Origin of the sequence: Bacillus sp. AFS073361, from assembly GCF_002567005.1 — a bacterium.
In the GTDB taxonomy this organism is placed as follows: Bacteria; Bacillota; Bacilli; order Bacillales; family Cytobacillaceae; genus Neobacillus.
Genome location: NZ_NUZU01000010.1, coordinates 171,492 through 218,132 on the forward strand (window position 1 = coordinate 171,492; position 46,641 = coordinate 218,132).

Sequence of the window (46,641 nt, forward strand, 5' to 3'; positions counted from 1 at the left end):
ACCTAGGTGCTGGGCATGAAAAAATCCATCCAAATGATGATGTCAATATGTCGCAAAGCTCTAACGATACCTTCCCAACAGCCATGCATATTGCTGCATATCAAAAAATCGTAGAAGAACTTCTTCCGGCAATATCAGAACTTAAACATACACTCCTGCAAAAGGAAAAGGATTTCTCTAAAATCATTAAAATCGGAAGAACACATTTACAGGATGCAACACCACTGACACTGGGACAAGAGATTAGCGGGTGGAGGTGGATGCTAGAGAAATGTGAAAAGATGATAAAAGAGGCAAGCCAATATCTGCTTGATTTGGCGATTGGAGGAACGGCAGTTGGAACAGGAATCAACGCACCCCCATTATTTGGTGACATGGTGGCTGAGCAAATTTCTATATTTACAGGATATCCATTTCGGTCCTCAGAAAATAAATTTCATGCTTTAACCAGTCACGATGAGATTGTGCATGTACATGGTGCACTTAAAGCTTTGGCTGCTGATTTAATGAAAATTGCTAATGATGTCCGCTGGCTTGCAAGCGGACCGCGCAGTGGGATTGGTGAACTTAGCATTCCTGCGAATGAGCCCGGAAGTTCCATTATGCCAGGAAAGGTCAACCCAACCCAAAGTGAGGCCTTGACAATGATAACGTGTCAGGTTTTTGGAAATGATGCCGCTATTGCTTTTGCAGCGAGTCAAGGGAATTTCGAGTTAAATGTCTTTAAACCAATTATTATTAATAATTTAATCCAATCGGTTAGACTTCTTTCAGATGGTATAAGATCCTTTAATAAAAATTGTGCTGTAGGTCTTCAGGCTAATGAAGAGATTCTTAAAGAACATTTGAATCGCTCATTGATGCTTGTTACAGCATTAAACCCTCATATTGGCTATGAAAAGGCAGCGGAAATTGCCAAATTAGCTTTCAAAGAAAATGGTTCCTTAAAGGAAGCAGCAATAAAATTAGGTCATCTTACGGAAGAACAGTTTTCCCAATGGGTTAAACCAGAAAATATGATATAAAATTGAAAGCCCCTTCCAAGTGGAAGGGGCTTAGCCATAATATTTATTTGTATTTACTCAGATTACTAAATATTAGCGTTGGAATCCGCCAAGTTGAGACTCAGCCATTGCTACTAGACGTTTTGTAATTTCTCCACCAACAGATCCGTTGGCACGTGAAGTAGTGTCTGCACCAAGATTTACACCAAATTCTGAAGCAATTTCATACTTCATTTGACTAAGAGCTTGCTCGACACCTGGTACTAGAAGTTGATTAGAGTTGTTGTTACTTGCCATAGTTGAATAACACTCCTCTTAATAAATTTGGGGTCAGTATGGAGTTGAACCATAATGGAGATTAAACCATCGCCGCCTAGGCCTAACCCATGTTATCAATAATACTTTGATAAACTTTCTACAAATTGGAGATACATTCATAAAACTTTTGTTTTGGCTGGATGAGTCGGACTTGCACCGGCTAATACCCTTCTTGGTTTCATCCATCGTGTTGTTGAATGGTTGCTTGCTTTGTAATACTTATTATGATTAAAACAGAAAGACTTATTCGGGAAATTAATTGGTAATTTATTCCGTTACATAGGGCATGTAAGTTAACACAAACTAAGGTTATCAAATAAACAAAAGGGTGAATGGAATGTCTGAATGCCCAGTATGTAATGGTTTTCGTGAGGCCTATTTATTATGTACAAATTGCGGTGAACCTATGATGGAAAGTGGTCGTCTAATGGATTTTTATGATGATTATAGTCCATATATGGAGATAGACCTAATGAAGATGGAAGATGGATATCCTGATACAAATTCAGGTCATAAGTGCCCCCATGTGTATCGATGTCCTGCTTGTCATCTAGAGGAAGTATTTTTTATAAAAGAGTAAGCCTCGCTACCAAGCGAGGCTTACTTGTCCATATTCTCTGAATCCAGATGAAGCGCCCAGCGGGGCTTCCACTTTATATATTACGGGCGGATTCTTGATTCTGTTTCTTCATCAAAGAAATGTGCCTTATTCATATCAAATGCTAGTTCTAATGAATCGCCAGGATGAATATCTCCACGAGAGTCAACGCGGGCTACGAAATCTTGGCCGCCAATGCTGGAATAGATCATTAATTCTGCCCCAGTTAACTCGGCAACATCTACTTGAGCTTTAATTTTTGATCCAGCCGATGCATCAATGAAAACTGGCTCATCATGAATATCTTCTGGTCGTGTACCTAGGATGATTGATTTTCCAACATATCCTTGCTCGCGCAGATATTTCATTTTTCCTTCTGGAACAGCAAGCGAAGAATTTCCAATGACGAATTTTCCATCCTCTAGTTTTCCGGTAAAGAAATTCATCGCAGGGGATCCGATAAAGCCGCCAACAAAAACATTTTCTGGCTTTTCATAAACTTCTTTAGGTGAACCAACTTGCTGAATGATTCCATCTTTCATAACGACAAGACGTGTTGCCATTGTCATCGCTTCAGTCTGGTCATGTGTTACATAGATTGTAGTAGTATCTAAGCGGCGGTGAAGTTTAGCAATTTCTGCACGCATTTGAACACGAAGCTTTGCATCAAGGTTTGATAATGGTTCATCCATTAAGAATACTTTTGCATCACGTACAATTGCACGGCCTAATGCTACACGCTGGCGTTGTCCACCTGAAAGTGCCTTAGGTTTACGAGTTAAGTAAGCTTCTAAACCAAGAATTTTTGCTGCGTCTTTTACACGGCGATCAATTTCATCTTTTGGAAATTTGCGAAGTTTTAAGCCAAACGCCATGTTATCATAAACAGTCATATGTGGATAAAGGGCATAGTTTTGGAAAACCATCGCGATATCACGATCTTTTGGAGCTACATCGTTTACTCTTTTACCATCAATGTAGAAATCACCTTTAGAAATATCTTCAAGACCAGCAATCATTCGAAGTGTAGTAGATTTCCCGCACCCTGATGGTCCAACAAACACGATAAATTCCTTATCTTCAATATGTAAATTGAAGTCTTGTACAGCTGTTACTTTATTATCATAAATTTTATAAATATGATCTAATTTTAACTCAGCCATTGTAATTCCTCCCTTTATCTTGTTAGGAATAGTTTACAAGCAGCAGAAGAAAATAGGTATGGACAGACTGCACAAAGAATGAAAACGCTTTTTTGGGCACTTTGTTACCTTTTTTGACTTTGTTCAAATAGAAGACAAGCTAAAAAGACTGTAAAGGCCCCGTAAAAATCCTTTAATTGGATTCCAGACTTGTCAATAAATTTATCAATTCGATACTGGAGTGTATTTCGGTGGATGTATAACTTTTTTGCCGTTAAACTGGCATTTAAATTATTTTCAAGAAAAACTTTAATGGTCGAATACATCTCAGGCTCATCATTAAAAACTTCGAATATTCCTTGATGGATCTTTGGTTTTAAATCCATCGGCAAGTGATAAGCCACATATGCAGGAAGAACCCGTTCATATGTAAAAATATTCATAAGGGAGACAAGATTGATCAGGCCAAAGGAAAAAAATTCTTTCTCAAGCAGGAACTTTGACCGAAGTTGGTCGTGAAAAGAATTAAACTTTCCAACAAAAAAAGCGATTTTGACATAAAAGTCACTTTCTAAAGTTTCTGACATAGAAATCAATTCTTCTTCCGTAAGTGAGACTATCGTGGCCTCTTCAATAATAATTCCTCGTCTTTTGTTCTCCCAGATGATTATAACTCCTTCAGTAAAGAATCCCTTTAATGCGGACTCGATCTCAAGTTGATTCGTATCATCTCCGTTAATCTGAAATTGAATGAACCTAAGGTTTGTTTCAGCATGATAAGAAGGGGGAGGACCATCCTCTAATAAATACGCATCCCATCCTTGGGTATCAGAACTTTGGACACTTGATGGATTCTCAACTAATTGATAAATCGTCTGAAGAAGGGTTAATTCCTTTTCAGTTACCTCAGATTTTGGAATGCCAATCCATTCTTTTTCCATCTCGCTGAAAAATACATACAACTGTTCTGAATGAGTAATTGGTTGATCGGGAAACAAAATGGAATTTTCATAAATAGACAATAATTTTCTTAGCATTTTTGATTTCCCCATTTTAAAATTTTTTAGTGACATCTAACATTATATCAGTAGTTACTTAACCTAATAAATAATAAAGGCTAGCCAAGGTTAATTCGGCTAGCCTGTTCTTTTAGTTGTTGGTATCAATCGCATTCATAGGGCGGTTGTTCTTCTTGAAGGTCACGGGCTTCTTCGATATTAGTTGACTCCTGGCGGGAATGCACTGACCCGCCGGACATTCCTTCGTTAATCATTCGGTCAACATCCATAAACACTTTATCTCTGCCCTCATATGCAGATCCTGCATCCGTACCCATGCTTTTTCCTTTGTCCATCCTTATCATTCCTTTCCCAAAACTATATTTAGTTTTGCGGAAAAGACAAGTTTTCATGCACGATGGTCATTCAAAATATCGATTATTCATATACATGGTAAAGCATTAGTTCATGGATTTGGCTTGATAATGCCTCAATCTCATCCTGTTCAGGCACATTTGTAGTCCATTCTATTTTCCCTGTTTGGTGATAAACTCCCGTCACCCGCTGTTTTTTATGATAAAAGGAAAAATTCCAGCCGGGTATATTTTTGTTTTCAAATAATGGTTTTAATTGAAAGTGCAAGATCATCGCGAAATCCTCCCTTTAATATTCTTACCTATAGCTTAACTGGTTTGGGAGAATATTTAAATATGAATTTTCTGTCAGTTTTTATAATTGGAGAGTTGGAGGAAAATGCTGCAAAGTTGTTCGATTTTCTTTTCCTCAATTTCCTCTTCATCAAATCTCATTGGTTTGGAATTTACCTCGTAAATATAGTACTGGCCAGTCATACTTACTCCCGCATCAATTGAAAACTCTCCGAAATAGCCAAATCGATCGGACAGTGCCATTCCGATTTCAGGAACAATTGCTTCAATAAACCGATCATGCTCCTTAGTTTGTAAATTTTCATAGGGCAGGAGTCTGCCTCCGGCTGGAATATGGGTTGTAATATCCTGTGTCTGTGATTGCCGAATTCCAACTCCTGTTACAGTGTACCCACTGTCTGCTCCGTGGGCGAGGATACGAAAATCGAAGCGATTCCCCTTGTACTTGGCTGATTTTATTTCCTCTTGAGCTAAGTAATTTTTTGCCAACAATGCCACACCGTGTTTTTCCCAAAAATGATCAAAGGATTTAAAAAGTTCATGCTGGTGTATCCCGTCTAATTGAAGTCCAGCAGCACTAGTTAGCTTTGAGCGGAAAATTCCTTTACCTTTGGAGGATTGGGAAGGTTTTAAATAAATGCTCTTATGCTTCTTTTGAAATATGAATAAGTCCATTTTTCCGCGGATAGGGATGGTTTCTGGCAGGAACGTTTTCAGAAATGGATGTTTTTTAAACACCTCATAGAGCTCAAATTTATCAATAAAACATGGATTGAAATATGGGATATTCTTCTCCTTTAAAATAGAAAAAAATTGTTGACATTGTTCGTTTTGTTCTGACTTTCGGAAGGGGATCCGGTTATATACAATGTCGGGGTAGCGAAATTTTTCTTTTATCCAGTGATTTTGTTCAGGTAAAAAGGTATAGCCTGTAATATGGTTTATACCTGCATCCTCTGGTATAAAAACAAAGCTTATTCCTTTGTGTGAAATAAGCTTTTTTTGTAATGCAATAAAAAGCGGGCCATTACCGGCGATAGAACCATCCGCTTTTCTTGATGTCATAATTCCAACCAGAGGGCCTGGATAATTGGTCCTCATTGGATTAACTCCACTGGATGTAGTAAGGATTGTTCGGTAAGAAAGACGGCAAATGCCATTGATAATTTTCGGGTTAGCAAATCAAATTCCTCTAATTCAGGATGAGTAAAGATGGTTCTTCCAGGCTTGGAATTTGCTTCGAAGAGCCAAACTTCTCCATTTCGATCGATACCTAAATCAAATCCAATCTCACCAATTATTCCTTCTACATGCCGATCGATTGAGCCGCTTAAAAGCATTGCGGCGTTGGAGAGTTTCTTTGTATATAGTGAACTTTCCTCGTTGGAAAAAATCTCTTCCATTGTCTTAATATCTCCACCGCTTCTTGAATGGGTGGTCACGCTGCCAGGTCCTGCTATCTTCGCTGCAATCGCAGATACATGCCAATTTCCCATATCATCTTTATTGGTGTGGACTCTAAAATCAATAGAGCGGGATTCAGTGCGGATTAAAGTAATCCCTTGTTGTACTAGCATTTTTTCAAGAGATTGATTTGCAAATACGTTTCCCATCAAGCTTTCTAAACTCGAGAATTTTCTCAGACGGTTTACATTGCTTTTATCTTGGTATCGACAATAATAATCATCAGTGTGTTTGTCGTAAATAATTTGGTGAACCCCTAAGCCAAGACTGCCATTTTTAGGTTTAATAAAAACATGACCATAGGTTGAAAGCATCGTTTCGATAGAGGAGAAGGATGTAAATGGTAATGTATCTGGAAGGAGATTAGACACGGTTTCATCTTGAATAAGTCTTTCATGAATTTCGAGTTTGTTGAAAAATCCAGGATTATACCAAGGGATAAGGTACTCTTTTTGCAATCGCTCTTTCACTTTTATTAATCTTGGGTTATTTTCACTTCTTCGATTTGGAAGTCGATCATAAATAACATTCGGAAAGGGAATATCAACCATTTCCCAACCGTTATTATGATAAAAATAACCTTCAATGCATCCAAGATCCCAATCAATATGCTGTTCTCCAAACACAAATGGTAAGGCGCCCACCATTTTATTAACCGATAGGAGTTTTGAGAAAAACTGGGTTCGATCGCCAATCGGTTCAAATGGCAGGGAAGTAAATCCTGCTGTAAAAATACCTACAAGTGGACCGATAATTAGACTTTGGTTAGATAAAAAAACATGAAGTGGAATGTTGAAACTTGGAAATTGAAGTGCTTTTTGAATTTCCCGGCTGATTGAAATCCGATCATCTTGATCAGGATGTGGGATAAAATCAACTTCTATTGATCTTGAACCAAAGGCAATTCGTGATAACTCTTTTTCTCTTAGTATTGCAGGAGGACAGAAAACTACTAATTGATCATTTTGAGCAATTTCAATGAGATAATGTTTTCTCATAATAGCTCTTCCTTTCTTTTAAATCCATTTGACTTAGCTGCTTCCCATAAAGCAAAGGGGCAAGGGTTAATGTCTCCTTTACGTTTGGTTGTGTATGAAGGATGACCTTTCTACCAGGCTTCGAATTGATATCCAGAATCCAAATTGATTCATCTTTTGCAATTCCGATATCGATGCCAATTTCAAATAATGGTAAAAAAGCATTTTCAAGTATAGGTGGAAGATTAGAAAGAATGTACTCTAATTCCTGATGGATGTATTCCTTTTTTGCAGGTAAAAAAGAGGTTGCCCAATCCAAATAAGGAACAATTGAACCACCAGCACTTAAATTGGAAAGGATTCCCCCGGTACTTCCGACTCGAACCCCTCTGCCCATTTCTCCCCATTTTCCCTCGATCCCTTTCTGTAAGAGGATCCTAATGTCAAATGGCTTCAGGTCATTATTTGATAATTCTAAATACGGCTGCATTAGGTAGGGACGCTTGTTAATTAGTGGTTGCAGCCATTTATTAAGTTTGGTTTCATTTGGGAATATTCTTGAGATAATATTCTTGTTTTTTTCTGTTTTAACATGAAAGGATTTGTTGTTTTTTTTCAAATAGTAAATACCATTTCCTTGAGAGCCATTAATTGGCTTTAAAATTATTCTTTTCTTGGAAATTAATTCATTTAACACGATGTTAGTACTAGAAACTGCCTGAGTTGGGGGCAAATAAGCTGATAAAACTGTACTTTTTAATACCTCATAGAGTTCCAGTTTATTAGGAAGTCCATATCCTAAAAAGGTTATATCGGGTCTGTTCTTGAGCCAAGATACAATCGGAATGCACTGCTTGGAGTAGTCATCATCCCCGTAAAAACAACGATCATAGATAATAGTTGGAATGGGAAACTCCTTATCTACCCAGGATTTTGTTTGTGAAATGAATTTTTTTCCTTTTACTTTTAATGTAAGTGGATTTATATTGGCGGGGGAGAAGCGATAGCATTCTATCCCACAGGGTTCTGCAAGGTTTGCAATGTCGTTGATATAGGACTGCTCACTGTCAAAACGTATGGTCATTATTCCAAAGGCAATCAAATCACGAGTCCTCCTTTATAAAAGTCGTATCGAATGCAAGCAGTGTACAAAATTGAATAAGTGCTTTCGCAGATGGTCTAATTTTTCCTAATCCATCTTCAAAGTTTTTCGAGGGTTTAGAGTTTACCTCAATAATCCACGGCTTTCCGTTTTGGTCTATGCCAATATCGATGCCAAGTTCACCTGTTATTCCTGTTTGTGAGTTACTAATAGTCGACGCTGTTTCCACTGCTAATTCTTTCATATGTGTAAGCACCTCTAAAGCGTTCTTGGGCCCAAGACAAGTTCGCAGAACATCTAACGGTCTAAGCATCTTTCCACCCCTGGCAATATTTGAAACGAACTCATCTTTTGCAGCTATCCTTGCCACAATTGAGGTAACTTGCCAATGGTTGTTCAGATTTTTGTGACATAGTACCCGAAAGTCCATGGAACATGAGTCATACGCCAATAATTCAATACCTTGTTGAATAATATAAAAACGATTATGGAGAATAGGCTTGATTAGGTTGTGTATTTCGTCTAAGGAGTATTGATGGCTAGAGTTGTCGTTAAGTGTTGCAATCGAGGTTTGTAAAGTGCAGCGGTTATTATCTTCTTTTTTTAACTTGATAATATTTCTTCCTTGGCTGCCATGAACCGGCTTTATAAAAACTGTTTCACATTCGTCGGTAAGTTCATACAGATGCTCTTTTGTGTAAATTTTTGTTTTAGGTAAGAAGTGCAGGAGGTATTTTTCTTGAAATATTTGATTATATACTTCCCATTTTGATAGGAAACGTTCATTAAACAAAGGAATCATCATGGTTTCAAGTCTTTTACGAAATTGTTTAAATGGGACAGATTGTTCAATTTTACGGGAATGGATACGATTGTAAATCACATCCGGTATTGGATGCTCAAACGATCTCCATTTTCCATTGATAAGATAATAACCTTGATTTAAAAATTCCTCATATGAAAAAACATAAAAAAAGCCGCCTATTTCAGTAATTCCATGATGTAGTTCCTCGCAAAAAGCATGAATAGTACGAAAATGTGGTTCTTCTTGTTTAGTGGAGGGGAAATCTGTTACTAGTCCAATCACAGGTCCGAGTTCGAGTGTTAGAAGTTCATCCCGATAGATGGCTTGAAATTTATAACTCTGGGTGGGCAGGCAAAAATTCTTGAGAATATTTTCAGGAATAAGGATCAAATTTTTAGGGTCCAGGTCTACTGGTTGGATTGCTGTTTGGATCGACTTTTTCCCTAACTTAATATTTAATTGAAGTTTCTTATTTAATCCCAAACTAGTAAACAAGTGGGTGGATATTTTTACTATGCTGTCATTCTTATTTTTAGGTGTTCTTGCTTTTATGGTAACCTGAGTTAATGGAAAAGGCATAGACATTCCCCGATTTCTATCTATATTGGAACCATTTTTTCCTTATGGGCATTAGTTGATATAGTAATGTATGTAACACTATTCGAGATGGTGATTTTAACATTCTCGCATTTTGGTGAATAGTTTGTTATAGTTGATTCGGATTGAAAAGCGTGAATAAAAAGGAGTGGATACCAATGGCAGTTAATCTATATGATTCCGCCTATGCGTTAGAAACAGCTATTCGTCAAAGTGATGAATACACACAACTACAGCAAGCTTATAAAGAAGTGAACGCAGACCCAGCTGCAAAACAAATGTTTGATCAGTTTCGCAAAATCCAATTAGACTTGCAACAGAAACAGATGATGGGGCAGAATATCTCTGAACAAGAAATTGCGCAAGCACAATCAACTGTAGGACTAGTACAGCAAAATGAAAAAATTGCTAGGTTAATGCAAGCAGAACAACGGATGAGCATGGTTATTGGCGAGTTAAACAAAGTAATTATGAAGCCTCTTGAAGACCTATACGGAAAAATGTAAATTGAAATACGAGCCTACGGTATTAACCGAAGGCTTTTTCTTTTTTAGCTCTGTTCTACAAATGCCTAAAAAATCATAAAAGTGTTATAAAGGCTATTTCACCAAGAACAGGGGGCAACGGAATGATTTATCGCTTGCTTGCTTTAAATATTGATGGCACACTTCTTCAAACAAACGGAAAAATCCATAAATCCACAAAAGAGGCTATTGAATATGTTCAGCAAAAGGGTATTTATGTCACGCTTGTCACATCGCGGAGCTTTCCTTCCACAAGAAAAGTAGCCAAAGCATTAAAAATAAAATCACCTCTCATTACCCATCAAGGTGCATTTATTGCAAGTTCTGAGGACAAACCAATCTATGTGAAAAGGATTGGTGAACAAATTACCTATGATACAGTCAGCTTTTTAGAGGCGCTGCCGTGTCAAATTCGTCTTGTCCACGAACAATTTTCATTAGCGAATAAATTAAAATTGAATAATAATTTGTTGGCAAAAACTGTTTTTACCTCAGGGGATCCTGTTTTTTATTCGCAGCAATTCGTGTCGTCACTAACAGAGTATCTACATGACCAGCCAGTGAGCCCTCCGAAGATAGAAGTTTATTTTGAAGAAGAAAGTGACCTTCAGGATGCGAAAAAAGCACTTCAAAAAATGTATACTGAGATTGAATTAATTCAACTAGATGCTTTACGTTTGGATATTGTCCCAACCGGTGTTTCAAAATTATCGGGTTTATCATACCTTGCAAGCCAATTAGGGATTCAAAGAAAAGAAATCGTCTATATTGGAGATGGGATTGATGATATTCCATTGCTTGAAGCTGCAGGCCTTGGTGTATCGATGTGGAATGCCGATTTTGAAGTGAAGAAAGCATCAGATTGGGTGACACGGTCACAGAACGAACAAGGTGTTGCCTATATGGTAAAAGAACACTTTAGAAAACAACAGCCAATTGAGTTTTTAAGAAGGATGAATATTATTAAAAAATAGCCCAAAAAAGATATCAACGGTGAATGGCCGTTGATGTCTTTTTTTGAATTAATGGGATAGAAAATTCACTATTTTTAAAAAACTTACCTATATTTATGTCCTCAATTCCATTTATAATGGAATTGATTGAATTGGAGGGAGGGTTTTCTCGTGTCGTTAAACTTTATAACAAATAAGGTGAATGTAAAAGTTACAGGGCGTGTGGCGACAATAGAAATGAACAGACCTGAGTCATTAAATGCCATGGATACAGAAATGATTAGGGGGTTAGTATGTAAACTGAAGGAAATTAGCGAGTCGGATGAAATTGATATTGTCGTTCTAACGGGAAAAGGAAGAGGCTTTTCAGCAGGGGGCGATATTAAAACCATGTTTTCAAACTCGAGCGAAAGTGATTTCTATCCTGTAATGGACAGTATTAGTGAACTAATTGTTACTCTTTATAGCATGCCTAAACTTACTATAAGTGCTGTTACAGGTCCAGCTGCCGGCTTGGGGTTTAGCCTTGCGCTAGCAACTGACCATATTATTTCTGATAAAAATAGTAAGCTAGCAATGAATTTTATCGGGATTGGTCTGATTCCAGATGGCGGTGCTCATTTCTTCTTAGAGAAAAAGTTAGGAGAGACGAAAGCGAAACAACTAATCTGGGACGGGAAAATGATGGATGCTGATGAAGCGTTAAAGTTAGGATTAATTGAAGAAGTAGCGGCAGTCAATCTTCAGGAGACATTAGATGCTAGAATTTCAGATTGGTTACGGAGACCCGTTCAGGCGATGATTAAAACGAAAAAGATTTTAGCTGATATGAATCGTCCTTACTTATTAAAAATCTTAGAATTAGAAAAACATTCACAGCAAAAAATGCGAGAAACCATTGATCACCAAGAAGGAATAAGGGCATTTATCGAAAAAAGACCACCCAGATTTATTGGTAAATAAACAAAGAAGCCCGCGGCTTCTTTGCTTTTTTTTGATATCCTTTTCCTATTTATAGCGCCTTCATTATTAAGAATGAAAGAGTAATAGCTTACCGCTTGGTGAGGAGCATCGATGTGTACGTTCTAATAAGTTTTTCTCTGCTAACAATTTTTGGCCTAATTCTTTTGCCGCATCATCATGTTCAGCCTGGAAGGATTCATCTAAAATTTTTTCCCCATTGCTTTCAAAAGATGTTAATTTATACGTTTTCATATCAACAACCCCTTAAAAGAATCATGTTATTTATTTATTTATTTTCACATAATTACTAAAATTGCGCAAAAATTAAATGAAACCAAAATTTGTTAAATTCGTATGAAAGAGGGAGAGGAGTGTGTGAAATGGTTCTGAAACTTGAACATGTCAGGAAACGATTCGGGAATTTTACAGCTGTGAATGACTTGTCTTTAGTGATTCCTGAAAAAGAAATGTTTGGCTTTTTAGGGGCTAATGGTGCAGGGAAAACAACGACCTTCCGAATGATTTTAGGGTTACTGGACACTAGCGGTGGTAAGATTACTTGGGACGGGAAACCGATTGACTATTCCACCAGTCATTTGGTTGGCTATCTTCCTGAAGAAAGAGGTTTGTATCCTAAATTAAAGGTTCGTGACCAAATCGTTTATTTAGCCAGATTAAGAGGAATGCAAAAATCTCAGGCACTTTCGGAATTAAAATCATGGCTTGATCGATTCAAAATTCCTGAATATGAAAATAAAAAAGTTGAGGAGCTTTCCAAAGGTAATCAACAGAAAATACAATTCATTGCTGCCGTCGTCCATAAACCTAAATTACTAATTTTGGATGAGCCATTTAGCGGTCTTGACCCAGTAAATGTGGAAATGCTAAAGGAGGCTGTGCTATCTCTGAAAGAGGATGGGGCGACTATCGTTTTCTCAAGCCATAGAATGGAACATGTCGAGGAAATGTGTGAACATCTTTGTATCTTGCACAAAGGAAGCCCAGTCGTCCATGGTTCATTAAAAGAAATCAAGCGTTCCTTTGGGAAAAAGAACCTTGTTATCCATGCCGATTTTCCATTAGATTTCTTGAAAAATTATCCTGGAGTCGTAAGGTCAAAACCAACTATGGAAGGAATTCACCTGCAAATTGAAGGAGAGTACATAGCTGAAAAAATACTTAAGGAAATTGTCAGCCAAGGGTTTATCCGGAAGTTTGCCCTGGAAGAACCATCATTAAATGATATTTTTATAGAAAAAGTAGGTGATTCATATGAATAGTTTTTGGATTATTTTGTTCCACACCTATATTAATAAATTAAAAACAAAATCCTTCATCATCACAACCCTTTTAACAATCGTTATTGTCTTGGTCTTAACCAACCTAACTAATATCATTGCTATCTTCGATAAAAATGATGGGAAAGAAAATGTGGCTGTGCTTGATGAAACAGGTCAACTTTTTGATCCATTCAATAAACAAGTTAGGGCAATTAATAAAGATATTAACTTGACAATTTTCCAGGGCAGTGAAGCAGAGGCAGAAAAAGCAGTTGAAAAAGGAACTTACCAAGGAATTGTTCTTCTTGGTTTAAATGATGAAAGACTTCCGATAGCTACTTATAAGGCCAAGAGTATTGCTGATTCATCCCTGTTTACTGATCTTCAAACGAGTCTTCAGCAAGTAAAAACCATGCTGGCGGCTTCACAAATTCAATTGACTCCTGTTCAGCTCGAAAAGCTCTATGAACCAGTGTCTTTTAAGAAAATTGCTCTTGAGAAGAATGCAAAAACGGAAGAGGAACTGAATCAGGCACGCGGTCTGGTTTATGTCTTGCTCTTTATCATCTATTTTTCAGTAATAATGTACGCTAATATGATTGCGATGGAAGTAGCAACAGAAAAGTCGTCTAGAGTGATGGAAATTTTAATTTCAAGTGTTTCTCCAATTAAACAGATGTTTGCAAAAATAATTGGAATCGGTTTATTAAGTCTGACACAGCTCGCTGTATTTCTGTCCGTAGGTTATTTCTCTCTAAAACAAAATATGGAATCCTTAAAAGAAGGATTTTTCGGTGTTTATGGTTTTGATAATATCCCTTTGGGAACGATTATTTATTCGGTTGTTTTCTTTATTCTAGGCTATTTTCTTTATGCCACACTTGCCGCATTTCTCGGCTCTCTTGTCAGCAGAATTGAAGATGTTCAACAAATGATTACACCAATGACTATGCTTGTTGTCGCTGGGTTTATGATTGCTATGTTTGGCTTAGGAAAGCCGGATGCTCCGTTCATAACGGTGACCTCTTTCATCCCGTTCTTTACACCAATGATTATGTTTCTGCGGGTAGGAATGTTGACCATTCCAGTCTGGGAAGCAATTGCAGGAATTGCTATCTTAGTCGCAACGATTGTTTTCTTAGCTATATTTGGCGCTCGAGTATATCGGGGTGGTGTTTTAATGTATGGACAATCCAATTCCTTTAAAGATATAAAAAAAGCATTACAGCTGACAAAGAACGAATAAGGCAGGAAAAGACGGTGTCCCAAAAGTATAACTTTTAGGGGCACCCCTTTTTTTATCGTTTTTATATTTGTCTGTTGATTTGCCCCCTGTTGATTGGAGTGGAGGGCACCGACTCCTGCGGGATAGAGAGGTCACGGGAGACCCCGCAGGCGCCAAAGCGCCGAGGAGGCTCCAGGACCTCCCCGCGGAAAGCGAGTGCCCGGAGCGGAAATCAACAGGTCCATTAGCAGAAACAATCAATTAACTATACCCCCTCCTCGACAATCTTAGTATTTACCAAGCGGTAAATGCTTTTTTTTTCAATAAATAACTGACAAGAACGTGCATTCGTATTTCTGCGGTGCTACAATGAAGAAAAGAAGTGGAAAGGAATGTCTTATGAAAAGAATATCATTCATTCATGCAGCGGACCTGCACTTGGACAGCCCGATGGTCGGATTAAAGTACTTGCCACAAGACATCTTTACCCGAGTTAAAGAGAGCACCTTTGCGGCTTTAAAAAAGGTTACGGAGGCTGCAATTCTTCATCAGGTCGACTTTGTGATTCTAGCAGGCGATTTATTCGACGGTGAAGATCGCAGCCTGCGGGCACAGTCTCGGTTTCGGACAGAGATGCTTAAGTTGGCAGAAAACGGGATTCAAGTTTATGTCATCCACGGCAATCACGACCATTTAAATGGATCATGGGTACATCTTAATATGCCCGCAAATGTTCATGTGTTTAATAGTGAGGTTGAATCAAAAGTTTTACAGACAAAGAATGGTGCGATCGTCCATCTGTATGGTTTCAGTTATCCAACAAGGCATGTCTATGATAGAAAAATAGATGATTATCGGAAGAAAGATGGCGCCGATTTTCATATTGGGATACTTCATGGAAATGAAAGCGGAGGGGCTGAACATGATAACTATGCGCCTTTCTCAGTTAGTGATTTACATAAGAAAGAATTTGATTACTGGGCTTTAGGTCATATTCATAAACGTGCTGTCCTATCAGAATCTCCGCCGATTATTTATCCAGGTAATATTCAAGGCAGGAATAAGAAAGAAACAGGTATGAAAGGTATTTATCTTGTAACATTGACTGATCTTGATAAGAAGATAAATTTTATAGAAACGGCCGATATTATTTGGGAAGAAACAGTAGTAGATGCTTCTGCAGCTGAAAACTTCCTTGATGTATTACAATTATGCCAAACAACCATCAATAGTTTTCGGAGGGAACAAAAAGGAACGTTATTATCACTTTCCTTGAAAAATATTGTACTAGCAGATGAGCGTGAACAAAGAAGCTTGAATGGTGAGCTGTTAGAACTCCTATTAGAGAATGAAAAAGAAGAGGACTCCTTTGTATGGATTGTTGACTTAACTGTTATAGAAGGGCAGCAAATAGATAAGGAACAGTTGAAAAGAGACGCAAACTTTTATGCTGAACTGTTTGAAACAATTGAAAACTACGCGGATATAGATCAAGCCTTAGCACCCTTATTGGAGCATCAATTAGGGAGAAAGTATATCAGTCAGTTATCAACTGCCGATCAAAAAGAGCTAATCAATAAAGCAGAGAAATTGCTGCTCGAGTTACTCTATCAATCATAGAGAAAGGAATGAGGATAGTTGAAAATTCTCGAAATGCATATCTATGGGTTTGGCCAATTAGAGAATGTAGAAATTACCGACCTTCATGATTTTCAAGTTTTCTATGGAGAAAATGAAGCTGGGAAGTCCACAATTATGGCCTTTATCCATGCAATTATTTTTGGCTTCCCTACAAAACAGCAAACAACCGAACTCCGTTACGAGCCAAAATACAGTACTAAATATGGTGGTAAAATCCGAATTTTCCATGAAAAGCATGGCGGTGCTGTAATCGAACGCGTAAAGGGAAAGGCTGCAGGTGATGTAAAGGTCTATATGGACAATGGCAGGATGGGCGGTGAAGAACTTCTTAAGGAATTAATAGCAAACTTTGATAAAAGCCTATTTCAATCTATTTTTTCATTTAATTTGCAGGGGTTACAAAATATTCATCAGATGAAAAGTGAAGAGATTGGCAAATTCTTGTTTTCCGCGGGGACATTAGGGACAGAAAGGTTATCAAAAACAGAAACTGTTCTGCAGAAGGAGCTCGATGCACGATTTAAGCCATCAGGGAAGAAACCCTTATTGAATGAAAGGTTACAGGCACTACATGAAATAAATAAAGAATTGAAAGCAGCAGAATCCAAGAATAGAAATTATACAAACTTAGTAGAAAAGAAAGAAATGCTCGAAAAGGAAATGAAGGCAGTAAACCAATCGTTGCAGGAAATTAAAGAGAAAATAGAAAAACTTAACGAATGGAAAAGAATCGAATCCATTGTCAAAGATGAAAGGCTGACAAAGAAAGAGCTGAATGAATTAGGAGATGTTGAATTCCCTGTACGTGGGATTGAGAGAATCGAAAAGATAAATGAACTCATCCACCCCTATAAGGCTGAGATTAATAGTATTTCCGAAAGAATTGAAAATTTGAGAGAGGAAGCGGAGAGGAGTCAACCCAATCAATCGTTTCTTAAACAGGAGCCTGCTATCTTAGCTTTACTAGATCAAGTTCCTCTCTACGACCAATTAAAGCAGGAAAGACTTCAATATGAAACAAAACTTATAGCCTTTGAAGAAGAGTTGTCGATTACTAGGGAAAAACTTCATTTACATATTGATGAAGAAGAGATCTTAGCTCTAAATACAAATATTTATATGAAAAACCAAGTTGAAGTGGTATCACAGAAAATCCAAAAGCTAAAAGAAGTGAAGGAAGAGTTAGAAAATCAGTATCAGGAAGAAAAAGGCAAATTAGAGGAAATCGAAAAAGAGGTCCGGTCTTTAGAGAGACAGGTTCTTACAAAACAGGAACGGCTGGCACTAGAAGAGAAGGTAAAGTCGAGAAATGATAAAGAGAGCATAGAAAAGGAAATAAGAAACTTAGGTGAAAAAATAGACTTTTATCAACAGTTTAATGAACGTGATAAAGCCGAAGCTGAAAGAGAAGGGAAGCAAAAGAATCTTCAGTATGTACTTTTTGAGGTTATTTTAATTGCCATAACAGTTTATGGGGTGGCTACAAAGCAGTGGTTTTTATTTACGATCGGGATTCTCGGTTGTACATTACTACTCATCCTGATGACAAAAAAGAAGAACCTGCCGAAAGGGGCAGAGCTAAATCAAACATTAAATGAGTTAATAGAAAAGAAAGAACAGTTAGAGCGAAAACTGCAATCAGCCCAATATATTGAAATCTCAAAGCTAGAAGAGCAATTAGCCTTGGATAATCAGAGGAGAGCAGAGCTTCAGATCGTAAAAATCAAGTTGAAACATCAACATTCTCAATATGAAAAGATCATTGCCAAATTTGAACAATGGGAGTTGGAGTCAGCCCAAACAAATGAAAAGCTTGCTTCCATTAGTCGTTCACTAAGAATACCTGAGTATATTGCGGAGGCCTTTTTACTAGAAGCTTACAAACTAATTGAACAGTTTAAGGTGATTAGTAGAGAGAAAAAACAATATCATTTAAGACTTCAACAAATAGAGCAGCAACAGGAAAAAATAGAAAAAGGTTTGAACCATTTTTCAAATCTCTATCTAAATGATAAGGGGCTGGACCTGTATAACGGAGCCTATTTGCTTCGCAATAAATTAAAGGAAGAGCATGCTAAGCAAATCATGAGTCAAGACAGAAATGTGAAACTTAGCGACTTCGAAGCCGATTTAAGGCAAAAAGTACAGGCAGTTAATCATCTCCAAACAGAATTTAATAACCTTATCTCATCAGCAAAAGTAGATACAGAGCAACAATTTTACGAACTTGGTGCAAAAGCAGAAAAACATGGTCAACTGTTAGAAAAACTCAAATCACTGCAGAGTCAACTCCAATACTCAATACTCTCAGATGTAGAGAGAGAAACTTTTCTCCAAATGCGTCAAAGCACAGAATTAGTGGCTGAATGTAATCAGCAGGTTCATAATTGGGAAGCTAAACTAAAGGAACTTCAAGAAGAGCAGGCTTCCATTAAATACGAGATACAAATATTAGAAGAAGGCGGTGTGTATTCAGATATCCTCCATCACTATAAGCAGAAAAAATTTGAATTAGAAGAGGCAGCAAAAGAGTGGTCAGTCTACTGTGTAGCGCAACAGATCCTCTCCAATACGATTGAAAAGTATAAGAACATACATTTACCAAGAATGATTTCAAAAGCGGAAGAATATCTGTTGTTTCTCACAGATGGAAACTACCAAAGAATCCATTTACAAAGTTCTGGTTCAGGCTTCTTAGTTGAGCGAAAGGATCATACCATATTTGAAGCAAATGAACTAAGTCAAGCAACAACCGAACAATTATACGTTGCCATTCGGCTTGCCTTTGCCGTCACAGTATATGAAAAATATCAGTTTCCAATTATTATCGATGATAGTTTTGTTAATTTCGATGCGAAAAGGACGGAAAAGGTGTTAGAACTTCTTAAAGGGATGAAAAGAAATCAACTATTATTTTTTACTTGCCATAAGCATTTGCTGACCTATTTTCAAAGGGAAAATGTTCTTTTTTTAGAAAAAGGTGCTGTTCAGATAATTTCATAGAGTAATATTAGGATATGTTATACTCTTACTAGTAGGAAGGACGTGAAAAAGATGGGTAAAGGAATATTAAAGCATGAAATTGGAGAGCAAGTAGAATTATTTCTACTAATAAAAAATACAACAAAAGGGATTGCCAGCAACGGCAAACCTTTTTTAACACTGATTCTTCAGGATAAAAGCGGGGAAATTGAAGCGAAGCTTTGGGACGTCAATGAAGAGGATGGAAAGAGTTATGCACCACAAAGTATTGTAAAAATAATGGGAGAACTACAAAATTATCGGGGGAAAAGCCAATTGAAGATTCGTCAAATCCGACGAACAGGGCCATCTGACGGCGTAAAGTTGGATGACTTTTTGGAGACAGCCCCAATAAGCCAAGAAGAAATGGCTGGCAAACTCACACAGTACATTTTTGATATGAAAAATCCCAATATCCAAAGAATAACACGCCATTTAATTAAAAAGCATCAGAAGGCTTTTTTAGAGTTTCCTGCCGCAACAAAAAATCATCATGAGTTTGTATCAGGACTTGCCTTTCATGTAGTTAGTATGCTTGATTTGGCTAAATCAATTGCCAGCCTTTATCCGAGTCTTGATAAAGACTTGCTCTATGCAGGGGTTATATTGCACGATATGGGGAAAGTATTAGAACTCTCAGGTCCGATTTCAACGGTATATACCATAGAAGGAAATTTACTTGGGCATATTACGATTATGGTTAACGAAATCGGTAAAGCGGCGGAAGAACTAGGTATTTCTGGTGAAGAAGTACTAATTCTTCAACACCTTGTACTGAGTCATCATGGAAAAGCAGAATGGGGAAGTCCAAAACCACCGATGATTAAAGAAGCAGAAATCCTCCATTATATTGATAATCTTGATGCGAAAATGAATATGCTCGACCGTGCCTTGGAAAGAGTGAAGCCAGGTGAATTTACAGAAAGAATTTTTGCGTTGGAGAATCGTTCCTTTTATAAACCGGTGTTTCATAAGTAAAATAACCTCAACTCGAGGTTATTTTTTTTGTAACAGCTCATAATTTCCTATTATCTGAATATGATTTAGTAAAAGTGGACAACCACTATGAAAGGAGCAAGATAAATTGACTATTCCTATTTGGGTCTATGCAGTTGTGGTTGGGATTGTAATAAGTGCACTAATGGCGATAAAAACGGGGAGAGAAGAGCGGCAATTAGAGATGGAAAACATTGAATTGGAAGGCGAAATCTATATGAAGCGCCTTGAACGAGAGAAAGAAAAACGAGAAGAAATTGGAGCAACAGGAGAATAAAAGAGCGGAAGCGCCTTTATTGGCGTTTCCGCTTTTTTCTGTTTATTGTGCAGCAGCCTCTGTTCCAGTTTGAGGATTAAGCGCATCCTTTAAGTCCTTGTCGCTAACTTTAACATCTGCAGCTTTAAGTTCACGCTGCATCGCTTTATTAATTTCTTCTGTAGTTAATTTTGAAGTTTTTACTTGAGTCTCGATTTCGCTCTTCATTTCAGCAAATGGTTTCTTCTCTTTTTTGTCAGTTACTTGGATGATATGATAGCCAAATTGTGACTTAACTGGACCGCTAATTTCATTTACTTTTAGAGCATATGCTGCTTTTTCAAAGTCAGGATCCATCTTCCCAGTACCAAACCAGCCTAAATCACCGCCGTTTGCCTTAGTACCTTCATCTGTTGAATATTTTTTTGCAACATCTTCAAATTTTTCTCCCTTATCAAGCTTGCTCTTTACTTCTTTTGCTGTTTTTTCATCAGGAACCAGAATGTGACGAGCTTTAATCTCTGGCTGGTACGTATCATAGTAATCCTTTAATTCCTTTTCAGTTACCTTAACGCCTTTTAGAGCAGCTTTTTCCTGCATCATGCCTAACTTCATTGTTTTCTTCAAATCATCTTCGCTTTTATAGCCATATTGTGCAAGGGTAGTTTCAAAATTTGCACCTAGATCTGTTTTCAATTGATCAATTTTTGCATTTAATTCCTTATCTGTTACCTTGTATTTCTTAGAAAGAACTTTTTCATATACTAGTTGCTGAAGGGCCTGATCACCATATTTATCCTTCATTGTATTATAGAGTTCTTCTTGTGTAACGTTACCCACTTTGCTCTCTGCCACTGTATCAGAACCACTTTGGTTACATGCACTTAATGCAAGTACTCCACCTGCTAATGTAAGGGCTAATATCAATTTTTTCATGATGAAATCTCTCCTAAACAGTATATTCTTGTCCACAAACTCTACTATAACATAAATGGTAACTACTGCAAAAATAATAACTATGTTTATTTTTTGAAATTTTCCACAAAAGGGTAAATGGAACTTTTCAAAAAAAATTGGGAAGTGCCTAAACGAAATGACCATTCGTTGAATAGTATATCCTAGAAAATGAAAAAGGAGGTATTACGATGAGCCATGGATATGGAGCGGGCTTTGCTCTAATTGTAGTACTTTTCATACTATTAATTATTGTTGGAGCTTCTTGGTTTTAAAAAACACAATTAGTCATTAATGAATGGAGGTAAATATATGTCTGGTGGAGCAGGTTACGGTGGAGGATTTGCTTTAGTGGTAGTTCTATTCATCTTATTAATCATCATCGGAGCTTCTTGGGTTTATTAATAAAGTTACAAACTAAAAGCGATGAGAAATACTCTCATCGCTTCTATGTGTTAATATCCTTTTTCGCTTGGCGTTCTAATTGGATTATGTATATAAAATTTCTATGTATGATGATATCAGAAGAATCGTAATGAGGATATTAATGGTACGAAATACCTTATGTTGGTTTTCTTCAGGAATTTCCTTTTGCATACAAAGTGAATTGGTCATTTTATTTACATAAAACAAGATGAAAATAGCGAAGACAATAAAAATGGAGATCATCAATGATTCCCTCCCTGATGTTCGTGTTATGTTTAATACAATATCAAAAATTACAAAAAAAAGATAGTCATAAAGAATGGAAGAGTTTGTGCTTCTAAAGGGTATCAGGAACCTAATTTATTTTGAAGGAAATCCAAAAATATTCCGTGTTTTAAGTAAAAATGGTTTACCCCATCTTTTAAAAGGTTAATAATAAATATATAAAATGTAAAAGTTCTGAAAAGAGGCCTAATGGATGACTGAAAATGAATTGATGGACAAAATAAACCTTCTTGAATATCATCAAAAGCTATTACTAAAGTTACTCAACAATCCAAAGCTCGAATTATATAAACTTATAATTGAAAACGGAATAACAGAACAGGAAACAGGACAATTTTTTTCTTTATGTGAGAAAATGAACTTAAAATTAGAAGAACAAAAAGCGGAAGGGTACGTAAACTTCCATCCGCTTTTTCATGAATTATCATTATCATTACCGTCAACCCTAAAGATAAAAGACGTTATCCATGCCTGTTTAAAACAACAGATTTGCCTGTCCCTTTTTCAAGAGTTGGAAAAATACTTATAAGACTGATTAAACCAACTCTTGCTCAGGATTTTGTAATTTTTTTAGCTTTCCATCTTCTTCAACGAAGCGGCTTTCAATATTATGAAAAGACCGCTCGAAGATTTCCATAAAATCTTCACCATAAATATTACGGACGATTGCCATCATTTCAACAATCTCTGGAAACTTTCCGTATAATTCACGAAGGGGCAAAGCACCAGAAAAAACAGCATTGCCATTTGGCTCATATGTTTCCATTAGTTGGTGTAAGATATTTTCTCCAGCTTCAGTAAGTTGGATATACGTATTGCGTTTATCATTTTCCTTTTTGGAAAACTGTAGCAAACCTCGTTCTTCTAACTTTTTCGAAAAATTAAATGCTGTTGAAACGTGCATGACCCCAAACTTAGCCACATCCGAAATGGAAGCACCGTTTAAGTGATAGGCAATCCATAAAATGTGATGTTCGTTAATATTTAAATCAAAAGGCTTAATCCATTGCTGCCAGTCTTTCTCAATCGCTTTCCACAAGGCTTTACTTAGTTGAGCAACTCTTTGAGTAAAAATCATCGCTTCCTTCATTGAATATTGTTTCTCAGTCATCCCCATTTTCACCTACTTTTATATTTCTCTATTTTCATTATGCCAATAAAATAAAAATTAATAAAGAAAAAATTCACAAATTTTTAAAAAATTAGAACAATAACCTATTGAAATTTTTTAAAAAGTGAAATTGATTCTACTAAATAATAAAAACTTTTAGAAAATTGAATTTAAAAAAACTTGTGGATCTCCCTAATTACATTTAGTCCTGCTCATACGAATGGACGGGTAAACATATAAATAGTTACAACGTTTAGTCGAACTTTTGAAACAAAATAGGGGGACAAGGAAGATGAAAATTGCTGCCATTATTTTTTTTATCTTTAGTGCTATCCTTTTATTGGGTGCTATTAAATATTTAATCGAACTAACAAGACCAGGTGTTTATCCACCTAAACAAATTTTAAGAAAAAAAGTTGCTGCTTTATGTGGAGGTGGAGGGATTTTTCTATTAATTGCTGTATTAATCTCTAAACTTATATAGAGGTATATTAAGAAAAGAACCCCGCTGGGTTCTTTTCTTAATAAGGATCCCGTCGATTATTTTTGAATGACGGAAGGTGTTGTTAATTTAGTTCGCTTCACTATGGACAGGGCTACAGGATACAAAATAATCATAATAACGGTATTTAGTGCGATAGCCGGCAGAACTCCTGCAGCAAATAGTGCAGTGAATGACGCTGGTAAACCCACTAGAAAGAATGCTGCTGTTAAAAAGATTGTCCCTGAAACAAGAGTTCCAATGGCAGTTAAAACGCCAACACTAACAATCGAATTTCGGTATTTTTTTAAAGCTAAAAATAAACCAAGGAAAACTAAAGCAGTAATTGGTTTATCAATGATATTTGGAATTTGTCCGCCAGGAAAACCTGTAGTTAAAGCTGACAATACTCCAGTTACAATAGCCAAAAGCATAACACTCTTTAACTCAGGAATAAGAATAATTCCTAAAAACATCATTGCAAGCATCATGTCAGGTTTAATTCCAAGAAAACTAGGCATTACCGTATGCAAAACAACCCCAATCCCAGCTAATAGTGCTAAAACTACAATGTTCTTCGTATTCATTTCTCTTCTCTCCTCTGCTATACTAATCTATTTTGTTTCTCCTGCAGTGCACTCATTGCCTACAGCGAAAAACCTGCTTTCATTATAACATAATAATTTATTAATAATAAAGATATAATTTTCAGATTATTTAAACCTTATATCTAAGTTTATACTTGTTTACTAATATTCCCGGCCATTTCTTGTAATAAGTCAAAAGAATAATCACTTTGATTACTTTTCCATACTGCTCCAAATCCATCTCCTTTGCCATAACGCGGAATTAAATGCATATGATAATGAAAAACAGATTGTCCTGCATGTTCACCATTATTATTTACAGTATTTAACCCAATTGGATTAAATTCTCTTTTTAAGGCATTAGCAATGGCAGGAACCACTTCAAAAATGTTTCTTGCAATTTCTGGTGTTAATTCAAATATGTTTTCCTTATGTACTTTTGGAATAACCAAAGTATGTCCCTTTGTTACTTGGGTAATATCTAGAAAAGCTAAAACATGTTCATTCTCGAAAACCTTGGCAGAAGGAATTTCTCCATTAACAATTTTACAAAAAATACAATCGCTCATATACACTGTCCCTTCAATATTGTTTGTATTATTTTACCATACAAACGAAAAAAAGAAAAAGGCAGGATCCGCATGGAATCCTGCCCTCTCGAAGGGGAATTGCTTCAAAAGGTACGTTCATTAGGAGTGTTCTTTGATAAACACCTCATTTTTTGTAGAGTGTTTTTATAAAGAAACATTATTGTTCAAGCTGACCATCCCCTATGGTGTTTTTATATGTTTTCCCAACTTATAAAAACAGGTAGCGATCTGCGGTAAACACCTCATTTAATGTTTATTTTTTTAAGATAAACAGTTACTTGGTGTTACTAGAACTCAAAATGGTTACTGTGCACGTTGTACAAAACAACCATCCCCTTATCTGAAACGAATTGGAAGCTCACTTATTTGAAATGTTAATTGTCTTTGACAGACACCTCATCTCAAGTTTTAATGAATCGCTTCATTGAAGTAAGTTGTTTTCCCCTTCGAATATTATGATAACCAATGTAAGAAGTAATATACAAAAAAAATGATAAAAATTTGAAAACTATTTTTATCAACCACAATTTGTTAAAATAAAAAAATAATCGTGCTTAGGAAGGACGTTGCAAATGTCTTTATTATTGATTGAAAATCTGGTTGGGGGATATACCAGAAACCCTGTCCTAAAAGATATTTCTTTTGAAGTAAATGAAAAAGAACTGGTAGGTCTCATTGGTTTAAATGGGGCAGGCAAGAGTACCACAATAAAACACATAATTGGCCTGATGGAGCCGCACAAGGGTGCAGTAAAAATAAAAGGACAAACCTTTACAGAAGATAAAGAAGCCTATCGTAAATTGTTTACGTTTGTTCCGGAAACCCCGGTCTTGTATGAAGAATTGACACTAGAAGAACATATAAGGCTTACAGCGATGGCATACGGCCTAGACGAATCCACCTATAAAGAGCGTGTTAATCCTTTACTGAAAGAATTCCGAATGGAAAAACGTTTAAAGTGGTTTCCTGCCCATTTTTCTAAAGGTATGAAACAAAAAGTAATGATTATGTGTGCCTTTTTAATTCAGCCATCCTTATACATTGTTGATGAACCTTTTGTTGGTCTTGATCCATTAGGGATTCAATCATTGCTTGATTTGATGAAAAAAATGAAAGATAACGGTGCAGGCATCTTAATGTCTACTCACATTCTTGCGACGGCTGAGAAATATTGTGATCGATTTGTAATCTTGCATGAAGGGCAAATTCGAGCGAAAGGGACATTAGAAGAGTTGAGGGAGCAGTTCTCAATGCCTGCTGCTTCTTTAGATGATCTGTATATTCAATTAACAAAGGAAGAAAATTATGTTTGATGATAAAAAGCTTTGGAAGGAACGAGCTAGCGGTCGTGTTAAGGATTTAGGAAGGTATTTGCGCTATATTTTTAATGGACATCTTGTTGTTGTCTTATTGTTCTTAATTGGGACAGCTTCATTTTATTACCAACAGTGGATTGAAAATCTGCCTGCTGGCTTTCCTGTTGAAATAGTGATTGCAGTTGTAATTGGATTTATACTTACCTACAGTCCTGTTTACAATTTTCTACTTGAGGCAGATCAGATATTTATCCTACCACTTGAGGATAAATTAAAAGGGTATTTCCTTCGTTCTGGAATTGCCAGCCTTGTTTTCCAGGGATACTTGCTGCTCATGGTTTTAGCTGTACTAATGCCAATGTATGCACACATAAGCAGTAATGGTTTTCGTTCATTTTTCCCCTTTTTTGTAATTCTGCTCGTTTTAAAAGCATGGAATTTAGCAGCAAGCTGGCGGATTGATTATTTTGTCCAGGCAACAGTCCATCGATGGGACATGATTGTTCGCTATTTTATAAATGCAACTTTTACTTTTTTATTATTTAAACAAGCTAGTCTGTATATGTTGTTAGTCATTGCGGTGGTTTGTGCACTTTATTATCGTACTTTTTATGTTCAGACAAAGAACATGGGGCTAAAATGGGATAGACTAATTAATCAAGAAGAAAAAAGAATGGCTTCATTTTATCGACTTGCTAATATGTTTACTGATGTGCCTAAATTAAGGGATACAGTTAAAAGGAGAAAATGGCTGGATTTATTTCTTAACCGTATGGCATTTTCCCAAAAAAATACATATCTTTATTTGTTTTCGAGAGCTTTTTTACGTTCATCTGATTATCTAGGTCTTTTTCTGCGTTTAACTATCATTGGCGCTCTTGCGATTTATTTTATTTCTTTTGGTATGGGCCAAATCTTGCTCGGAATTTTATTCTTATATTTAACAGGGTTTCAACTCCTGCCGCTTTGGAACCATCATCAAAACAAACTTTGGGTGGATTTATATCCTGTGGAAAAAAGATTTAAAACAGCAGCTTTTTCCTCTTTATTAATGACTATCTTAACGATCCAATCGGTAGTCTATACTCTGCTTATTCTGGTAAAAGGAGAGGTATTAAATTCAATGCTGAATATACTTGCAGGCCTTGTATTTACCTATATGTTTGTTCATATTTACGCAAAAAAACGATTAAATGCATAAACTCTAAAATCCCCTTTTCCATGAAAGGGGATTTTTCTTGAAACTAATGGGCGGAAATTTCGTATATATGCATAAAATTATTGTGGAGGGGTGGCATATGAACGAGTATGAGGTTAAGGTGTATGAAGAGATCGAAGAGTGGAAGCGAAAATTAACTAGACGCTCAGGGATGATGAACCGTATATCGAAAAAAGCTCAAGGAAAAATTAATGAATTAATACCTGATAAAGTTCATGAGGTAATGACAGAAAGTATCAAAGCCATGGTCAAAGCCACATTATTTGGATCACAGATGACAACGAATAAGGACCAGGCGTTAGGGTTAAATTTAGCAGAAAGAGATGAATTGGCCATCAAAAAGATTGCTGCTTTTCAAAAGACAGCGATGATTGAAGGAGCAGGGACAGGGGCAGGTGGAATTTTGCTTGGGCTGGCTGACTTTCCTCTTCTCCTTTCGATTAAGATGAAATTTCTATTTGAAGCAGCCTCCATCTATGGTTTTAATACAAAGGAGTATGCCGAGAGACTATTTATCCTTCATGTTTTTCAACTAGCGTTTTCGAGTGAAGATATTCGTAAGAATACATTAGCAGAAATTGAAAATTGGGAAAAACGCAAAGAGACCCTCGTGGAAATGGATTGGCGCAAATTCCAGCAGGAGTACCGGGACTATATCGACCTTGCAAAAATGCTTCAGCTTGTTCCAGGAATTGGTGCGTTTGTCGGTGCTTATGCCAATAACAACCTTCTCAAGCATCTAGGAGAAACAGCCATGAACGCCTATCGATTAAGGTTACTGCAAAAATCCCCTGACCCAATTTGAGGGCAGGGGATTTTCTTATTTGTTTCCATGGATGTTTATAGCTGCTGCTCCTAATGTTTTAGCAGCAATCAACATTGCTTTTTCATCAATATCAAATTTAGGATGGTGGTGCGGGTAGCCAATATCAGAACTGGTAGGTTTCGCACCGGTAAAGAAGAAAGTACCAGGCACATATTGCAAATAATAAGCAAAATCTTCTCCGCCCATTTGCGGCTCAGTTTCTTCAATGTTTATTACTTCAGATACTTGTTCTGCACATGACGCCAAAAATGCTGTTTCATTTGCATGATTGACTACTGCTGGATAACCCCGCTCATAATTAAAATGATAAGAACTTCCCGTCATAGCACATGTGCCTGAGATAATTCTGTCCATTTCATCTTCAATAAATTGGCGGACGTCATCATTAAAGGTACGAACAGTGCCGATGAGTTGAGCTTTGTCCGCAATAATGTTAAATGCATTTTGAGCTGTGAATGAGCCGACAGTGACAACAGCAGAATCAATCGGATTTACCCTGCGACTGACAATCTGCTGGAGATTTAAGACAAGCTGGGATGCTATAACGATGGCGTCCTGGGTTTTATGTGGCTGGGCACCGTGCCCGCCTTTACCTTGAATATCAATTTCAAATCGATCTGCCGCCGCCATGATGGGTCCGGTTCGATATTGTATCGTACCGGTAGGTTCACTTGCCCATAAATGAGTCCCAAAAATCACATCTACACCCTCTAAGCAGCCATCTTCAATCATTGAAATCGCACCACCTGGGGCATTCTCCTCTGCATGCTGATGGATAAAGACATACGTGCCTTCTAATTCCTCTTTAAAGTCGTTTAATGTTTTTGCGAGGACTAGGAGTGTCGCAGTATGGCCATCATGGCCACAAGCGTGCATTACTCCAGGTACTAAGGATTTATAGGGAACATTCTTCTCGTCCTGAATAGGAAGAGCATCAAAATCTGCTCGTAATGCCACCGTTTTGCCGGGCTTTTTTCCATAAACCTTCGCAACCACTCCATTTCCGCCAACATTACCTTTGACTTCAATTTGGAGTTCTTCATAAAATGATTGAATATACTTTGCGGTGTTATACTCCTGAAAAGATAATTCCGGATGCTGATGTAAATAACGGCGGATAGCAACCATTTCGTCATAGGAACCTTCAAGTGCAGTAAACAGTTTGTTTAACATATCTAATCCCCCAAACATTTCAGAAATGAAGAAAGTATTTTCTAACTATTTTAACACTTTTATATTATAAAGTAGATTTTTATATTCTTTTTAATTATACTTTTACTAGAATTTTTATTAGCTGAGAAAGAAGAAAGGGTTTGGAGGATGGAACGAAAGAACAAGAGAAGTGTTTCCTATTTATTTATTATTTTTGCATTTTTATGGGCAGTATTTACGTGCATGAAGGTTGCAATGAACAGTAATTTTTGGATTGATATAAAAGTTGCCGGGCTAGCTGCACATGTGCCTGAACTTGCCATTCCATTTTTTATTAAAATAACGGCAATGGGTGATAAAATAGGGATAGGAATTGTAGCAATACTAGCGCTTGCCTGGCTATTAATAAAAAAGAGAAATTATGTCGGTGCTGCTGCATTGGCCTTATCAACGGCGATTGGAAATGAAGTTAGTAAGTTATTTAAAGATTTTTTTGAGCGTCCCAGACCAGACCTTGAACATCTTGTCAGTGTAAAAAGTTATAGTTACCCTAGCGGTCATGCTATGGTTGGAATGATTGTATATTTTATAATTGCGTATCTATTAATGGAAGAAGCAAGATCCAAAGCAGGGAAAGTAATCATTGCAGTTATTACTGCCATCTTACTTTTATTGATTGGTGCAAGCCGAATTATTTTACAAGTTCATTATCCATCGGACGTATTGGGCGGCTATGCTTTAGGTTATCTCTGGGTAGTTATCTGGATTCTATTATACAACTACTTTAAAAAAAGGATAAAATAACAAAGAGGCTGGTCAGAGATCAGCCTCTTTACATGGATTAAATGAGGAACATCGCCGCAATTGTTGTAACAACAAGACCAATCACAACAGGCAGGAGGTTTCGTCTTGCGAGTTCAAATGGGTCCACATTACAGATGGCAGCTGCTGGGATTAACGCCCATGGTACAAGCGTACCTCCGCCAACCCAGATGGCAGCAATCTGCCCAAGGGCTGTCAATGTGGCTGCGCCTTTGCCGATGGCAACTGCAAATAGGCTTGCTACCGAGCCGGCAAGAGAAATTCCTGAAAAGCCGGAACCATCCAAACCAGTGATTGCACCCACAGTTGTTAGGGTAATCGCCCCAACTTCTTTACTTAACGGTACGATATTAGCGAGGGATACGCCTAAGTCATTTACAATACCTTGCGAAGCCTTTGGTAAAAAGTCGCCAATAATTTTTCCAAATCCGGCATCACCTAGGTAGAAAAACGCAGCGATTGGAATAACAGGTCCGAAAACCTTAAATCCAAATTGGAATCCTTCGATTAGATATTGAGTTGTTTTTTCTAAACCTTTATTTTTATGGCTGGTTAGAGTAATTAACAAAAGAATGAGAATGGAGGTACCGCCGATTAATGCGGTGGCATCCCCACCGGCTAAATCAAGGATTGACATAGCAGCAACATCCGCAGCAAACAATAATGGCACTAAAAAAGCAAAGAAACGTTTTTGGGCAAGTGATAAAAGTGAAGATTGATCAGTGGATCCTTCAGCAGGAGAATCCACGCTGACTGAGGTTGAAGTAGTGAGTATACCGCGCTTCATATCCCTTCGTAAGAAATAGAAGGCCGTAACAGTTGTAACAAGCCCCATAATAAACACTAATGGAATGCTTGCATTAATGACATCTTGAATGGGTATACCAGCTGCATCAGAGGTTAACTTAGGAGCAGCTTGAATGACAAAGTCACCGGATAAAGCGATTCCATGACCAAACAAGTTCATTGCCATGGCAACACCAAGTGCCGGAAGTCCTGCCCGAATCGCAACCGGAAGAAGAACAGCACCTAGAAGTGCAACAGCAGGGGACGGCCAGAAAAACCAGGAGATCACCATCATTAATATCCCAATCGTCCAATACGCTAGAGTTGGGTTACGGATTAACTTTCGAAAAGGTGAAATCATAACATCATTTATTCCAGTTACGGTTAATGTGTTGCTCATCGCAACAATTATTGAAATAACAAGAATGGTAGATAATAATTCTGTAATGGCATAACTGAAACTGTTAAAAATGCTGCTGATTGAATGACTTAACGAACCTGTTGCGGTAATAGCAATGAGGAAAATACCTACAATACATACAATCGACGTGTCCCTTCTCATGACCATAAATCCGATAATAAGGACAATAAACGTCACATAGATCCAATGAAGAGCAGTAAGCTCGACAATCATACTATTCCCTCCTTTCTTCATCCAGGGGGCTATAGCCCTGTTGGATGTAATACAGGATATGAAAATCGCCCTGAGTGGTGAGAGGAAAAAGTGAAAAAATATTGCGAAGCATTCTGTTGAATTTAACAAATTTTAAAACGTAAAAACGACACTTTTTTGACAGTTAATATCGTTAGCTATACACAAATAGGATTAATAGATATAGTAAATACAGTTTATTAAGAATCAGTAAGTTTTAAATTCAAGCTATATATATTAAAATGGACAACAGACATGTGTTTTGAAAGGTGGACTATAGTAATGGCAAGAACAATTAATGAAACATTTTTAAAAGCAGCAAGGGGAGAGAAGATTGATCATGTCCCTGTTTGGTATATGCGTCAGGCAGGCAGATCGCAGCCGGAGTATAGAGCGATTAAAGAAAAGTACTCCCTTTTTGAAATCACCCACCAGCCTGAGTTATGTGCGTATGTAACTCGCTTACCTGTTGAACAATATAACGTTGATGCGGCGATACTTTATAAAGATATTATGACACCCCTTCCTGCGATTGGCATGGAGGTAGAAATAAAGGGAGGGATTGGACCTGTTATTGACAATCCCATTCGTTCTTTAGAGGATGTGGAAAAACTGGGTGAAATTAATCCTGAGGAAGACGTTCCCTATGTATTGGACACCATTAAATTATTAACACAAGAGCAGTTATCCATGCCCTTAATCGGTTTTTCCGGTGCACCTTTTACACTGGCAAGTTATATGATCGAAGGAGGCCCTTCTAAAAACTATAATAAGACCAAGGCGTTTATGTACACGGAGCCGAAGGCATGGTTTGCATTAATGGACAAACTTGGCGATATGATCATTACATACGTAAAGTCGCAAATCAAAGCCGGTGCAAGGGCAATTCAGATTTTTGATTCATGGGTAGGAGCATTAAATGTGGAGGATTATCGTTACTTCATTAAACCTATCATGAACCGGATCCTTACATCATTAAAAGAGGAAAATGTTCCGTTAATTATGTTCGGTGTGGGTGCGAGTCATCTTGCATTAGAATGGAATGACCTTCCGCTTGATGTGGTAGGCTTAGATTGGCGTTTACCAATTCACCAAGCAAGAGAAATGGGAATCGATAAAACGGTTCAAGGAAACCTGGATCCAGCTATTTTGTTAGCCCCATGGGATGTTATTGAAGAAAGAGCAAAGGCGATTTTAGACCAAGGAATGGAACGCGATGGCTATATTTTTAATTTAGGTCATGGGGTATTCCCTTCTGTTAATCCAGAAACATTAAAAAAATTAACTTCATTTGTCCATGAGTATTCAGCATCAAAATTAAATCGATAATATCCCATTATAAGGCTTAAAATTGGTAAGGAGTTCAATTTTTTGGCACAATAAGATGGGCTGATCTAATGGGTCATTAGGGGCATCACAACTTTTAGTGACCCAGCCCAAACATTTGAATGGGAACTAGCGAACAGATTTATAAATGAGGTGCGAACATGACAAAAAAGAAAATGGGTCTACTTGTAATGGCTTACGGTACCCCATATACATTAGATGATTTAGAGGGATACTATACCCACATTAGGCATGGACGGAAGCCCACTCCAGAAATGATAGAAGAACTTCGAAGCCGGTATGAGGCTATTGGAGGGATTTCCCCTTTAGCAAAGATTACCCTGCTGCAAGCAGAAAAGCTCGAAGAACATTTAAATAGTGTTCAACAGGAGATAGAATTCAAAATGTATCTTGGGTTAAAACACATTACCCCCTTTATCGAAGATGCAGTGAAACAAATGCATGATGATGGAATCGAAGAAGCTATTAGTATCGTTCTTGCTCCTCACTATTCTACTTTCAGTATTAAATCCTATAATGGAAGAGCCAGAGAAGAAGCAGAAAAATTAGGCGGAAAGCTTAAAATAAGAGCCATTGACAGTTGGTATCAGGAACCGAAGTTTATTGATTATTGGGTGGACAAGGTAAAGGAAGTATTTGCAGGAATGCCTCAAGATGAGAAGGATCAATCTGTTCTGATTGTTTCCGCACATAGTCTGCCTGAAAAGATTCTACAGTTTGGGGATCCATACCCAAGCCAGCTTCAAGAAACTGCTGACCTTATTGCAAAACAGGCAGGAATAAAAAATTATGTGGTAGGATGGCAAAGTGCTGGGCAAACTCCAGAACCATGGCTTGGTCCTGATGTTCAGGATTTAACCAGGGATTTGTACCATGCCCATCATTATAAAGCATTTGTATATGCACCAGTAGGGTTTGTATGTGAACACCTTGAAGTGTTGTATGATAATGATTTTGAATGTAGAAAAGTGACGGAAGAATTAGGTGTTAATTATTATCGTCCGGAAATGCCTAATGCTAAGGAAGAATTTATTGATGCATTATCGACCGTCGTCCTAAAAATGACTGCAGAATAGGCTTAAGAATGTGTGTTGAAGGAAGGTGACCACCGTGGCGGAAGAAAAACAAAAAATTATCATTATCGGGGGAGGGATTTCTGGGCTTACCTCAGCTTTTTATCTTCAAAAAGCAATTCAGGAAGAGAATCTCCCTATTGAGTTGAAACTTATCGAAGCATCACATCGTCTCGGCGGCAAAATGCAAACTGTTATTAGGGACGGTTTTACAATTGAGAGAGGGCCGGATTCATTTTTAGCCCGGAAGTTAAGTATTAGCAGGCTTGCAAAGGAAGTAGGAATGGAAGATCAATTAGTCCATAATTCTACAGGTAAATCATACGTTTTAGTTAATGAGAAACTTCACTCTATGCCCGGTGGTTCAATTATGGGAATACCAACCGAAGTTGGACCTTTTCTCACAACTGATCTTTTTTCCATTCCTGGTAAATTAAGAGCTGCAGCGGATTTCATTCTACCAAAATCAGAAAGTGGAAAAGACCAATCCTTAGGTGAATTCTTCAGAAGAAGACTTGGAGATGAAGTGGTTGAAAACTTAATTGAACCTTTATTGTCTGGGATTTATGCGGGAGATATTGATCAATTAAGCCTCATGTCTACTTTTCCACAATTTTATGAAGTAGAACAGAAATACAGAAGCCTGATCATTGGTATGAAAAAATCCACTCCTTCCCAACCGAAAACGCCTGTTAGCAAGGAAAAAGCGAAAGGTGCATTTTTAACCTTTAAAACTGGATTACAATCGTTTGCTGAGGCCATAGAAGCCAAAATAGATCCAAAAACGATCTTAAAAGGTCATCGAGTTGATAAAATTACTAAGCACGGTAATAAATATGATGTATATCTCAATAATGGGGAAACATTAGTGGCGGATAGCATTATCGCAGCTACTCCTCATAAGATAACACAGTCAATGTTTGCGGATTATCACTTTTTTGATCCTTTTAAAACAGTCCCTTCTACATCAGTTGCCACCGTTGCTCTAGCTTTTCCTGAAGAAGCTGTGAAAAATGATATTGACGGAACAGGTTTCGTCGTTTCTAGAAACAACGATTATTCAATTACTGCTTGTACGTGGACACATAAAAAATGGGCTCATTCAGCACCAAAAGGGAAAGTACTCTTACGTTGTTATGTGGGACGAGCAGGAGAAGAAACAATCGTCGATCTCTCTGATGACCGGATTATCAAGATTGTCTTGGATGACTTGAAAAAGATCATGGATATCACGACGAATCCTGATTTTTCAATTATTTCCCGCTGGAAAAATTCTATGCCTCAATATACAGTGGGACATAAACAACGTGTAACGGACATCATAGAGCATATGAATGCCGAGCTGCCTGGGGTATTTTTAGCAGGTGCTTCTTATGGCGGTGTCGGACTTCCTGATTGTATTGATCAAGGCGAGGCAGCCGTCCAAAATGTATTAGATTATTTAAAAAAAGAAAATTTTTAAAACGAAGCTGTACATTGCTGGCAGCTTCTTTCTTCTGCTTGTAATTTACACTATGAAGGTGGAGGCGTTATTTTGAAACTTACGGTTATTGGTTATTGGGGTGGATATCCGAAGGAGAATGAAGCTAGTTCTGGTTATCTGCTTGAACATGATGGCTTTCAATTGTTAATGGATTGTGGAAGCGGGGTACTTTCTAAGATACAAAATGTTACCCAGCCTGAGGAACTAGATGCGGTAATCCTTTCGCATTACCATCCTGACCACATCGCAGATATTGGCGTCTTACAGCATGCAAGATTAATCCAAGGATTTTTAGGAAAGAAGACTCAAACATTGCCTCTATATGGTCATGATTTGGATCAATCTGAATTTAACAAATTAACCTATAAAGATATAACAAAAGGGGTTTCTTATAATCCTAGTGAGGTTCTCACCATAGGTCCATTTCATGTTTCTTTTCTTAGAACAGACCACCCGGCCCCGTGCTACGCAATGAGAATAGAAGCAAATGGAAAAGCAATTGTTTATACAGGTGATAGTTCGTATAAAGAGGAGTTTATTGAGTTCAGTCGCAATGCTGATTTACTACTTTGTGAATGTAACTTTTATGGACATCAAAATGGAAAATCAGCAGGGCACATGAACAGTATTGACGCGGGAAAGTTTGCACATAAAGCAGAAGTGAAGCAATTAGTTTTAACACATTTGCCTCACTATGGGTCCTTACCTCAGTTAATTACTGAAGCATCAAGTCAGTTTGCGGGTATAATTAGGCTTGCAGAAGAATTTCAATCTATTTCACTATAAAAAGGGGCCATCAACTATTATGTTATTTATTGATAATAAAGGAGTCACTGATCCAAGGATAAATTTGGCGATTGAGGAATACGCGCTGAAAAATCTTGATATTAATGAAACGTATTTATTATTTTATATAAATGAACCGTCTATCATAATCGGTAAGAACCAAAATACCATTGAAGAAATTAATACAGAGTATGTGGAAGGTAACGGCATTAAAGTTGTCCGGAGACTGTCCGGCGGCGGTGCGGTCTATCATGATCTTGGTAATTTAAACTTTAGTTTTATCACAAAGGATGACGGGGAGAGTTTTCATAATTTCCGTAAATTTACTGAACCGGTTGTGAAGGCATTAAAAAAATTAGGAGTAAACGCCGAATTAAGCGGCAGAAATGACATTGAGGTCGGAGGCAGAAAAATTTCTGGAAATGCCCAATTTTCAACCAAGGGTAGAATGTTTAGCCATGGGACGTTAATGCTGAATTCCGAAATAGAAAATGTTGTCTCAGCGTTAAAAGTTAAAAAGGATAAAATCGAGTCCAAAGGAATTAAATCTGTCCGCAGCCGGGTTGCCAATATTTCTGAGTTTCTTACTGAAAAGATAGAAGTTGGTGAATTCAGATCCTTACTGTTAAAGAATATATTTGAGGGGCAAGAGGAAGTGCCAGAATATCTTCTTACGGAAGAAGATTGGGAAAAAATTCACCAACTTTCAAAAGAACGTTACCAAAACTGGGATTGGAACTATGGAAGATCGCCTAAGTTCAATTTACAGCATTCGCACCGCTTCCCTGTAGGCAGTATTGATGTTCGTTTAGAGGTCAATAAGGGGGTCATTGAAAATTGTAAAATCTATGGCGACTTTTTTGGTGTGGGGGATGTAAGTGAAATTGAGGCAAAGTTAACGGGCGCGCGATATGAAAAAAATGAAATCGAAAAGGCTCTTGCAGATGTTGACACTACCCATTACTTTGGAAATATTGACAAGAAAGATTTTTTAAATTTGTTATATTAAGAAGTGAGGCACAGCATTTTCAAATGCTGTGCTATCTTTTTATCTGAATTTTCAAGTATTATACTTGTATAGGTTCTGTACTTTTAATATAATAAGTTTAGAAAATTGCTGTAATTTTGTGAATGAACATTCATTCAACAGGAGGGAGAATATGAATCTTTTATCAAAGTTTGAAGAATCAGCGAAGAACTTTGCTGCTAAACCAGCCTATTATTTTATGAACCAAATCTGTACTTATGCTGAATTAGATGGTGCGATTACTAAATTTGCATCCGGTTTAGAAAAATTAGGGGTGAAAAAAGGGGATCATATTGCCATATTGCTGGGGAACTCGCCGCACTTTGTAATCAGCTTATATGGTGCATTACGATTGGGGGCAACTGTTATCCCAGTAAATCCTATCTATACTGCCGATGAGATTGGCTATATATTAAATAATGGTGACGTTAAAGCAGTTATCGGGCTTGACCTGGCAATCCCATTAGTTGAAAAAATTCACACCTCCCTTCCCAAAGTAGAACATTATATTTTTTGTGAAACAGCTCCAAATAGCAATGTAGAATCGAAAATTGAGAATCTATCATGCTCTCCAAAAATGAAATCGTTTTCATTGGTAATTGCAGCTGGAGACTTAACCTTTAAGGGACCTGAGCTCCAGGACGATGATACAGCTGTCATTCTTTATACATCAGGTACGACAGGTCAACCTAAGGGTGCAATGTTAACGCATAGAAATTTATATAGTAATGCTAAAGATGTAAGCGAATATTTGAAAATGAATTCCGATGATAAGGTAGTAACTGTCCTTCCTATGTTCCATGTTTTCTGTTTGACTGTTGCCTTAAATGCACCATTATTAAGTGGAGCAACGCTATTAATAACTCCAAAATTCAGTCCAAAGGAAATTTTTGGATTAGTTAAAGAAAATAGAGCTACTGTTTTTGCAGGTGTCCCAACCATGTATAATTTCCTTCTTCAATATCCTGATGGAAATCCTGAAGACTTAAAATCTTTACGCCTATGTATCTCAGGAGGGGCTTCCTTACCCGTAGCCCTTTTAAAGAATTTTGAACAAAAGTTTACTGTTGTCATTTCTGAAGGCTATGGGTTGTCTGAGGCTTCTCCTGTTACTTGCTTTAATCCGCTTGACCGCCCTCGAAAGCCAGGGTCAATCGGGACATCCATCCTCCACGTTGAAAATAAAATCTTTAATGAGCTTGGTGAAGAAGTCTCCATTGGCGAGGTAGGAGAATTGGTTGTGAGAGGTCCTAATGTCATGAAAGGGTACTATAAAATGCCCGAAGAAACCATAACGACTATTCGAAATGGCTGGCTTCATACTGGGGACCTTGCCAAAATGGATGAAGATGGGTACTTTTATATTGTCGATCGAAAAAAGGATCTCATCCTAGTAGGCGGCTATAATGTCTATCCGCGTGAAGTGGAAGAGGTTATTTATAACCATCCAGATGTTGTCGAAGTGGCTGTTCTCGGCGTTCCAGACCTAGATCTCGGGGAGGCTGTAAAAGCCTTTGTTGTCAGCAGGGACCCTGAGCTAACAACAGAACAATTACTAGATTATTGCAAGGAGCACTTAGCCAAATATAAAATTCCTTCTTCAATTGAATTCATTGATGAACTTCCAAAGAATACAACTGGGAAAATCTTAAGAAGGGCACTAAAGACACAGGTAGTCGAAACCAGAAACTAGAATTTATTTCAGAGGACAGGTTGTGTTAACCTGCCCTATTAAGGGGGAGCATGGTGGAGCCAATTTTGCTGGAGTTTAATAATCATTTGGCAGTTGTCACAATTAATCGGGCCGATTCTTTAAATGCGTTTAATTATGAGACATTACTCGATTTACAGAAAACGGTTGAAGAAATTAGAATAAACCCAAAAGTTCAGGCTGTTCTTTTTATTGGTGCCGGTGAAAAGGCATTTAGCGTGGGGGCTGATTTAAAGGAACGAAAATCATTAACTGACGAACAAGTGAAGCGAAATCTATATAAAATTAATGAGGTTTTTACGGCAATTGATAGTCTGCCCCAACCGACTATTGCCGCAATAAATGGATTTGCTTTTGGTGGAGGAATGGAGTTAGCTTTGGCTTGTGATTTCCGTTTTGCAGCAAGAGAAGCACTATTGGGGTTAACGGAAACGAGTCTTGCTATCATTCCAGGTGCAGGCGGGACACAACGTTTACCACGCTTAATAGGTCAGGCGAAGGCCTTGGAACTCATTTTGACAGCACGCCGCTTGTCCGCTGATGAGGCTTATGCCTTTGGACTGCTGACAAAAGTTGTAGAGAGAAAAGATTTAATGACAGCGTGTTCAGCCTTTTGTTCGCAATTACTGGCAAATGGGCCTATTGCATTGCAACAAGCCAAGTTTGCTATTAAAAATGGGATGAATACGGATCTAAACACAGGATTACAAATAGAAAGAAAAGCATACGAAGTAACACTCCCAACAGAAGATCGAATCGAAGCATTGCAAGCTTTCGCTGAAAAAAGAAAGCCAGCCTTTAAAGGGAAATAACGAAACATGGTGCTTGGCGCCATGTTTTTTTATTTTATTTTGACTGAAAATTTGCTATTATTTATTCTTAAATGTGTAAGTGCAACAAGGGGAGGAATAGAGTTGGCGGATTTAGCTTTTAGTAAAGAATCGTCGGAATTTAAAAAAGGACTTCAAGCCGGGATAAGTATCGGAATTGGCTATTTTCCAATTGCACTGACCTTTGGTCTTCTCGCTAAGACTTCGGGACTATCTCTATCCGAAACGGTGTTAATGAGTTTAATTGTATTTGCAGGTGCATCCCAATACATATCACTTAGTCTGATCGCCTATGGTACAGGAATATTTGAAATTATTTTAACAACGTTTATTGTAAATATTCGTCATTTCCTAATGAGTACATCCTTGAATGAAAAAGTTGAAGAGGACCATCTAATTAATAAGTTAATTTATTCATTTGGGATAACGGATGAAACATTTTCAGTGGTTGCTACAAAAGAGGGACCGGCGGCAACTGGCTTTTTATTTGGTGTTATCTCGGTATCATATTCTAGTTGGGTAGTTTTTTCTGGACTGGGTCATTTGATTGGAGCTAACCTGCCTCAAACCCTGCAGGAAAGCATGGGGGTCGCGCTATATGCCATGTTTATTGGACTTCTAGTCCCATCCATGAAAAAAAGCGTAAAGGTAGTATTTCTAGCAGTACTAGGCGCGATATTTAATTCGATTTTTACCATTGGAGACCTCATGGCTCAAGGCTGGGCAATTGTTACCGCAACCATTTTATCAGCCGTCATTATCGAATCAGTTGAAGTAATTAAAAGGAATCGGAGTGTAAGAAATGAAAGCTGAAATCGTTTGGATGATTCTTGGGATGGGTTTGGTTACATATATACCGCGTATGATGCCTTTTGTTTTATTTAAAGGGAAAGAACTGCCTCCTTTTATTCAAGGAGTTCTAAAAAATGTTCCTTATGCTACACTAGGGGCTTTAATTTTCCCAGCGATTATTTTTATTCAGAAGGAAGATATCTGGTATGGGGTAATAGGGGCCGTAGCTGCTTTTATTGCGGCAATATTAGGGGCTAATGTCATCGTAGTAGTCATTGGATCTATTGCTGTTCTATCCATATATTCATATCTTATGTAAGTCGGTATTTAAAACCGGCTTTTTTATTATCTAGGCTCCTTTGCCGAGGCACTTGCATTTTAATTGTTCTAATTTGTCCTTTTTTAACTAAACTAAGTATAGAGAGTTTGTACAAAAAGGGGGATAAATCGTGGCGAGAAAAATGGGAGTCTATGCGGTCGTGGGCTACATTCTATATGGATTGATTATTTATTGGTATTTATTCTATTTTGCTGATTCGAGCCTTCCATTTGAATATGAAGGATCGAAGGCGGACCCGGCCACCTTTTTGAATGGCAGGGAACTTATGTTGAGTGAGGAGTACTCCAAAATAAGGAATTTATTATTTTTCTTATCCACTCCCTTAGAATGGCTCATTTACTTCTTCATATTATTATTTGGCTTATCTAAAGCAATTAAGAAATGGGCTGAAAACTCCACTAAGTATAAACTGCTGCAAACAGCCATTTATTTGATTTGGTTATCTGTTTTCGCTTATTTGGCGACATTTCCAATAAGCTATATTAGTTTTAATTTATCAAAAACCTATAATATTTCGACCCAGTCGTTTGCTTCCTGGATGAAAGATGAGGTAATAGATTTTTGGCTTAATTATGGGACTTGGCTGATCATTGTCCCGGTATTATACTGGTTGATGAAGAAAAGTCAAAAACGATGGTGGCTGTATGGGTGGCTTTTATCTATTCCATTTACATTATTTATGATGTTTCTCCAGCCAGTTGTGATTGACCCGTTATATAATGACTTTTATCCTTTAAAAGATAAAGCATTGGAAACAAAAATTTTGACACTGGCCGAAAAGGCTCAAATTCCAGCTACCCATGTATTTGAAGTGAATAAGTCAGAAGAAACCAATGCTTTAAATGCCTATGTCACGGGGATCGGTTCTAATGCCCGGATTGTCCTATGGGATACTACCTTAAATAAACTATCGGATAATCAAATCTTATTCATAATGGCTCATGAAATGTGCCATTATGTAGAAAAACATATTTATTTTGGAATAGCTGGGTACCTTTTGATATCACTGCTCGGTTTGTATTTGACCTATAGAATTATGAATTGGGCCACCAAACGATGGGGCAGCGAATTGAAAATCTCGGATGTAAGAGATATTTGTTCACTTCCATTATTTTTTATGATCCTTTCGATGCTTCTGTTTGCTGCCAGTCCATTTACTAATTTTACTTCTCGTTATCAGGAAACACGCGCCGATAAATATGCGATTGAAATGACTAAAAATTCAGAGGCTGCGATTACTTCTTTTCAGGAATTAACTCGTTCTGGTTTAAGTCAAGTTAATCCGCCGTTATTAGTAAAAATCTTCAGGTATACCCATCCTTCCATGCTTGATCGGATATCGATGCTTGAAGAGTATGAAGTGAACCAAAGGAATAAATAGGTGCCAACATAAAAAGGGCTGAGACATCAATATATGTCTACAGCCTTTTTTGTTACATAAAATTACTCAAAGGAAGTGGAAATATTTTTAAATAGTATGTTCCTTCATTAGACAAGCATTTGATGAAACGAAAAAAGCCGTCAGTCCTGACGGCAGTTAAAGTTTTTTACGTTCCAAACTTTTTGTAAATTTCCTTTAGTTGCATGGATAACAGGAGAAATGATTTTTTGTCTCGGGAATCAATGGCCGCGTCGATTTTTTGCAGTAATTTTTCTCTTTCGACTGTTAGCTGAATTTCGGACAACAGCATGTCGATGTATAAATCCTGGACAAAATTCTCTTTCAAGCGATTGCGTTTCATGGCACCAAGTTTCATTAATTCCGTGTATGATTTTTCATTCATGAAAATCACCTCTGATGCTTTTTAAAATTATATGGTTTTTTTTGAAGAATATCATTAATTTTAAAATTTTCAGATAAATATTTATTTCTCCTAAATTTTGTGAATAATTTAGGAACAGTTCAGAAAAGTAAGGGAATAAAAAACAAGGAGTGTTAAGATAATGATGGATAAAATGAAAAGGGAGTTGAATGAATTGAAGCAAACCGAGATCGAAGATTATGAAATCAATTTACGTACGATGTTTGTAGAACCGGTGGTTTATGGAAGTAAAATTTATTCACGTGTAGTTGAAGTAGAAGATGAATTCTTGTTACCCCTTAAGCCCTTGGATCTGATTAAAAAAAGTTGCAATTATTATGGTGTCGATTACGAAAGCAGGAAAAGAGGTACACGGCAGCTAATTGGTTATTTCCGAAAACTTTCAATTATCATTGAACCAACTTACCACATCTATTTTTTCCCTACAGTTTCGCCGTTAAAACCTGAGTGTATTTGGATAGCATTTGAACATGTGGAATGTTATCGCCGCGTAGCCGCACAAAAGACAATGATCATTTTCCGTAACAAGCAATCACATATATTTCCAGTTCCGGTAAGTACAATAGAAGGACAGATGTTAAGAACGTCATTATTAAAAACAAAGCTCATGCAAAGAATAGAAAGTAATGGGAGAAAGTTCTCTAATAAAGCAAATGGACCCCAGTTAATAAATGCTCTGGAAAGCTCCCTAGAGTACGATGCCCATTCGAAGGGTTCCGAATAAGGTTGGTTTTTTCTATACAATTAACGGGACAGATGTTTTTTTAATAAGTAGGCCTCCATTATTTCTTGGACCTTATTACGTATCCTTGGGTTAAAGTAATTATGGTTTTCTTCGTAGCCTTTATAAATAAACCTGTATAAAGTAAAAGCATCGTCCCGTTTTTTTTCAATTACTTGAAGTTTATTTTTTTTCATATATTGTTTAACTTCCGCCAATTCCTTCTGAATTTCCTTCATCGTTTCCTCAATCAAATCTAAATAGGGTTGTTTGAGTTTAAAAGGGCTCTTTTCGACAACGGATAAATCCCGGTTTAAGATAATTAGAACCATTGGCAAATACATTGCCTTCTCCATTATGTCTCGATCATCTTCGGGGATTCTGGTCATTTTCAGCCACACCTTTCACTTTTATGAGAACAAATGTTCTTTTTTATTTTACAAAAAAGGAACATTAAAAGCAATAGGACTATACATAAACAAAACTCGTCATTTGGTCGAGTTTTATTTATTGAAAATTGCAGTTGTTATATGAGAAAGTTTTTATTAATAGAAGGATATCTGATGGGGGAAAATGAATTAAATGAAGAAACCCCTAAAAAGAAAAAACAGTCTTATAAATAGGAGCATAAAAAACATGGATGAATAGGTGATAATCAAATGAGATCTGATAAACATCAAGTGAAGAGAAAGAAACGATGGCCATCAGTGTTACTGATATTCTTACTTTTAATTGGGGCAGTTGCAGGCTATGCTTATTTTCAGTACAAGCAGGGCGTTAACCAATCATTAAAAAAAATTGATAAAAACGCATCAAATGTTGTCTATACCTTCGAAGGGCAAAAAGATCAGTATGGGGGAACGAATATCCTTTTGCTTGGCAGTGATGCAAGAGGAAAAGAAAAGTCTCGCGCAGATACTATCATGATTGTTCATTATAATGAAGACAAAGGAACCTTTAAATTAACTTCAATTATGAGGGACAGTTACCTCGAAATTCCAGGGCATGGTAAACACAAAGTTAATTCAGCATTCGCACGCGGTGGACCAGAATTAATGAGGCAAACAATTAAGCACAATTTTGATATTGACCTTCAATATTATGTCATTGTCGATTTTCAAGGCTTCGTGCAACTTATTGATGAAGCATTCCCAAATGGGGTAGAAATCGATGTAGAGAAAAAAATGTCAAAAAATATTGATGTAACTTTAGAGCCAGGTCTGCAAAAATTAAATGGAGAGGAAATGCTTGGTTATGTCCGCTACCGTCATGATGCAATCGGGGATTTTGGAAGGGTAGAACGTCAACAAAAGGCGGTTAAGGCAATCGGGGATCAATTGATGGGACTGCAAACAATTCCAAAGCTCCCTAAACTGATTGGTGTAGTGACTCCTTATGTGAATACAAATATGAAAACTTCAGACATAACATTTATGGCGAAGGATTTCTTTTCAAATGATCGTGGAAATATTGATACGTTACGAATTCCTGTTGAAAATAGCTATTCAGATGCGCGTATAGCTGGAGAAGGAGCCGTATTAGATATCAATGTTGAAAAAAATAAAGAGGCACTTCATCAATTTATCACAAAGTAATTATTTACACTGCTAATTCTTAAAAAAATGAGGAGAAATAGGATGGATATTGAATCATTAAGAGCATGGTTTACGCTTGAACATATAATGAATTTAATTCGGGAATACCGAGCCCTTGGCCCCATACCTGGCATAATGCTTATTGTCATTGAGGCATTTTTGCCGTTTCTCCCATTGTTTATATTTGTAATGGCTAATGCCAGTGCTTTTGGACTTTGGTTAGGATTTTTATACTCATGGCTCGGTGCTTGTATGGGGGCTATGCTCGTATTTTTACTTATCAGAAAGTTTGGGCAGCAAAAGTTATTATCTTTCTTGTCCAAGCACCCTCAGGTTCGTAAATTAATGGATTGGCTGGATCGTCATGGATTCGGCCCCCTCTTTTTAATGCTATGTTTTCCATTTACCCCCTCAGCTGTAGTGAATATAGTTGCAGGTCTTTCTAAAATTCGTCTTTCTCAATACATGCTAGCTGTGTGTATCGGGAAGATGGTGATGATATTCACAATTAGTTTTGTAGGCTATGATATCCAGTCATTGCTGACGAAGCCGCTTCGGACTGTTGTAGTATTGCTTATTATATTCATTCTTTGGTTTGTTGGTAAAAGAATTGAGGGCAGAATGAATAAGAGCATGGAAACTGACCATAATGGTGAAATAGATAGAAACTATAAACAGGAGAGACGGAGGAGCGTTAATGAAGATTGAATGGAAAAAGGAAGGCATGGAATGGGCTAAGGCTTTTGCGATTGGAATCATTATTTTTGCTTTTATTCGTACATTTTTCTTTTCAAATTATGTAGTCGAAGGCGAATCAATGATGCCAACGCTTCAGGATGGGAACAAGCTGGTAGTTAATAAGCTGGGTTATCAAGTGGGGGAATTGAATCGATTCGATGTGATTGTTTTTCATGCCAATGAAAAAGAGGATTTTGTCAAACGAATTATTGGCCTGCCAGGTGACAAGATTGAATACAGAAAAGACCTATTGTATATTAATGGGCATAAGTATGATGAACCGTTTTTAAATGTGTATAAACAAAAATCTCCTGGAATAAGGATTACTGGTGATTTCAGCTTAAAAGAAATTACCGGTGAAAATACAGTCCCTGACGGAAAATTATTTGTTCTTGGTGATAATCGTTTAGGAAGTTGGGACAGCCGACAATTTGGTTTTATAAACGCTAGTCAAGTAGTAGGAAAAGTCGATTTACGCTACTGGCCATTAAATGAAATGGACGTCCATTTTTAAATAAAGAGATGAAGGCACTATACACGATGAACAATCGTGTTTTTTTTGTCTTGGCATGTTAAGCATTATTGATATTAGCACAAGTTGATTGGAGCGGAAGGTGCGAGACTCCTGCGGGAGTA

Annotated in this window: 52 protein-coding genes (1 of these 52 cut by a window edge); 33 read left to right on the top strand and 19 right to left on the bottom strand. The window is 37.2% G+C overall.

The genetic code is table 11. The features are described from left to right. On the top strand, window positions 1-1,025 hold the 3' portion of the coding sequence (fumC, locus tag COJ96_RS06515; protein ID WP_098572150.1) for a class II fumarate hydratase. 358 nt of this gene lie to the left of the window's left edge; only the last 1,025 of its 1,383 coding nucleotides appear in the window; its start codon lies off the left edge, out of view; the stop codon is at window positions 1,023-1,025. Window positions 1,026-1,097: 72 nt separating this feature from the next. On the opposite strand, the gene COJ96_RS06520 is transcribed toward fumC, so the two are convergent. After that, entirely contained in the window at window positions 1,098-1,301 is a 204-nt protein-coding gene (locus COJ96_RS06520; protein ID WP_026566044.1) for an alpha/beta-type small acid-soluble spore protein, read from the bottom strand. Window positions 1,302-1,659: 358 nt separating this feature from the next. On the opposite strand from COJ96_RS06520, the gene COJ96_RS06525 reads away from it, so the two are divergent. Beyond that, entirely contained in the window at window positions 1,660-1,902 is a 243-nt protein-coding gene (locus COJ96_RS06525; protein ID WP_026566045.1) for a hypothetical protein, read from the top strand. Window positions 1,903-1,982: 80 nt separating this feature from the next. Here the strand turns inward: COJ96_RS06525 and COJ96_RS06530 are convergent, their stop codons facing one another. The 8 genes from COJ96_RS06530 to COJ96_RS06565 form a co-directional block, all read right to left on the bottom strand. Further along, complete coding sequence (locus COJ96_RS06530; protein WP_098572151.1) at window positions 1,983-3,083, bottom strand: ABC transporter ATP-binding protein; 1,101 nt, start codon at window positions 3,081-3,083, stop codon at window positions 1,983-1,985. A 104-nt stretch (window positions 3,084-3,187) separates the two neighbouring features. Continuing rightward, entirely contained in the window at window positions 3,188-4,099 is a 912-nt protein-coding gene (locus COJ96_RS06535; RefSeq protein ID WP_180230001.1) for a helix-turn-helix domain-containing protein, read from the bottom strand. Between the two features lie 125 nt (window positions 4,100-4,224). Further along, window positions 4,225-4,416 (bottom strand): hypothetical protein, encoded by a 192-nt coding sequence (locus COJ96_RS06540; protein WP_098572153.1) that lies wholly within the window; start codon window positions 4,414-4,416, stop codon window positions 4,225-4,227. Between the two features lie 82 nt (window positions 4,417-4,498). Further along, the gene (locus COJ96_RS06545; protein ID WP_098572154.1) at window positions 4,499-4,708 is read right to left on the bottom strand and encodes a YheE family protein; all 210 of its coding nucleotides are present in this window, start codon (window positions 4,706-4,708) and stop codon (window positions 4,499-4,501) included. Between the two features lie 74 nt (window positions 4,709-4,782). Continuing rightward, window positions 4,783-5,829 (bottom strand): YheC/YheD family protein, encoded by a 1,047-nt coding sequence (locus COJ96_RS06550; RefSeq protein WP_098572155.1) that lies wholly within the window; start codon window positions 5,827-5,829, stop codon window positions 4,783-4,785. Further along, window positions 5,826-7,190: a YheC/YheD family endospore coat-associated protein gene (locus tag COJ96_RS06555; protein ID WP_098572156.1), complete on the bottom strand. Its 1,365-nt coding sequence runs from the start codon at window positions 7,188-7,190 to the stop codon at window positions 5,826-5,828. The genes COJ96_RS06550 and COJ96_RS06555 overlap by 4 nt, the downstream gene beginning before the upstream one ends. Further along, a complete protein-coding gene (locus COJ96_RS06560; protein ID WP_098572157.1) occupies window positions 7,168-8,271 on the bottom strand; it encodes a YheC/YheD family endospore coat-associated protein in 1,104 nt (367 codons plus the stop codon). Before COJ96_RS06560 ends, COJ96_RS06555 begins: the two co-directional genes overlap by 23 nt. Before the next feature lies 1 nt (window position 8,272). Next, window positions 8,273-9,655 (bottom strand): YheC/YheD family endospore coat-associated protein, encoded by a 1,383-nt coding sequence (locus COJ96_RS06565; RefSeq protein ID WP_180230002.1) that lies wholly within the window; start codon window positions 9,653-9,655, stop codon window positions 8,273-8,275. 176 nt (window positions 9,656-9,831) lie between these two features. Between COJ96_RS06565 and COJ96_RS06570 the strand changes: the two genes are divergently transcribed. From COJ96_RS06570 to COJ96_RS06580, 3 genes are all read left to right on the top strand, one after another. After that, complete coding sequence (locus COJ96_RS06570) at window positions 9,832-10,179, top strand: YlbF/YmcA family competence regulator (RefSeq protein ID WP_098572159.1); 348 nt, start codon at window positions 9,832-9,834, stop codon at window positions 10,177-10,179. Between the two features lie 122 nt (window positions 10,180-10,301). Beyond that, the gene (locus COJ96_RS06575) at window positions 10,302-11,171 is read left to right on the top strand and encodes a Cof-type HAD-IIB family hydrolase (protein ID WP_098572160.1); all 870 of its coding nucleotides are present in this window, start codon (window positions 10,302-10,304) and stop codon (window positions 11,169-11,171) included. Window positions 11,172-11,321: 150 nt separating this feature from the next. Next, the gene (locus tag COJ96_RS06580) at window positions 11,322-12,113 is read left to right on the top strand and encodes an enoyl-CoA hydratase (protein ID WP_098572161.1); all 792 of its coding nucleotides are present in this window, start codon (window positions 11,322-11,324) and stop codon (window positions 12,111-12,113) included. A gap of 66 nt (window positions 12,114-12,179) precedes the next feature. Here COJ96_RS06580 and COJ96_RS06585 read toward each other — a convergent pair whose 3' ends face one another. Further along, a complete protein-coding gene (locus tag COJ96_RS06585; RefSeq protein WP_098572162.1) occupies window positions 12,180-12,365 on the bottom strand; it encodes a YhzD family protein in 186 nt (61 codons plus the stop codon). A 128-nt stretch (window positions 12,366-12,493) separates the two neighbouring features. Here COJ96_RS06585 and COJ96_RS06590 point away from each other — a divergent pair, with 128 nt between their 5' ends. The 6 genes from COJ96_RS06590 to COJ96_RS06615 all read left to right on the top strand — a co-directional run bounded on the left by COJ96_RS06590 (window position 12,494) and on the right by COJ96_RS06615 (window position 20,553). After that, window positions 12,494-13,393, top strand: coding sequence for an ABC transporter ATP-binding protein (locus COJ96_RS06590; protein ID WP_098572163.1), 900 nt, complete (start codon window positions 12,494-12,496; stop codon window positions 13,391-13,393). After that, window positions 13,386-14,639: an ABC transporter permease gene (locus COJ96_RS06595; RefSeq protein ID WP_098572164.1), complete on the top strand. Its 1,254-nt coding sequence runs from the start codon at window positions 13,386-13,388 to the stop codon at window positions 14,637-14,639. The genes COJ96_RS06590 and COJ96_RS06595 overlap by 8 nt, the downstream gene beginning before the upstream one ends. Before the next feature lie 378 nt (window positions 14,640-15,017). Then, window positions 15,018-16,238 (top strand): metallophosphoesterase family protein, encoded by a 1,221-nt coding sequence (locus COJ96_RS06600; protein WP_098572165.1) that lies wholly within the window; start codon window positions 15,018-15,020, stop codon window positions 16,236-16,238. Between the two features lie 18 nt (window positions 16,239-16,256). Then, on the top strand, window positions 16,257-19,262 hold the full coding sequence (locus COJ96_RS06605) for an ATP-binding protein (RefSeq protein ID WP_098572166.1): 3,006 nt from the start codon (window positions 16,257-16,259) through the stop codon (window positions 19,260-19,262). A 51-nt stretch (window positions 19,263-19,313) separates the two neighbouring features. Then, window positions 19,314-20,258 carry a 3'-5' exoribonuclease YhaM gene (yhaM, locus tag COJ96_RS06610; protein WP_098572167.1) on the top strand — a complete coding sequence of 315 codons (945 nt, stop codon included), beginning with the start codon at window positions 19,314-19,316 and terminating at the stop codon, window positions 20,256-20,258. Between the two features lie 106 nt (window positions 20,259-20,364). After that, window positions 20,365-20,553 carry a sporulation YhaL family protein gene (locus tag COJ96_RS06615; RefSeq protein ID WP_098572168.1) on the top strand — a complete coding sequence of 63 codons (189 nt, stop codon included), beginning with the start codon at window positions 20,365-20,367 and terminating at the stop codon, window positions 20,551-20,553. A 42-nt stretch (window positions 20,554-20,595) separates the two neighbouring features. On the opposite strand, the gene COJ96_RS06620 is transcribed toward COJ96_RS06615, so the two are convergent. After that, a complete protein-coding gene (locus COJ96_RS06620) occupies window positions 20,596-21,468 on the bottom strand; it encodes a peptidylprolyl isomerase (RefSeq protein WP_098572169.1) in 873 nt (290 codons plus the stop codon). 209 nt (window positions 21,469-21,677) lie between these two features. On the opposite strand from COJ96_RS06620, the gene COJ96_RS06625 reads away from it, so the two are divergent. Together COJ96_RS06625 and COJ96_RS06630 are read left to right on the top strand one after the other, a co-directional pair. Beyond that, window positions 21,678-21,761 (top strand): YjcZ family sporulation protein, encoded by an 84-nt coding sequence (locus COJ96_RS06625; RefSeq protein ID WP_142332969.1) that lies wholly within the window; start codon window positions 21,678-21,680, stop codon window positions 21,759-21,761. A 37-nt stretch (window positions 21,762-21,798) separates the two neighbouring features. Continuing rightward, on the top strand, window positions 21,799-21,891 hold the full coding sequence (locus tag COJ96_RS06630; protein WP_066251949.1) for a YjcZ family sporulation protein: 93 nt from the start codon (window positions 21,799-21,801) through the stop codon (window positions 21,889-21,891). Between the two features lie 84 nt (window positions 21,892-21,975). Here COJ96_RS06630 and COJ96_RS06635 read toward each other — a convergent pair whose 3' ends face one another. Beyond that, on the bottom strand, window positions 21,976-22,155 hold the full coding sequence (locus COJ96_RS06635) for a hypothetical protein (RefSeq protein WP_098572171.1): 180 nt from the start codon (window positions 22,153-22,155) through the stop codon (window positions 21,976-21,978). A 235-nt stretch (window positions 22,156-22,390) separates the two neighbouring features. On the opposite strand from COJ96_RS06635, the gene COJ96_RS06640 reads away from it, so the two are divergent. Next, entirely contained in the window at window positions 22,391-22,726 is a 336-nt protein-coding gene (locus COJ96_RS06640) for a DUF1878 family protein (RefSeq protein ID WP_098572172.1), read from the top strand. A gap of 6 nt (window positions 22,727-22,732) precedes the next feature. Here COJ96_RS06640 and COJ96_RS06645 read toward each other — a convergent pair whose 3' ends face one another. Beyond that, the gene (locus tag COJ96_RS06645) at window positions 22,733-23,308 is read right to left on the bottom strand and encodes an HTH-type transcriptional regulator Hpr (protein ID WP_098572173.1); all 576 of its coding nucleotides are present in this window, start codon (window positions 23,306-23,308) and stop codon (window positions 22,733-22,735) included. 292 nt (window positions 23,309-23,600) lie between these two features. On the opposite strand from COJ96_RS06645, the gene yhzF reads away from it, so the two are divergent. After that, a complete protein-coding gene (yhzF, locus tag COJ96_RS06650; protein WP_098572174.1) occupies window positions 23,601-23,792 on the top strand; it encodes a membrane protein YhzF in 192 nt (63 codons plus the stop codon). Between the two features lie 56 nt (window positions 23,793-23,848). Here the strand turns inward: yhzF and COJ96_RS06655 are convergent, their stop codons facing one another. Beyond that, complete coding sequence (locus COJ96_RS06655; RefSeq protein WP_098572175.1) at window positions 23,849-24,376, bottom strand: tryptophan transporter; 528 nt, start codon at window positions 24,374-24,376, stop codon at window positions 23,849-23,851. Window positions 24,377-24,525: 149 nt separating this feature from the next. Next, complete coding sequence (locus COJ96_RS06660) at window positions 24,526-24,945, bottom strand: HIT family protein (RefSeq protein ID WP_098572176.1); 420 nt, start codon at window positions 24,943-24,945, stop codon at window positions 24,526-24,528. Window positions 24,946-25,538: 593 nt separating this feature from the next. Between COJ96_RS06660 and COJ96_RS06665 the strand changes: the two genes are divergently transcribed. The 3 genes from COJ96_RS06665 (at window position 25,539) to COJ96_RS06675 (ending at window position 28,306) form a co-directional block, all read left to right on the top strand. Then, window positions 25,539-26,279, top strand: coding sequence for an ABC transporter ATP-binding protein (locus tag COJ96_RS06665; protein WP_098572177.1), 741 nt, complete (start codon window positions 25,539-25,541; stop codon window positions 26,277-26,279). Then, window positions 26,272-27,483, top strand: coding sequence for an ABC transporter permease (locus COJ96_RS06670; protein WP_098572178.1), 1,212 nt, complete (start codon window positions 26,272-26,274; stop codon window positions 27,481-27,483). The genes COJ96_RS06665 and COJ96_RS06670 overlap by 8 nt, the downstream gene beginning before the upstream one ends. Window positions 27,484-27,580: 97 nt before the next feature. Next, window positions 27,581-28,306 carry an EcsC family protein gene (locus COJ96_RS06675; RefSeq protein ID WP_098572204.1) on the top strand — a complete coding sequence of 242 codons (726 nt, stop codon included), beginning with the start codon at window positions 27,581-27,583 and terminating at the stop codon, window positions 28,304-28,306. 15 nt (window positions 28,307-28,321) lie between these two features. Here the strand turns inward: COJ96_RS06675 and COJ96_RS06680 are convergent, their stop codons facing one another. Then, the gene (locus COJ96_RS06680; protein WP_098572179.1) at window positions 28,322-29,500 is read right to left on the bottom strand and encodes a M20 family metallopeptidase; all 1,179 of its coding nucleotides are present in this window, start codon (window positions 29,498-29,500) and stop codon (window positions 28,322-28,324) included. 147 nt (window positions 29,501-29,647) lie between these two features. Here COJ96_RS06680 and COJ96_RS06685 point away from each other — a divergent pair, with 147 nt between their 5' ends. Beyond that, window positions 29,648-30,283: a phosphatase PAP2 family protein gene (locus tag COJ96_RS06685; protein WP_098572180.1), complete on the top strand. Its 636-nt coding sequence runs from the start codon at window positions 29,648-29,650 to the stop codon at window positions 30,281-30,283. A 37-nt stretch (window positions 30,284-30,320) separates the two neighbouring features. On the opposite strand, the gene COJ96_RS06690 is transcribed toward COJ96_RS06685, so the two are convergent. Continuing rightward, window positions 30,321-31,721: a hypothetical protein gene (locus COJ96_RS06690; RefSeq protein ID WP_098572181.1), complete on the bottom strand. Its 1,401-nt coding sequence runs from the start codon at window positions 31,719-31,721 to the stop codon at window positions 30,321-30,323. A 300-nt stretch (window positions 31,722-32,021) separates the two neighbouring features. Between COJ96_RS06690 and hemE the strand changes: the two genes are divergently transcribed. From hemE to COJ96_RS06740, 10 genes are all read left to right on the top strand, one after another. Then, window positions 32,022-33,068, top strand: coding sequence for a uroporphyrinogen decarboxylase (gene hemE / locus COJ96_RS06695; RefSeq protein ID WP_098572182.1), 1,047 nt, complete (start codon window positions 32,022-32,024; stop codon window positions 33,066-33,068). Between the two features lie 158 nt (window positions 33,069-33,226). After that, the gene (gene hemH / locus COJ96_RS06700; protein WP_098572183.1) at window positions 33,227-34,162 is read left to right on the top strand and encodes a ferrochelatase; all 936 of its coding nucleotides are present in this window, start codon (window positions 33,227-33,229) and stop codon (window positions 34,160-34,162) included. 34 nt (window positions 34,163-34,196) lie between these two features. Continuing rightward, complete coding sequence (gene hemY / locus COJ96_RS06705; protein WP_098572184.1) at window positions 34,197-35,621, top strand: protoporphyrinogen oxidase; 1,425 nt, start codon at window positions 34,197-34,199, stop codon at window positions 35,619-35,621. A gap of 72 nt (window positions 35,622-35,693) precedes the next feature. Then, window positions 35,694-36,428: an MBL fold metallo-hydrolase gene (locus COJ96_RS06710; protein WP_098572185.1), complete on the top strand. Its 735-nt coding sequence runs from the start codon at window positions 35,694-35,696 to the stop codon at window positions 36,426-36,428. 19 nt (window positions 36,429-36,447) lie between these two features. Then, the gene (gene lplA, locus COJ96_RS06715) at window positions 36,448-37,437 is read left to right on the top strand and encodes a lipoate--protein ligase (protein ID WP_098572186.1); all 990 of its coding nucleotides are present in this window, start codon (window positions 36,448-36,450) and stop codon (window positions 37,435-37,437) included. A gap of 151 nt (window positions 37,438-37,588) precedes the next feature. Beyond that, on the top strand, window positions 37,589-39,148 hold the full coding sequence (locus COJ96_RS06720) for a fatty acid--CoA ligase family protein (RefSeq protein WP_098572187.1): 1,560 nt from the start codon (window positions 37,589-37,591) through the stop codon (window positions 39,146-39,148). Between the two features lie 53 nt (window positions 39,149-39,201). Further along, window positions 39,202-39,978 carry an enoyl-CoA hydratase-related protein gene (locus COJ96_RS06725; protein ID WP_251456538.1) on the top strand — a complete coding sequence of 259 codons (777 nt, stop codon included), beginning with the start codon at window positions 39,202-39,204 and terminating at the stop codon, window positions 39,976-39,978. Window positions 39,979-40,080: 102 nt separating this feature from the next. Then, window positions 40,081-40,809, top strand: coding sequence for an AzlC family ABC transporter permease (locus COJ96_RS06730; protein WP_098572205.1), 729 nt, complete (start codon window positions 40,081-40,083; stop codon window positions 40,807-40,809). Then, a complete protein-coding gene (locus tag COJ96_RS06735) occupies window positions 40,799-41,107 on the top strand; it encodes an AzlD domain-containing protein (RefSeq protein ID WP_098572189.1) in 309 nt (102 codons plus the stop codon). The genes COJ96_RS06730 and COJ96_RS06735 overlap by 11 nt, the downstream gene beginning before the upstream one ends. 130 nt (window positions 41,108-41,237) lie before the next feature. Further along, a complete protein-coding gene (locus COJ96_RS06740; RefSeq protein WP_098572190.1) occupies window positions 41,238-42,509 on the top strand; it encodes a M48 family metallopeptidase in 1,272 nt (423 codons plus the stop codon). A 166-nt stretch (window positions 42,510-42,675) separates the two neighbouring features. On the opposite strand, the gene COJ96_RS06745 is transcribed toward COJ96_RS06740, so the two are convergent. Continuing rightward, window positions 42,676-42,912: an IDEAL domain-containing protein gene (locus tag COJ96_RS06745; RefSeq protein WP_098572191.1), complete on the bottom strand. Its 237-nt coding sequence runs from the start codon at window positions 42,910-42,912 to the stop codon at window positions 42,676-42,678. A gap of 160 nt (window positions 42,913-43,072) precedes the next feature. Between COJ96_RS06745 and COJ96_RS06750 the strand changes: the two genes are divergently transcribed. Next, a complete protein-coding gene (locus tag COJ96_RS06750) occupies window positions 43,073-43,675 on the top strand; it encodes a competence protein ComK (RefSeq protein WP_257148453.1) in 603 nt (200 codons plus the stop codon). Between the two features lie 20 nt (window positions 43,676-43,695). On the opposite strand, the gene COJ96_RS06755 is transcribed toward COJ96_RS06750, so the two are convergent. Beyond that, a complete protein-coding gene (locus COJ96_RS06755; RefSeq protein WP_098572192.1) occupies window positions 43,696-44,061 on the bottom strand; it encodes a YhjD family protein in 366 nt (121 codons plus the stop codon). Window positions 44,062-44,331: 270 nt separating this feature from the next. On the opposite strand from COJ96_RS06755, the gene COJ96_RS06760 reads away from it, so the two are divergent. Genes COJ96_RS06760 through lepB form a run of 3 tightly spaced genes read left to right on the top strand, consistent with a single transcriptional unit; the run spans window position 44,332 to window position 46,519 of the window. Then, window positions 44,332-45,267 (top strand): LCP family protein, encoded by a 936-nt coding sequence (locus COJ96_RS06760; RefSeq protein WP_098572193.1) that lies wholly within the window; start codon window positions 44,332-44,334, stop codon window positions 45,265-45,267. A gap of 42 nt (window positions 45,268-45,309) precedes the next feature. Further along, window positions 45,310-45,975: a TVP38/TMEM64 family protein gene (locus COJ96_RS06765; RefSeq protein ID WP_098572194.1), complete on the top strand. Its 666-nt coding sequence runs from the start codon at window positions 45,310-45,312 to the stop codon at window positions 45,973-45,975. After that, complete coding sequence (lepB, locus tag COJ96_RS06770; RefSeq protein WP_098572195.1) at window positions 45,965-46,519, top strand: signal peptidase I; 555 nt, start codon at window positions 45,965-45,967, stop codon at window positions 46,517-46,519. The genes COJ96_RS06765 and lepB overlap by 11 nt, the downstream gene beginning before the upstream one ends. Window positions 46,520-46,641: the final 122 nt, after the last annotated feature.

Bases quoted from the DNA above. Each gene is read 5' to 3' on its own strand.
- COJ96_RS06520 (WP_026566044.1), bottom strand. From the start codon at position 1,301: ATGGCAAGTAACAACAACTCTAATCAACTTCTAGTACCAGGTGTCGAG.
- COJ96_RS06525 (WP_026566045.1), top strand. From the start codon at position 1,660: ATGTCTGAATGCCCAGTATGTAATGGTTTTCGTGAGGCCTATTTATTA.
- COJ96_RS06530 (WP_098572151.1), bottom strand. From the start codon at position 3,083: ATGGCTGAGTTAAAATTAGATCATATTTATAAAATTTATGATAATAAA.
- COJ96_RS06535 (WP_180230001.1), bottom strand. From the start codon at position 4,099: ATGCTAAGAAAATTATTGTCTATTTATGAAAATTCCATTTTGTTTCCC.
- COJ96_RS06540 (WP_098572153.1), bottom strand. From the start codon at position 4,416: ATGGACAAAGGAAAAAGCATGGGTACGGATGCAGGATCTGCATATGAG.
- COJ96_RS06545 (WP_098572154.1), bottom strand. From the start codon at position 4,708: ATGATCTTGCACTTTCAATTAAAACCATTATTTGAAAACAAAAATATA.
- COJ96_RS06550 (WP_098572155.1), bottom strand. From the start codon at position 5,829: ATGAGGACCAATTATCCAGGCCCTCTGGTTGGAATTATGACATCAAGA.
- COJ96_RS06555 (WP_098572156.1), bottom strand. From the start codon at position 7,190: ATGAGAAAACATTATCTCATTGAAATTGCTCAAAATGATCAATTAGTA.
- COJ96_RS06565 (WP_180230002.1), bottom strand. From the start codon at position 9,655: ATGCCTTTTCCATTAACTCAGGTTACCATAAAAGCAAGAACACCTAAA.
- COJ96_RS06570 (WP_098572159.1), top strand. From the start codon at position 9,832: ATGGCAGTTAATCTATATGATTCCGCCTATGCGTTAGAAACAGCTATT.
- COJ96_RS06575 (WP_098572160.1), top strand. From the start codon at position 10,302: ATGATTTATCGCTTGCTTGCTTTAAATATTGATGGCACACTTCTTCAA.
- COJ96_RS06585 (WP_098572162.1), bottom strand. From the start codon at position 12,365: ATGAAAACGTATAAATTAACATCTTTTGAAAGCAATGGGGAAAAAATT.
- COJ96_RS06590 (WP_098572163.1), top strand. From the start codon at position 12,494: ATGGTTCTGAAACTTGAACATGTCAGGAAACGATTCGGGAATTTTACA.
- COJ96_RS06595 (WP_098572164.1), top strand. From the start codon at position 13,386: ATGAATAGTTTTTGGATTATTTTGTTCCACACCTATATTAATAAATTA.
- COJ96_RS06600 (WP_098572165.1), top strand. From the start codon at position 15,018: ATGAAAAGAATATCATTCATTCATGCAGCGGACCTGCACTTGGACAGC.
- yhaM (WP_098572167.1), top strand. From the start codon at position 19,314: ATGGGTAAAGGAATATTAAAGCATGAAATTGGAGAGCAAGTAGAATTA.
- COJ96_RS06620 (WP_098572169.1), bottom strand. From the start codon at position 21,468: ATGAAAAAATTGATATTAGCCCTTACATTAGCAGGTGGAGTACTTGCA.
- COJ96_RS06625 (WP_142332969.1), top strand. From the start codon at position 21,678: ATGAGCCATGGATATGGAGCGGGCTTTGCTCTAATTGTAGTACTTTTC.
- COJ96_RS06630 (WP_066251949.1), top strand. From the start codon at position 21,799: ATGTCTGGTGGAGCAGGTTACGGTGGAGGATTTGCTTTAGTGGTAGTT.
- COJ96_RS06635 (WP_098572171.1), bottom strand. From the start codon at position 22,155: ATGATCTCCATTTTTATTGTCTTCGCTATTTTCATCTTGTTTTATGTA.
- COJ96_RS06640 (WP_098572172.1), top strand. From the start codon at position 22,391: ATGACTGAAAATGAATTGATGGACAAAATAAACCTTCTTGAATATCAT.
- COJ96_RS06645 (WP_098572173.1), bottom strand. From the start codon at position 23,308: ATGACTGAGAAACAATATTCAATGAAGGAAGCGATGATTTTTACTCAA.
- yhzF (WP_098572174.1), top strand. From the start codon at position 23,601: ATGAAAATTGCTGCCATTATTTTTTTTATCTTTAGTGCTATCCTTTTA.
- COJ96_RS06655 (WP_098572175.1), bottom strand. From the start codon at position 24,376: ATGAATACGAAGAACATTGTAGTTTTAGCACTATTAGCTGGGATTGGG.
- COJ96_RS06660 (WP_098572176.1), bottom strand. From the start codon at position 24,945: ATGAGCGATTGTATTTTTTGTAAAATTGTTAATGGAGAAATTCCTTCT.
- COJ96_RS06665 (WP_098572177.1), top strand. From the start codon at position 25,539: ATGTCTTTATTATTGATTGAAAATCTGGTTGGGGGATATACCAGAAAC.
- COJ96_RS06670 (WP_098572178.1), top strand. From the start codon at position 26,272: ATGTTTGATGATAAAAAGCTTTGGAAGGAACGAGCTAGCGGTCGTGTT.
- COJ96_RS06675 (WP_098572204.1), top strand. From the start codon at position 27,581: ATGAACGAGTATGAGGTTAAGGTGTATGAAGAGATCGAAGAGTGGAAG.
- COJ96_RS06680 (WP_098572179.1), bottom strand. From the start codon at position 29,500: ATGTTAAACAAACTGTTTACTGCACTTGAAGGTTCCTATGACGAAATG.
- COJ96_RS06685 (WP_098572180.1), top strand. From the start codon at position 29,648: ATGGAACGAAAGAACAAGAGAAGTGTTTCCTATTTATTTATTATTTTT.
- COJ96_RS06690 (WP_098572181.1), bottom strand. From the start codon at position 31,721: ATGATTGTCGAGCTTACTGCTCTTCATTGGATCTATGTGACGTTTATT.
- hemE (WP_098572182.1), top strand. From the start codon at position 32,022: ATGGCAAGAACAATTAATGAAACATTTTTAAAAGCAGCAAGGGGAGAG.
- hemH (WP_098572183.1), top strand. From the start codon at position 33,227: ATGACAAAAAAGAAAATGGGTCTACTTGTAATGGCTTACGGTACCCCA.
- lplA (WP_098572186.1), top strand. From the start codon at position 36,448: ATGTTATTTATTGATAATAAAGGAGTCACTGATCCAAGGATAAATTTG.
- COJ96_RS06720 (WP_098572187.1), top strand. From the start codon at position 37,589: ATGAATCTTTTATCAAAGTTTGAAGAATCAGCGAAGAACTTTGCTGCT.
- COJ96_RS06735 (WP_098572189.1), top strand. From the start codon at position 40,799: ATGAAAGCTGAAATCGTTTGGATGATTCTTGGGATGGGTTTGGTTACA.
- COJ96_RS06745 (WP_098572191.1), bottom strand. From the start codon at position 42,912: ATGAATGAAAAATCATACACGGAATTAATGAAACTTGGTGCCATGAAA.
- COJ96_RS06750 (WP_257148453.1), top strand. From the start codon at position 43,073: ATGATGGATAAAATGAAAAGGGAGTTGAATGAATTGAAGCAAACCGAG.
- COJ96_RS06755 (WP_098572192.1), bottom strand. From the start codon at position 44,061: ATGACCAGAATCCCCGAAGATGATCGAGACATAATGGAGAAGGCAATG.
- COJ96_RS06760 (WP_098572193.1), top strand. From the start codon at position 44,332: ATGAGATCTGATAAACATCAAGTGAAGAGAAAGAAACGATGGCCATCA.
- COJ96_RS06765 (WP_098572194.1), top strand. From the start codon at position 45,310: ATGGATATTGAATCATTAAGAGCATGGTTTACGCTTGAACATATAATG.
- lepB (WP_098572195.1), top strand. From the start codon at position 45,965: ATGAAGATTGAATGGAAAAAGGAAGGCATGGAATGGGCTAAGGCTTTT.